This is a genomic window from Mycobacteroides franklinii, from assembly GCF_001853795.1.
Classification (GTDB): domain Bacteria; phylum Actinomycetota; class Actinomycetes; order Mycobacteriales; family Mycobacteriaceae; genus Mycobacterium; species Mycobacterium franklinii.
Genome location: NZ_MLIK01000018.1, coordinates 115,344 through 173,014, shown reverse-complemented (window position 1 = coordinate 173,014; position 57,671 = coordinate 115,344). Strand labels below are relative to the sequence as shown.

The following is a 57,671-nucleotide window of genomic DNA, read 5'->3' as shown; positions in this document are numbered from 1 at the left end:
GGCACCACCCACGAAACCAACACCCTCTCCATGAACGCCCGCGACATGGCCGAAGGAGCCAAGTGGGGCGCTTAGACGCCCAGGGAACCGTGGTTCCCGATGCTGCGACGAACCAGGCCACCCGGTCGCCGGATGCTGTCGAGCTGACGGTTGACCAGGCCTGGTTCCTCGCAGACACGTTGAGCGCCGGCACCTTTCCCTGGGTGCTGGCGATCACCGTCCCCTTCCGGGATGAAGCACAGCGCGCGGGGTTCAATGCTCAGCGCGTTCAGGAACTCACCCGCGCCGGTGTTCTCGGCGCGGACGGCACAGTGGATCCCGCCGTGGCGGGATGGATCCGCACCGTCTGTCGCCCGGACCGTTGGCTCGAACTGCGCTATGTCGCGGCAGGTTCGGAGAACCCGGACGTGATGCGCGGAATCATCGCGAAGAAGCAATCGCAAGGCCGCACACACACCGTGGTATCCCTGCGCAACGCGCATCTGATCACCTTCACCGTGGTCGACGCCGACGACTCGTCGGCGCTGGTTCCCAGCGTGGTGGCCGGATTGCGGTGGCGTGCACCGGCGCGCTTCCCCGAGTTCACCCTGCCCACTCACGTGGGCGCCAAAGCCGACGAGCAACTGCGTGCCGGCGCCTCGCTTGCCGATGTCATGGGCTATCTGGGCGTCCCACCCGCCGCGCAAAATGTGGTGGAATCGGCGTTCATCGGAAATCGGAATTACGTCGAAGTGGTTGCCGGACAACGCGATAATGCAACACAACAGACCTCCGAGGTAGGCATCAGCGTGGTCGATACCAGCGCAGGGCGCATCCTCGTCAGCCCGCACCGCGCCGGCGACGGCACCTGGCTGTCCACCTTCGCACCCGGAACCCCGTTCGCGATCGCAGTGGCCGTCGAGCAGTTGATGGCCACGCTCCCGAACGGGCACTGGTTCCCCGATGCCCGACTGACCCGAGACTTCGACTGATGCTTTCCCTGTAGTTAGTTCCCCCATTGAGCCCCACCCCCCTATCGAGAGAGTCAAACGAAACACCATGTCTGACAACGCCGTGATGCCCATCGTCCGGGTAGCCGTGCTCGGTGAAGAAAAGCTGACAGAAGTCGCTTTGCCGACACAGCTGCCGATGCGCGACATCATTCCCGCGGTTCACCGCATGGTGGCCCCTGACGCCACCGAGGCAACGACGCCGCAACGGCTGAGCCTGGCGCCGGTGAACGGCGCGCCGTTCAGCGCCGACGCAACCCTGGACACCGTAGGAGTCGTCGACGGCGACCTGCTGACGCTGCGCCCAACCCCTGTCGGACCCGCCGCGCCCGGCATCGTCGAGGACATCGCGGATGCGGCGGTCATCTTCTCCGAATCACGCAAACGCCCGTGGGGCACCGAGCACATCGCCCGCGTCGGTCGCCTGGGTGTCCTCGGATTGATCGTGGCGGCAACTGTTCTGGCCATCGTGCACAACGTGCGCACCGCGTCGTCGTTGAGCCTCGCCGGCCTGGCAGTGGTAGCCATCGCCACCGCGATCGGCGCATTGGTGGCACATGTGCGCTCCCCCCGTCTGGGCGCGGAGTTGGCGGTCACCGCACTGGCACCGATTGCCGGCGCTCTCGCCCTGGCGGTACCGGGAGGTGGACTGGCACCACGCGTTCTCCTTGGCGCCGCCGGAGTGGCGGCGTGGTCGCTGATCTACCTGATCGTGGCGCGGCAGCTGATCGCCTTCTTCACCGCGACCACGGTGCTCTCCGTTGGCATCGCGGCCGCGGCGGGCGCCCAGATCCTGTGGCACCCCTCCGTGTTCGTCCTGGGCTGCGGGCTGATCATCGTGGCATTGCTGGTCACCGTGCGCGCCGCGCAACTGTCCGCCTTCGCCGCACGCTTCCCGCTGCCGACGATTCCCGCACCCGGCGACGCAACCCCCTCCGCTCCGGCAATGTCGGTCCTCAAGGATCTGCCGCGACGTGTCCAGTTGAGTGACTCGCACCAGAGTGGATTCATCGCGGGCGCTTCGCTTTTGGCCATCCTGGGATCGCTTGCCATGGTGGGTGGATCTGCTCCGGTTAGCCCGTGGGCCTGGTACCTGGTGGTCGCGGTCGCCGCAGGCGCGGCACTGCGCGCCCGGGTATGGGATTCGGCGGTGTGCAAGGCCTGGCTGCTCGCGGTTCCGTTCCTGGTGACGAGCACACTGCTGGTGATCTTCGCCATCGAACAGCGCTACACCGGCGCGTTGGCGGCACTCGGTGTGCTGGCACTCCTGGTCGCCGCGGTGACGGTCGTCGTCTTCAACCCCAAGATCGGTGAGGCCGAAAGCTACTCGCTGCCCAGCCGACGCCTCTTGGGATTCCTCGCTTCCGGTATCGACGCCTCGTTGTTGCCGGTCATCGCGTACCTCACCGGGCTGTTCACCTGGATCCTCAACCGATGATCCGATTCATGTCGGTGGGCGCCGTTACCGCAATGCTGCTGGCGCTGTCTCCCATGACAGCTCCGGTCGCATACGCGGTGGCGCCCCCAGTGGCTGATCCCGCTGCACTGCCAAAAGATTCGGCCCCCAGCGCGACCGCGGGCACGCAGTCCGGCGCGTGCAGCACCACGGTGCTGATGCCGGGTACGGGCACGAGCGGAAAGCCGTCCCCGGAGTTCGAGGAAGCGTGGCACTTCTCTCGCGGCGAGGGTCAAAGCGTCGCGATCATCGATACCGGCGTGCAGCCGAGCGCACGCCTACATGTCGAAGGCGGTGGCGACTACGTACAGTCCACCAACGGGCTCACCGACTGCGACGGGCACGGAACCATGGTCGCGGGCATCATCGGCGGCCAGCCCGGCCCTGATGGATTCTCCGGCATCGCACCGGCGGCCAAGCTGATCTCGATCCGCCAGGAGTCGACAAAGTTCTCCCCACGGCTTACCGCAGGCGGCGATCCGACCACCAACGGTGCTGCCCAGTACGTGAATACCTTGGCCCGGTCGATCGTGCACGCCGCGAACCTCGGGGCACGCGTGATCAATATTTCTTCGGCCGAGTGCGTTCCCGTCGCCAAGCCCATCGATCAGGCAGCACTCGGTGCGGCACTGCGGTATGCCGTCACCGAGAAGGATGCGGTCGTCATCGCCGCCGCCGGCAACACCAACGGCGGCAGCGCCAACTGCCAGCAGAACCCGTTCTCCGGTTCTGGCGCGGACCCCAGGAATTGGTCTGGAGTGGAGTCGGTTTCGTCGCCCTCCTGGTGGCAGCCATACGTGCTGTCAGTGGGTTCGGTGGGCATCGACGGCACCCCGTCAAAGTTCACCATGGCCGGCCCCTGGGTGGGTATCGCGGCGAATGGCGAGAACGTGACCTCGCTGTCCAACGACGCCGCGGGCGGGCTTGCCAACGCCATGATCGGCCAGAACGGCAAGCCGGCCCCCCTCTTCGGGACCAGCTATGCGACGGCCTACGTCTCGGGTGTCGCGGCGCTGGTACGCAGTCGATACCCGGAATTGACTGCTCCGCAAGTTATTTCACGGCTGCAAAGAACGGCTCGTGACGCGGGCCGGTCGCCGTCCAATCTGGTGGGAGCCGGAATCGTAGATCCGGTGGCCGCGCTCACCTGGGAGGTCCCCGCTGACGGGAACGCACCGGGTGGACCCAGCTCCCGCGCGGTCGTCCCGCCGCCCCCGCCCACCCCGGAAAACCCACTTCCCCGGCGGCTCGCCTTCCTGGGCGCCGGTGTATGCCTGATCGCGGTGATCGTCGTCGCCGCACTCAGCGCGCGTCGCAGACAGGAGAGCACTGAGTGAATACGAATGAGAGTAAGAAGTTGAAACTGTATCGCCCCCCGGTGCCGTACACGCTGCGCCTGACGCTGGTAGCGACCCTGATCGCCGCCGGTGCCTTTGCGCTCTACCGCCGGGACCCCGCGGACCGCTGGATTGCGATCACCGCTGGGGTGCTGGCGTTGGCTCTGTTGGTGTGGTGGCGCGGTACCTTCCTCACCGACATCCTCGGACGGTTCACGAAGATGCTGGCCCGCAGGTTCTCGGGACGTGCCCCCGCCGACACCGCACCGATCGTCGCCGTGGGCGTCGACGCACGCAGCACCGTGGCACTCGAGCTGACGGAGCGTCCCTCGGGCGAGGATGTGCCCATTGCCCTTCTCGCCGGATATCTGGATCGCTACGGGGTGCGGTGCTCGTCGATCCGTGTCACGACTGCCGATATCAACGGTGCGGCAAGCAAGACCTGGGTGAGTCTGACCCTGAGTGCCGCGGACAACCTCACCGCGCTGCAGGCCCGTTCGCCACGAATCCCCTTGCGCGAGACCGCCGATACCGTGGCCCGTCGACTGTCCGACCACCTGCGCGAACTGGGCTGGCAGGTCACCGCGACCGAGAGCCCGAACACCCCGCTGCCGGCACAGGCCAAGGAAGGGGCGCGCGGCATCATCGACGATCACGGCTACCTGGCCACCTATCGGGTCACCGTGAACAACGAGCTACCCGAAACCCTGGGGAGCATCCGGAATGCCGCGCTGGCCGAGCGCTGGACGGCTCTTGAGCTCACTGGTAACGCCGACGCGCCGCACCTGGCCGTGGTGAGCGCGTTGCGTACCGGGGACAAGCCCGCCGCGCACGCTCCGTTACCCGGACTGACACCGTGCTGGGGCGAGCACCTGCTCGTGCTGCAGGCATTGAACCCACTGTCGCCTAAGGCGTTGGGTCCAGTCGGTACCGCTGTCACCACCGAGTTCCTCGATACCCTCACCCAACGGGACGAGGCGCCGGCGCTGGTCTGATCACTCGTGATCGGGGAGATCCAGACCTGACGCGTAGGTCTCTTTGACGACCTGAAGGTGAGCCCAGCTGTCCACTGCCCGGACTCCCGGTGTGGATCTGATCGTGTCGAGCAGTTCGATGAGCTGCCGCGCAGTGAACGCCCGGATGGTGCCCAATATGTCGAAGCGGCCGAGCGTGCGTGCCACGAAGATGACCGCCGGCATGGCGGCAAGCAACTGGGCCACCTCGGGGTGGTCACCCCCAAGCCGTACCCCGAAGCCCAAGGCGGTCTGCCGGTCACGCCCGGCGTGCCTCACCACGGCCCCGATCCGAACGACCTGCGATTCGGTCAGCCGGATGATTCTGCGCCGGACACCCGCCGCCGAAAGCCCCACTGCCCCAGCCAGATCAACGTACGAGGCGCGACCATCGTCTTGGAGTGCCTTGAGTAGCGCCAGATCCGTTCCGTCCACATGCGTAGGCACATCGCCCACCGGCCCGATGACATCGCGAACCACCTCGACATACGTGAGAGTGTCGACACCGACCACTCCATCCAGCGCACGCAACTCCGCGACCGCCCTGTCCACGTCGTGCGCTGAACCCGCGCGCACCTCGGCGACGAGGCCATACTGACCCGTCGCCATGGAGAGGAACGGAATGTCCTCTCGCCGGGCGACCTGCGCGGCGAGACCCATGGCCGGCCCGTCCACCGTAATCCCGACGTGGGCAAGTGCGCCGCGACCGATTACGGCCGGGTGCACCACGCCCCGCACCTCCACCTCACCGCTGGACAACAACCGGTGAATCCGCGCCGCCGCCGCGGATCGGGACAGGCCGACCTCCCTGGCGATGTCCACATGTGACAGCCTGCCGTCAACTTCTAAGAGCGCCACGATGCTCTCGTCGATTTCGTCCACTGGCGACTCTCCCTGGTGAAATTCCCACAAGATTTTTCGGTATTGCCGAACCGCCATTTCCACAACATCAGGGCGGATATTTCGATGTTTTCATCAGAATAGCGCGCGAATATCGCTATATAGCAACGCGTAATGCGCCGGTAACGAAGGAACTGCTTGCGGAAGATCTCTGGCGATCATAGGGTGACGCGCACCACATCCCAGGGAACGAGGGTCGCGATGACAACAGACGCAGATGTTCCTGCTCCCAAGGTCATCGAGGTCGAAGCACACGGCGTCGAACCCATTCCCGACGCGGAACGCACCGCGAGGCCACTCGATCTGTTCCGGTTGATATTCGGCGGTGCCAACACCATCGCCACAGCGGTATTGGGCAGCTTCCCCATCATCTTCGGTTTGTCCTTTCGAGACTCCCTCCTGGCAACGTTCACCGGACTGGTGCTCGGGGCCGCGATTTTGGCTCCGATGTCACTGTTCGGTGCACGCAATGGCACCAACAACGCCGTCTCGTCCTCGGCGCATCTCGGCGTGCACGGCCGTGTCGTGGGTTCGTTCCTGTCGCTACTCACCGCAGTGGCGTTCTTCTCCATCTCCGTGTGGACCTCCGGCGATGCCCTGGTTGGTGGCATAAGCAGGGCAATAGGACTGCCGGACAGTGGGTTTACGGTTGCGGTGGCCTATGCCATCTTCGCGCTGCTGGTCCTTGTCGTGTGTGTATACGGGTTCCAATTCATGCTGCTGGTCAACAAGATCGCCGTGATCTCCGCGACGGCACTGTTCCTACTCGGGCTCGCCGCCTTCGGCCCCAGCTTCGATCCCGCGTATGCCGGCATCTTCGGGCCAACGGCAGATCCCGGCACCAATGCCCTGTACTGGCCCTCATTCGTCGGCGCCGTCCTCATCGTCATGGCCAATCCGGTGTCCTTCGGCGCCTTCCTCGGCGACTGGACCCGCTACATCCCGCGCACGACCCCGGGCTGGCAACTGATGTCGGCCACCTTTCTTGCTCAGATTGCCACCCTGGTGCCATTCCTCTTCGGTGTGGTGACAGCCACCGTCGTCGCCACCAACGCGCACCAGTACCTGGACCAAGGCAACTACGTTGGCGGGCTTCTTGCCGTTTCTCCCAGTTGGTATTTCGCGCCCGTCTGTCTGATCGCGCTCATCGGAGGAATGTCTACGGGAACCACTGCCCTTTACGGCACCGGACTCGATTTCTCGAGCGTCTTCCCACGTTTCAACAGGGTGCAGGCCACAGTCCTGATCGGGTCCATCGCCATCGCCTTCATCTTCACCGGCCGATTCATCTTCAATGTGGTGCAAAGCATTTCGACTTTTGCGGCACTCATCGTCACATGTACCGCACCGTGGATGGTGGTCATGATGGTCGGTTGGTTCAGCCGACGCGGGTGGTACGACTCGGACTCGCTACAAGTGTTCAATCGCCACCAGCGCGGAGGCCGGTACTGGTTCACCCATGGCTGGAACTGGCGAGGATTGGGAACGTGGACGGCAGCAGCAGCGCTGAGCATCTGCTTCGTCAACCTGCCCGGGCAATTCGTGGGCCCCTTGGGCAATCTCGCCGGAGGCGTCGACCTGAGCATCCCGGTCGGTCTCGGTCTTTCCGCTGTTCTCTATCCCACTGCCCTCTGGCTGTTCCCAGAGCCACGGGATGCGTTCGGGCCTCAAGGGCCCCGATGCGTTCCGGCCGCTCCCCCCGCCCAGATCCCCATCACCACAACGGATGCATCACCGCAAGGAGCTTTCTCATGACCACGATAGGGCCGATCGACGCTTCCCAGACGCCGCGCTTCGCGGGCCCGGCCTCCTTCGCACGCCTACCGCGCCTGGACCAGGTTCCCCGCGCCGACATCGTCATCGCAGGGGTGCCTTTCGATTCCGGCGTCTCCTATCGTCCCGGCGCCCGATTCGGCCCTAACCATGTCCGCGAGTCGTCGCGGCTACTGCGTCCCTATCACCCCACCCTGGACGTCTCACCGTTCGACATCGCGCAGGTAGCCGATGCGGGTGACATCGCAGTGAACCCATTCAACATTCACCAGGCGATAGAGAACATCGAGGCGGCTGCTGACGAATTAACCTCTAGCGGAAGCAATCTAGTGACCATCGGAGGCGACCACACCATCGCGCTGCCGCTGTTGCGGTCTGCCGCGGCCACGCACGGCCCCGTTGCCCTGGTGCACTTTGACGCACACCTGGATACCTGGGACACCTACTTCGGCGCGGAGTACACGCACGGCACGCCCTTCCGGCGCGCGGTCGAGGAAGGGATCCTCGACACCGAGGCGCTGACCCACGTCGGGACACGGGGTCCGCTATACGGCAAGAAGGATCTGGACGATGACCGGCGTTTCGGCTTCGGCATCGTCACCGCCTCCGATGTCTACTACCAGGGCGTGACCGAAGTCGTCGACAAACTGCGCCAGCGCGTCGGTGCCCGCCCGGTGTACGTGTCCGTCGATATCGACGTCCTGGATCCCGCACACGCGCCCGGTACCGGCACTCCGGAGGCGGGTGGCATCACAAGCCGCGAACTGCTGGAGATCCTGCGGGGCTTCCGCGGATTGAACATCGTCGGCGCGGACGTGGTGGAAGTGGCTCCGGCTTATGACCACGCCGAGATCACGGGTATCGCCGCCGCACATGTCGCCTACGACTTGGTGTCGCTGTTGGCCCTGCGCCGGGAGGAAACAGCCGGTGCATGAACGTAACGGCGGCGACGTGGTGGTGGAAACACTTGCCGCACTGGGCGTATCCCACGTATTCGGCATCCCCGGCCAACACGCACTCGGGTTGTTCGATGCGATCCGGCGTAGCGACCTGAGATTCATCAGCTCCCGGGTGGAGAACAATTCTGTGTTCGAAGCCGACGGCTATGCGCGAGCCACCGACGAGGTCGGCGTGCTCTTTCTATCCACCGGGCCCGGTGCGCTCACCGCGCTGGGAGCACTGCAAGAGGCGCACGCGACGGCCGTCCCCTTGCTCGTGATCGCCAGCCAGGTACCGCGCGCCGGGCTCGGGCTCCACAAGGGCATGCTGCACCAACTCGACGACCAGTCGCGCAGCGCAATCAATGTCACGAAGAGCATCGCCCTCGCCCGCGAGGCCGCGCAGATTCCAAGCCTACTGGCCGACGCCTGGGCCCTGGCCCAGTCCGCGCCCTCCGGTCCCACCTGGGTGGAGATACCGGAGGATGTGCTGCTGGCTACCACCCACGTTCCGCCTGTTTCCACCGCGATAACACATATCAGCGAGCGGCCACCCCGACGTGAGCTGGTGGAAGAGGCAGCACGCCTTATCAATTCGTCTCAGCGGCCGGTCATCTTGGCGGGAGGCGGCGTTCGCCGTTCAGCAGGTGGCGCCGCGGCACTCACGGCCCTGGCCGAACGGCTCGACGCTCCAGTGGTATCGACCGCCGGTGGCAAGGGAGCAATTCCGTTCGCGCACCCTCTGTCTGCAGCCTCATGGATCGAAGACCGACACACCACCGAGCTGCTGAACAGTGCGGACGTGTTGCTGGCCGTCGGCACCGCTATGGGCGAGGTAACGAGCAATTACTTCACACTGCGCCCACGAGGCCGACTCATTCACGTCGACGCCGAACCGCGGGTTCTTGAAGCCAACCATCCCGGGTTAGGTATCCATGCCGATGCCGCCCTGGCGTTGCGGGCCATCAGCGCCCTGGTGACCCCGCGCAGCCCCGGTAGCGGCGCAACGCTCGCCGGCGACCTTCGGAAGTCTGTGCAGGACAGCCTATCCCGCCAAGCTCTCGACACTGAACTGGCTCTTGTGCACGACCTCCGGACCGCCGTTCCTCCCGACACCCAAACCTTTTGGGACATGACCATCGCCGGATACTGGGCCTGGTCGGCGTGGGACCCACTCGACGGCGCCTTCCACTCCGCACAGGGAGCCGGCGGCCTGGGATTTGCGTATCCGGCGGCGATCGGCGCGGCGATCGGGACGCAGACACGTACCCTCGCGGTATCCGGCGACGGCGGTGCCATGTACTCGATCTCAGAGTTGGCGACCGCGGCGCAGCACCAGGCCGACGTCACCTGGCTGATCGTCGACGACGGTGGATACGGCATCTTGCGCGAATACATGGACAGCGCGTTCGGACAAGCCACCGCCACCGAGTTGACCCGGCCGGATTTCGTTTCCCTGGCAAGGAGTTTCGGAGTGCCCGCGCATTACGCCACATCCGCATCGGTCGGCGAGATAGTCGCCGACACATTCACCACCGTGGGCCCGGCAGTCGTAGTACTGCCTTGCCGGTTGCGCATGTTCGCCCCCACCCATCGATGACCGCCTGACACGCACACCAGAGGGATGACGCCATGGATAAATCCGTCGATACAGCCATCATCGTCGTTTACCTCGGCGCCATGCTGGGATTCGGCTTCTGGGGCAAGACTCGGACCAGAGACTCCGCCGACTTCTTGGTCGCCGGAAGACGTCTCGGCCCGGCGCTGTACACCGGGACCATGGCCGCCGTCGTGCTCGGTGGAGCGTCAACGGTCGGAGGGGTCGGGCTCGGTTATCGGTATGGCATCTCCGGAATGTGGTTGGTGGTGGCGATTGCCGTGGGACTGTTGTCGCTCAGCCTGGCATTCGCCGGCCGCATTCAGAGACTGCGCGTGTTCACGGTGGCCCAGATGCTCAATCTGCGATACGGCACCGATTTCACCTCTTGGTCCGGGTTCGTCATGGCCGCATACACTTTGATGCTCGCGGTGACCTCGACCATCGCGTACGCGACGATCTTCACGGTGCTGTTCGACATCGGCCGTACGGCCTCGGTGATACTCGGCGGTGTCATCGTGATGCTGTACTCGGCGATCGGTGGTATGTGGTCGATCACCCTGACCGATATGGTCCAGTTCGTTCTGAAGACCATCGGAGTCTTCGCACTCTTACTCCCCTTCACGTGGCACCGGGCGGGCGGACTTGATGGTATCCGTGGACGCGCGGCGGATAGTTTCTTCGACCCGAGCGCAATCGGCACCCAGACCATCGTCACGTACTTCGTCGTCTACAGCTTCGGAATGCTTATCGGACAAGATATTTGGCAGCGTGTCTGCACGGCACGCTCACCCGGTGTCGCGAAGTGGGGCGGCACCGCCGCGGCGATCTACTGTCTGTGCTACGGCATCGCGGGCGCGCTCATCGGCATGGCGGCATCCACTTTCTTGCCCCACGTCACGGCCCAGGATGACGTCTACGCGATCATCGCCCATACCATCCTGCCCGCCGGGATCAGCGGATTGGTACTGGCGGCAGCGATCGCCGCGATGATGTCGACCGCATCGGGGGCACTCATCGCCACCGCAACGGTGGCCAGGGCGGATATCGCGCCACTGCTCGGGCTCGGTCGGTCCGCCACAACCGACCCCGCCGACAAGGCCGGTCAGGATGTCGAGGGTGATCGCCGATACGTGGTGGCGCTCGGCGCCTTGATCATCGTGATCGCCGCCCTACTCGACGATGTAGTCAGTGCGCTCACCGTTTCCTACGCCATCCTGGTCGGAGGCCTGCTGGTGCCGATCCTGGGCGCGTTCCTCTGGAAACGAGCGACCGGAATGGGTGCACTCTGCGCCATGATCGCCGGAACTGCTGTCACCTTGGGCACCATGTGCGTCTTCGGCCTTGCCGCCAACCAACCTATCTACTGCGGCCTCGCGGCCAGTGCAGCCGCATACGTCATCGGCAGCCTCGCCACTAACCCCACTGCGCCGGATGTCTTGCAGACATGGGCTGACCGTCTGGCGCAGCGGGCACCGGCTGCAGCCACGCTCGGTACCCTTTCGGAGTGATCGCAGGTTCGGCCAGACGTCTGGGAATGTTCGCCGCCACGCTGAGCCTCGTCCTCACCGGATGTGGCCACGGCACGGGTTCCATCTCATGGCCCCCCTCCGATGGCCGGGGACCGTGCGCGGTTGCCAAGAAGATCGATGTGCCGGCCACCATGCGCGACGGTACGATCCTGCGGGCCGACATCTACCGCCCCAAAGTCAAGGCCCCCGTGCCGGTCATCGTGATGCGCACCCAGTACGGCAAGGACACCGCGCAGATCCAGCCGTCGCGATTCCGCACTCCCGATTGGTTCGCCTCGCACTGCTATCTCGTGGTGGTACAAGACATACGTGGTCAAGGCGCCTCGGATGGGGTGTTCACCGAGTTCGGCAATGACGGTACCGACGGCTACGACACCGTGGAATGGGCCGCAGCCCTACCCGGTTCCACGGGCAAGGTGGGCATGTACGGCTCGTCGTATGTCGGTGCGACTCAATGGCTTGCCGCCACCACCACTCCCCCGCACCTGACAACCATCGTCCCCTCCAACACCGCCTCCGACTACTACGACGGATGGACGTACGAGGGCGGCGAGTACCGGCTCGGGTTCGTGCAGCCGTGGGCGATCGGCACGATCGCCACCACCGCGGCAAAGAACCGGGGGGATGACGCGGCCGTCGCTCAACTGCAGGCCGCCGCCACGGAACGCGATCGCTGGCTCAATTTCCGTCCCTATCAGGATCTTCCGCCCATGCAACCGGGAAATCCGCAGGTGGCACCGTGGTACTTCGACTGGATTCGGCATTCGACCCGGGACGACTATTGGAAACGCTGGAGCATCCGGGACCGGTATCAGAACGTCAAGATTCCGGTATTGCATTTCCAGGGCTGGTACGACGCGTTCCTGCGGGGTGGGCTGGAGAACTTCGCCGGCATGTCGGCCCGCGGTGGCTCTCCGGAGGCGCGGCAGCATCAGCGCATCGTCATCGGCCCGTGGGATCACCTGGCCTGGGGACGCCAATCATCAAGTCCGTCACCGTTACTGAAGGAATTGGGGCCGGGGGCCAACAGCCCCGTCAACGAACTGCAGCTGGCCTGGTTCGATCACTTCCTCAAGGGCGCCGACAACGGTGTCGCTCCCGAGTCGCCCCGCGTCGACTACTACGTGATGGGGGCCAACCGCTGGAAGAGCGCGCCCGCCTGGCCGTTGCCGCAGACTGATTGGACCGTCTACCACCTCGGCGGCCCCGGCGCGAAGCACACCGGCACGCTGGACAAGTCGTCCGCGCCGCACGACCCGCCCGACACTTATCTCTACGACCCGGCCAACCCGGTACCCAGCGCCGGCGGGCACTCCTGCTGCGCCGCTGATTCGGCCCCGGAAGGCCGCTACGACCAGGGCGCCGTGGAACAGCGCCCCGACGTGCTGACGTACACCAGCGAGCCCGTCACCACCGATACCGAGGTCACCGGCCCGATCAGTGTGGACCTGTGGGCGTCGTCATCGGCCCCGGATACCGACTTCACCGCGAAACTCGTTGTCGTGCAATCCGATGGTGCGGCAGTGAACCTCAACAACGGCATTGTCCGCACCTCCCTGGCGGCGTCGCTATCGGAGCAGCGGCTCATCCCCGCGGGGCAGCCGCACAAGTACCGCATCGACGTCTGGCCGGTGAGCTACCAGTTCCGCCCGGGCGAGCGCATCCGGCTGGAGATTTCCAGCAGTGACTTCCCGCAGTACGCGCCCAACCCGAACACCGGCGCACCCTTCGGACAGAACGCCGAGCTGCGCACCGCGACGCAGACCATCTTGCACGATGCGGCGCACCCCTCGACGCTCACGCTGCCGGTGATACCGGCCGGCGAACCGGGAACCGAGAACTTCCCGATGCCCCGATGACTCTGTGACCCACCGTGGGGTCAGCCCCAGTTTTCCGGGCCGCCGAGATCCGCGGAGAGCCAGTGCTCCGGCGAGACATAGACGGCGATCTGCTCGCCGTATCCCTCGGAGTACTTGAGGTACCCGTCGAGCAACTCCTCCGGGATGTACCGGGCGGCGACCTGCCGATGCTGGTCGTGTTCGAGAGGCACGATCTTGGTCACCGGCCCCTCCACGCTGACATAGCGCACCGTCGGTTGCTCTCGATCGACCATGAGCGTCACCCGGCCCGCGGCCTCGATCAGCTGATGCTTACGCGAACCCTTGCCCGTCGGAATCCAGAGATCGCCCCCGGCGGTGTAGTAGTACCAGATCGGCACGGTCAGCGGAGCGCGGTCGGCACCCGCACTCACGGAGATCGCCGCCACATGGGGCTCGGCCAAAAATGCTTGTCGTTCATCCACACTCAATCCCATGACACAACCCTACGATCACCTGCCGACAAGTGCAGCGGGTTGGAAACAGTGCATGGTTCACTGATTTCATGGCACGTTCAGCAGCCCTGGCCCGTCGCCTCTACGAACGATTCGAACCGGTGCACGGCATCGTCTACTTCGCCCCGGAGGCACGTACCGCCATCGACGAACTCGGCTACCGCGGCTTCTGGCGTGGATACTTCGCCACCCGCTCCGCGCCCCTGGGCAAGGCCGCCCCCCGCGTGGTGGAGGCGATCTTCTACAACTTCGCCCCGTTCCGGGTCGCCACATCGCTCGATGGTGCCTGGGACACGGTCAGTCCCGAGCAGGCCCTGATCGCCCGGCAGTCCGGCGCCGTGGCCGCGCTACGTCGCTACGGCCTCACCGATGACGAAAATCTGCGCACCGCTGCCGAACTACTCGGCAAGGCGGCCCGCGCCGCGTCGGCCTCCGGCCGCCCGCTCTACGCAGCGCTCACCACCCTTGCCTGGCCCGATGAACCGGTGGCAGCGTTGTGGCACGCGGCCACACTGCTCCGTGAACAGCGTGGGGATGCTCATGTTGCCGCACTGGTCGCCGCGGGTATCGGTGGCCGTGAGTCAAACGTGTTCCACGTCGCCGCCGGGCGGGCCGGCAAGGACAATATCCTGCGCAGTCGCGACTACGACGATGCCGAGTGGGCGGACATCGAACGGGAACTGACCCGGCGTGGCCTGCTGGACGGGGATGGGCTGAGCCCGCACGGCCATGCCGTGAAGGCCGATATCGAAGAACGCACCGACAGCGCGTCCTTACCGGTGCTCGATGCCCTCACCGATGCGGAGGTGGAGACGCTCTTCCGGACCCTCACCCCGATCACACGGCAGGTCATCGCCGGTGGCGACCTGCCGGCCTCGACACCAATGGGCCTGCGGCGCAACGATCTCGATGACGAAAGCGCCCACTTGGCCTAGGCGGCGAGTGCCCCTCGTTTCTTGAGCAGCGGAAGCACACCCTCGGCGAACCAGTAAGCCTCTTCGAGATGCGGGTACCCGGACAGGATGAACTCGTCGAACCCGACCGCGTGATATTCGGAGATCAGGTTGGCCACCTCTTCGTGGCTACCCACCAGCGCCGTGCCGGCACCTCCGCGCACCAATCCGACCCCCGCCCACAGGTTCGGATAGATCTCCAACTTGTCGAGACGGCCGCCGTGCAGTGCGGTCATGCGCCGCTGACCCTCGGACTCCGATTTCGAGTGCAGCGCCGTCGCCTTCGCGATCTGATCGGGGGTCAGCTCACCGACCAACGAATTGGCGACGGCCCAGGCCGCTTCCGAGGTGTCGCGACTGATGGTGTGCAGGCGGATACCGAACCGCAGGGTGCGCCCGCGCTCCTTCGCCAGCGCGCGCACCGCCTCGATCTTTGCCGCGGCAGCGGCGGGCGGCTCACCCCACGTCAGATACACGTCGACATGGTCGGCTGCGATGGGTAGCGCGGCCGGCGAAGAGCCGCCGAAATACAGCTCCGGCAAGGGGTTTGGCGGCTCAGATACCCGCGCATCGGTCACCGTGTAGTGCTTTCCGGAAAAGTCGACCGCGTTGCCCTTCCAGATATCGCGCACAATCTGCAGGAACTCACCCGTGCGCTCGTACCGCTCGTCGTGCGTGAGCCAATCTCCGAAGCGCCGCTGTTCGGCGTCGTCGCCGCCGCTGACCACGTTGAGCAGCAGCCGGCCGTTCGAGAAGCGCTGCAGGGTCGCCGCCTGCTGCGCGGCCAGAGTCGGCGGGACCAGACCCGGCCGGAATGCCACCAAGAACTTCAGGCGTTCCGTCTGATCCAGCAGCCCCGCCGCGGTCAGCCACGCGTCCTCGCACCAGGTCCCGGTGGGGGTCAGCACACCCTCGAAGCCCAGCCGGTCCGCGGCACGCGCGACCTCGCCGAGGTACCGCAGGCTGGGTTCGCGGTAACCCGCCGGCACGGTGTGATGCGTCGAGGCGTGTGAGGCACCCACGATCGAACGGCTGTCTCCGTTGGTGGGCAAAAACCAGAAAAACTTGGCGGCCACGGGAATTACTCTCCTTGTGCGGGTTACTGGGACTTGACGAAGAACTGTTTGAGGGCGTTGTCGAAACGGTTGTCGACGAAATCCGAGAAGGTGAGCGTGCCCTGAATCTGGCCCGACTGCGCGAACAGATCGGCCAGCTTCTGCTCGGAGGCGTTGACCTCGGCGTCAAGCGGTATCGACAGCCGCAGGCTGCGCGATTGCGCGAGCTCTGCTGCCGCCGGATCGATTCCAATTGCGGCAGCGTACTTTCCGTACCACTCCTGCGGATGGGCCTGGGCCCACAGGCTGGCCCGCGCGATGCGCTGGACCAAGTCCGACAGTGCCGTATTGCGCCGAGCGTCGCGCAGCGCAACCTGCGGTGCGACACCGAATCCGTATCCGTTCGCGACACCGGTCGCGGTCGCGAGAGTGCGAACCTTCAGCTGCTTCTGGGCCAGCGCCGTATACGGGTCCCAGATGGCCCATGCGTCCGCCTGACCCTGGCTCAATGCCGTGAACGCATCAGCCGGCTGCAGGAAGATCGGCTGAATATCCTTGATGGTGAGATTGGCCTTCTGCAGCTGAAGCAACAGGTTGCCGTGCGCCGAACTCCCCTTCCCGACAACCACCTTCTTGCCCCGCAGGTCGGCGACCGAGTGAATTGGGGAGGTGTCGGCGACCAGGATCTGGTCGCCCGAGGCGTCATTCGTATAGCCGGATACCACCTTGATTCTCGCCTTTGACGCGGCGCCGAAGATCGGCGGTGTGTTCCCGGTGACGGCGAAGTCGATCTTGCCGGCGGTCAATGCCTCGATCTGCGGGGGGCCAAAAGTGAAGGTGGAGAATTCGATCTTGTACGGCGCGTTGTCGAGCTCGCCCGCCGCCCGCAACAGCGACTCGGTGCCGCCCTTCTGATCGCCCACGCGCAGCGTCAGACCCGCCAGCTCCGAGACGGGGACGAGCTGCGGCACCGCGGAATCGCCCTTATCGTCGCGGCCGGAGGTGCAGGCCGCCAACGACAGCACGATCGCCGTTGCGCTGAGGATTGACTTAAACACCAAGCTGCGCAAGGAGCTCTCCTCGGTAGTTCTCGGTTTCGACGTCATGCTTACCGTGGGGTTTACGGGGATTGCGGATGCGCAGGGTGTGCGCCAACCGGCCCTCGTCGAGCACCAGCACGGTGTCGGCCAGCGATATCGCCTCGTCCACGTCATGGGTGACCAGCAGCACGCCAAAAGCGTGCTCGCGCCAGAGGTTCAGCAGCAGTCGGTGCATCGAGAGCCGGGTCAGCGCATCGAGGGCGCCGAAGGGCTCGTCGAGCAGCAGCAGTCGCGGCTCGGCGACAAGCGCCCGCGCCAAAGACACCCGCTGCGCCTGCCCGCCCGAGAGCGTCAGCGGCCAGGCCTGCGCCTTGTCGGCGAGCCCCACCTCGTCCAGGGCTCGATCAACGCGCGAAAATGCCTCCGCCTTAGACAGTTTGGTGCGGGTTAGCCCGTACCGCACGTTCTCGCGCACCGAACGCCACGGGAACAGCCGCGGCTCCTGGAAGGCAACCGCCGGAGCTCCGAGTACCTCGCGCTCGCCGTCGTGGTCCCCGGCCAGGCCGGACAGCACCCGGAGAACCGTCGACTTGCCGGAGCCGCTGCGCCCGACCAGCGCCACAATCTCACCCTGACCGACCCGCAGCGAGACGTCGTCGAGCACCCGGTTGCGCCCGTACCATTTGGTCACCCCGGTCAGTTCGGCCGCAGGCGTGGCACGCTCCGACGACAATTCAGTCACCTCGAAAACCACTGTCATGAAGGGCCTTTCATGATCGGTATCGCAACGCACGCCGTTCCAGCACCCGCACGATGGCGTCGGTGACAATGCCCAACAACGCGTAGACCACCAGACCGAAGATGATGACGTCGATACGAAGGAAGTCGCGTGCGTTGTTGATCAGGAATCCCACCCCGGCGTCGGCATTGATCTGCTCGGCGACGATGAGGGTGAGCCAGGACAACGCCAAGGACTGGCGCAACCCCACGAGCACCTGCGGCGTGGCGCCGGGGACGATGATGACACGCAACCGCTGCCAAAACGAAAACCCAAGTACCTGTGCGGTTTCGAAGAGTTTGGGATCCACCTGCCGGATCGCGGACGTGGTGTTGAGGTACAAAGGGAACGCCGCACCGAGTGCCACCATCAGCACCTTGGGCAACTCACCGATGCCGAACCACAAGATGAACAGCGGAATCAGCCCCAGATGCGGCAGCGCACGGATCATCTGCATGGTCGGGTCCACCACGGCGTCCACAAGACGCGACAACCCGACCGCCGCGCCCAGCACCACCCCGACCACGCCGCCCAGCAATAGACCTTCGGCGGCACGTACTCCCGAGACCCGCAACGCCTCGGCAAGCTGCCCATTGCCGATCAATTCGATTCCGGCGCGGGCGATCGTCGATGGCGCGGGCAGGATGTCTGGATCGATCAGCCCCCACGCGCTACCCGCCTGCCAGATCAGCAGCACCGTGAACGGCGAGAGAAAACGAATGATCTCCCAGCGCCGACCGAGGATCCGCTCCCGCCAAGACGGGCCGGAGACAGAGTCGTCGGGGTCAGTCGCCGCAGCGGCCACCAACGTATTACGGGTGGTCATGAAAAGCTCGAGAGTCCTCACGGGTCGGCGGCGGTGTCTCAACTGATATCGGTAGGTGACCGACAACCTATGGGCGCGTTCCGATTCCGTGAAGAGTTAATTTCGCGGTGATTCGACGGGTATGCCGGCTGCCACGAGCAAGAAAGTTAGCGCCAGCCGTCGGCTGCCTTGGCGGCCCGCAACAGCTCCTCGCACAGTTGACGCAGCTCGTCCTGGCTCGCACCTTCGTCGACGGCGGTCGCGACATCCTCGGCCGCACATCGCGCCTGATACACCCGATCGGCCAGGTCTGTTGCTTCGTCGGCGGTGAGCACCACGGCATCGGCGGGCACCGACGTGCCCTTGACCGCCGCCCGCTGCTCGTAGGCGCGCTGACGACACGATTGGCGACAATACTGGCGCCGCCGGCCCAATTCGGCGTCGTCGACTTCACGCCCGCACCACTTGCAGGGCTGAGCATGTTTGCGACGCGCCACGTTCAGAAGCGTAGTGGTGGCCCCCGTCCGCAGTCGCACACGCCCTTGCCGGCCACACCGCCGCCCGGCTACCCACCGTTGGGGTTGGGCAACTCATTGCGTTGTCCGTCCTGCCCGCGCCAGCCTCGGTAACAGCACTGGTAGACGGGTGCGGCAGTCATCGCTTCGCTCCGCGTTGTACCGATGAGCGCAATTGCCGCAATTGCCCGGAAATCGGCCGAGAGTGCGCTAATCTTGCGAAGTCACAGCGGCATCCAACGTCGGAGGTTGTGCGATGAAGAAGATCCTCATGCTCGGGCAGGCCGTGTTAGCAGCAGGCATCATTGCCGCTCCGGTCGCTGTCATGAACGCGGCGACGGCCTCGGCGCAGCCGACACCGGCCCCCGCGGATGTGTGCTTCGACGGGCTCAACCCCCCACCCCCGCCCCCACCCCTATGGGGACCGTGGGGACCGGGAACCATGACAGGCTGCGTCAACCCGGACAGCTGGTTCGGTGGTTGGGGCTGGCGGTATTCGGGCCGGAACGGATCGGGCGAAGGCGGTCAACTGCGCGCCCCGGCCCCGCCCCCAGCCTGGAAGTACGTAGGCCCGGGTTGTGAGTACACAAGCGACTCGAACTGGCAGTACACCGGCCCGGACTGTCAGCGCACTGAGCCGTAGCACGTCAAGTGCCGAATCTCGTTGGCTACGAGAATGAACCGCTGAATGCGAACTCTGCCTCATTGGTCAGAATGGTCGCCAAGGCCTGAGGATTCGCCCAGTAGAAGTAATGTCCGCCCGTCACGAGGATGCTCGTGAACTCACCACGCGTGTACGGGGCCCATCGGCGTGGTGCGGCGAACTTCGGCAGCACCTCATCATCTTTTGCGCTCACCTCGGTGGTCGGCGTTTTGATCCGATGATGCGGGATCGATTGCAGACCCAGACTGAGGTCGGTCACCACGAATAGTCGCGCCTGTTCCAGTAGCGCCTCGTCCGCGATTTTCCTCGGGGGCCAGGCGCCGCGCTGCTCATCGTTGGCGAGCCTCCAGGTTGCGTGCTCTTTCAGACTATGGCCGCGGGCCTTGCCGTAGATAGCGTCCATGCCCCAGAGAGACGGATGGCCGCTCACCACCGGAATGAACCGGCCTACTTCGAAATTGCGAGCCTCCAATACCTGGCATACCGCATAACCCAGTAGCCCGCCGAAACTTTTCCCGGCCAGGACCGGACGCCGGCAGCCGAGTCCGATCACGGACTCCGCACACTCCGTTGCGAGCCTGAGCAGGTTGTCCGGATGCGGCTCGGCCGATCGGGTCCAGCGCCCCGGCATCCGCCACACCCCGAAGTTCACGCCCGCCAGATGCGGAACCAGGTGCTGCTCGCCGGCGTGGTTTGCCCCCGCGCCCGGGAAAAACAGCACGGTGGGCAACGACGGCTGATACGCCCTAGGCCACCACCAACACTCGAGCGGAGCGGGCGGCTGAGTAGTAGTCACGACCAGCTACATCCCGTCGTGGTCGGGATCGCCGACCCCCTGCGCGATGAGCAGCGCCACCCGGGCACCCACCGCCTCAAGAGTGAGATCCGGAGTGAACTGGAACGCACTGATCTGGATGTTCAACTGCTTGCCGGCTCGGGCGGCGAACTCCACCGCCATCAGCGAATCGATCCCGAGGTCGGCGATCGGCCCCGTGGGATCGATGCTGTCCACGTCGACCTTGAGAACGTTGGCGAGCTCCTTGGCCAGCTCCTTGGTGACCATCGGCCCGCGTTCCTCCTCCGGCAGCGTCAACACCGCCGCGCGGAAAGCGGCCTGTTCGTTCGACACGGCGGCAGCCTCCGCGGACAAATGCGCAAAACGGGTGCTCTTGGCGGTCGAGGGCAACGGGGTACGCAAGACTCCCCAATCGATACCCGCGATGGCGACATGTGGCAGCGGGAAACGGGAGCACTCCTGCATGAGTGTTGCTCCCAGATCCATGTTCAGGCGGCGCAGCCCCACCGAGTCGAGGAACTTGACGATGGCATCCGACTCGGCCATGCCGCCACCACTCATCGCGCCCCAGTTCACCGAGAGCGCCGGCAGCCCGGCCGCGTGCCGCGACACAGCAAGGCCGTCCAACATGCTGTTCGCCGCGGCATACGTCAGCTGCGGCACGATACCGATCAGGCCACTGATCGAGGAGTACAGCACGAAGTGGTCGAGCTGCACATTGTGCTCACGCGTGGCCCTATCGAGGTTCAGCGCACCCCCCACCTTCGGTCCGAACACCTTGTACAGCGACTCCGCACTGATATCGGCGATCACCTCGTCATGCGCCACCGCGGCGGCGTGGAAGACGCCGCGCAGCGGATGCCCCGAAGCTTCCACCTTCGCGACCAGGTCCGCGACCTGGTCGTAGTCGCTGATATCGATCCGCTCTTCCCACACATCGACATCGGCGGCACGCAAGGCCTCGATCTGTGCTCGCGCCACCTCCGTCGTGGCACCGCTGCGGCTCGCGAGAATCAGATGAGTCGCCCCGGCTCTGGCCAACGAACGCGCGGTGGCCAACCCGAACCCACCGAATCCGCCGGTGATGAGATAGGAGTGGCCCGGGCGCACCGGGACCGGGTCGGACTTTCGGGGCAGCAGGGTCGGGGTCTGATCGCGTAGATCCAGCACGATCCGGCCCATATGCTCCGCACGGAACACCGCCTCGAACGCCCCGACAATCTGGTCGATCGGGAATCTCGTGTACGGGAGCGGGGTGAGCTTGCCCGCGGTGAGCATCTCGGTGCATTCGCGCCGCAGCTCGCGGAAGATCTCCGGCCGCATGCGCAGCATGCGATCCATGTCGACGGAGTGGAACGACAGGTTGCCGCTGAACGGTTTGAGATCCGTTGCCCCGCCGAAGTAGATGTCGGCCTTCCCGATCTCGATGATCCGGCAGAACTCTCCGGCGACCGCGAAGTTCTGGGCGATCATCTCGCCGGGCAGCGAGTTGTAGATGACATCGACCCCGCGTCCTTCGGTGATCCGCAGGATGTCCTCGACGAACCCGATCGAGCGCGAGTCGAAGGCCGCGGTGGCGCCCAGGTCCAGTGCCGCGCGCCGACGCTCCTCGCTACCGGCCGTCGCGTACACGACCGCACCCATGTTGACCGCGACCTGAACCGCGGCCATGCCCATGCCGCCCGCCGCGCCGTGCACCAGAACCGTCTCGCCGGGCTGCAGGTCGGCGAGCTTGTAGAACGCATAGCCAGCGGTGAAGAACGGGACACCGGAACCGACGGCGAGCGGGTCGAATTCCTCCCGCTGCAGATGCACGTCCGCTATCGGCTCCCAGGCCGCGCCGCCGTCGAGGTCGAACGTCAGGTAGCGGCGCAGCAGACCCCGCTCGGCGACCGCGATGCTTTCGCCGACCCGGAGTTCGTCAACCTGTGAGCCCACACGCGTGACGACACCGAAGCCCTCCATGCCGGGCTCCAGCTTGAAATAGGTCTTACCGAGCTCGCGCTCCGTCAGGATTCCGAGGACCTTCAACGGGTCCTTGTAGTTGAGTCCGACGGTCTCGATGCGGACCTCCACTTGCCGGGGCCCCGGCTCGATACGGTCGCACGCGCGCAGCGTGATGTCCTTGAGCGTCCGGGTATCCGGGATCTGCACTTCGTAGGCCACCTCCGGATCGGTGGGCTCGAACGGCTCCTCCCACGGCGCGACGAGCTCCGACAGTGATCGGCGCATCCGTTGGGTCCACCGCACACCCGCACGCACCGCCACTTCTTCGGCGCGATTCATCGCACCGATCTCGGCGGTCACCTCGTCCGCTGTGACCCCATCGGTCAGATCCACCAGGGACCATTTGGCGGGATGTTGCTCGTTCGCCAGCACACGGCGCGCCCCCACCAGCGCCACCTGATCGAGGTCCAGGCCATGATCTCCCGGCGCGAGGAAGGCGTTCTTGCTCACCACGACCACCTGCACGTCCGGACTCACGACACCGCGTTCGGTCTCGGCCTCCAGGACCACCCGCAACGCCTGCGCGACGGTGACGAGCCGATCGACGTTATCCACGGCGGACTTCCCCGAGCCCACCGTGACCAGCACTCGCAAGAACTCGTCCCGGTGCAGCGCCGCCGCGAAAGTCTCGGCGAGATCTGCTCTTTGCACGGTGTCAGCGCTGAAGACCACGACACCGGCGGCGGCCGCGCGACGAGCGCCTTCGGCGACGGCAGCGTCTACATCCGCGATTTCGATGACCGCGTTCGCGGCACGGGCCACCGGCGTCGGGGCCACAGGGGCAGGCTGTCCCTCAACCTCCTCCTCCAAGGGCTCCCAACGGGGTTCGTAGAAGTACTGCTCAAGCTCGGACAGTGGCGGCGAGGCCGACCCGACCGGCCGCAGGGTGACCCCCGTCATCGCCAGTGCGACCTCGCCGTCCCGCGACGCCAGATAAGCGTTGGCTCGCAACGGCTGCGTGCTGGTGATCTCGACGACCGCGATCGGATCCTCGGGAACCTCGTGGTACAGCCGCACGCGATCAATCGAAGCCGGGACATGCGCCGTCGGCGGTATATCCAGTTCCGGACGCGCCGCCAGCAGAACCGCGATGCACTGCAGTGCCGCGTCGGCTAACGCCGGATGCACGGCATGTTTTGGTGCGGAACCAGGTTCGGGACCGTCCACCAGACTCGCCAGCTGCGCGACGCAGCCCGCCGATCCGATGCGCACACTCTGGATTCGCTGAAACGCCGGCCCGTAAGAGAGCCCGACCGCGGCCAGCCCCCTGTAGACATCCTGGCCGTCGAAGACCCTGTCGTTGACCGACTGCGCCGGAACCTCGATCCGGGACGTCCCCAGATTCGCCTCCACCAGACGGCCATTGGCGTGTGCCGTCCACATCTGGGTGTGCGCGGAACGGCCGTTGACGATGAACCGTTTGGTGGGTTCGTCCACGGTGATGCGGGTGATCGGGGCATCGTGCTCGGCGACGACCAACGGCACCGCGAAGACCACCGAGTCCAATCCGGCCTGGCCTTTACCGGAACGTTGACGCACCGCGGACAAGGCGGCGTCCAGGTACGCGGTTCCCGGCAGCACCACCGAGCCGAGGACCGTATGGTCAGGCAGCCACGGCAGATTCGCGGGGGCCAAGGTGACCTCCCATTGCGGCGTCAGCGCGTCCGCGCGGTCACCGAGAAGCGCGAAACGGTCGGCGTCGCCGTACCGCGCGCGCAATGTGAGGGGATCTTCCTCCCACACTTCCTCTTGCGACCACGGGTATTTCGGCAGGTCCATATGCGCGATCACGCCGTGCTCGTAGATGTCCGCCTGCCCGGGCGCATCGATAGCGCCCACCGCGTACAGGTCGGTGATGGCCTGCAACACCGACTGCTCGTCATCCTGATCGCGGTGCAGCGTCTGCACCGCGGCACCGGAAATACTGTGGCGCACAAAGCTCTCGCGCAGGTTACCCAGAAGAACCGGGTGCGGCCCGACCTCGAGGAAGACTCGATACCGGTCCGCGATGAGCGTGTCTACCGCCCTTGCGAACAGGACACTTTCACGCACGTTCTGGCACCAGTAGGCGGGATCGGCGAATGCCGCGCTGTCCACCTTCTCGCCGGTAACCGTCGAGTACAACGGGATGTCCGTCGGCAGCGGCGTCAACCCCGCAAGGGAAGTCGCCAACTCGTCGAGGATGGGATCCATGAGCTGGCTGTGATACGGGACCTCCACGTGCAGCATCCGGGCGAAAATCCCGTCCCCGGCAAGTTCGTCGTGCAGGGTCTGCAGTGCCGCGGAGTCACCGGACAGCGTCGTCGCCGCGGCGCTGTTGATCGCCGCGACGCACACGGCGGTGCCAAAGCGTGCGGCACGGCGCTGGGCCTCCTCGGCATCAAGTCCGACCGCGAGCATGCCACCCGAGCCCGCCGTCTTCGCCTGCAAGCGAGACCGGTGGAACGAGACAGTGGCGGCGTCCCGCAGCGACAATGCGCCGCCGACGTAGGCCGCGGCCACCTCACCGACGCTGTGCCCCACTACCGCTGTGGGCCGGATGCCGAACTGTTCGAGGTGCTTGGCCAATGCCGACTGCACCAGGAAGTTCGCCGGTTGAGCGATCTCGGTACGACTCACACGCGAATCCCCTTGTGATCGCAGCAGTTCTGCGATCACCGACCAGCCCGAAATCTCCTGGAACACCGCATCGATGTCGGCGGCGGTGTCCCGGAACACCCCCTGGCACTCCAGCAAGCCGCGCGCCATCCCCCACCACTGTGGACCCATGCCACTGAAGACGAACACCGGATCCGAGATGCCCTCGACGAGGGCACGCGGCGGAGCCGCTTCCTCGCTCTCAGCATAGGAATTGAGCTGTACCAGCAGATCATCCGCGTCGCGATAGATGAAGCCCTTACGGAGGTGGTGCTGCGCCCGCCGCCCGGTGGCCGCAGTCTTCAGGCGCCGCGCATAGTCGTCGGAGACCGTACTCGCCTCGTCTGCCGCACCCGTGTCGGTACGGAGCATCTCTGCATACCGCCCGGCGACCTCATGCAGCGCCGTACCACTGCGTGCCGAGACCGGAAAGATCCGGATGCTGTCCCGGACCGGCACGGGAGCCTCGAGGGCTGTCGGTGCGGGAGGCTCGGAGACCAGCACATGCGCATTGGCCCCGCCGTAGCCGAAGCTGTTCACCGCGGCGTAGGCTGGCGCGCCCAGATCGGGGTAGGTCTCCACCTCGAGCGGAACCCGAATCCTGAGCTCGTCGAAGGGAATCTGGGGATTGAGCTTGTCGAGCACGACCTGCGGCGCGATGGTGCGCCGCTGCACCGTGAGCGCGGCCTTGATCAGGCCCGCGACGCCGGCCGCGGCCTCGGTGTGCCCGAAGTTGTTCTTCACCGAGCCGATGATCAGAGATTGGGTGCGGCCGGCAGCCTGGCCGTATGAGTGGCCCAGCGCCTCCGCCTCCAGCGGATCCCCGACGCTCGTACCGGTACCGTGCGCCTCGACGTATCCGACGAGTGCGGGATCGACACCCGCCTCTGCGAGCACCTGTTCGGCAAGACGCTGTTGCGACAACGGATTTGGCACGGGCAGCGCTATCGTCCGACCGTCCTGATTGACCCCACTACCCCGGATCACCGCATAGATACGGTCGCCGTCCCGCTGCGCTTGCTCCAGGTTCTTGAGTACGACGATGCCGACACCCTCGCCGCGGCCATAGCCGTCCGCGGCCGCGTCGAACGACTTACAGCGGCCATCTGCCGCGAGGAACCTGCCCTTGCACATGGTGATGAACGTTTCCGGCTGGAACATGACATTAACGCCGCCGGCGAGCGCCACATCGCATTCGCCGTTCGCGACCGCACGCACCGCGAGATGCGTTGTGACGAGCGAGGAAGAGCACGCGGTGTCCACGGTCATGCTCGGCCCCCAGAGGTCGAGCGCGTGGGCGATTCGGTTGGACAGCAGGGTCTGGGATGCGCTGAACGCGGCAAAGTTGTTGATCTTCTCGAGGTTTCGGGCAAGCCCCCGGCTGATCATGTTGTCGTTCATGAAGCCGCCGATGAAGGTGCCTACCTTGCCACCCAGCGCCTGCCCCGCGATACCCGCGTCATCGAGTGCCTCCCAAGAGGTTTCGAGAAGGAGTCGCTGCTGCGGGTCGAGAACGGCGGCCTCGCGGTGCGAGATCCCGAAGAAGTCCGCATCAAATCGGCGGAAGCCCTGGGCGAGGAAGCTGGCTCGCCGGGTGTACATCCGCCCCGGAGTGTCAGGGTCTGGATCGTAGAACTTATCCGCATCCCAGCGGTCCTTCGGAATGTCTGCGACGGCATCGCCTTTGAGTAACACGAATTCCCAAAAGCTGTCCGCATCTTCTATGCCACCGGGGAATCTGCACCCGATGCCAATGATAGCCACTGCGACCAACGCCCTGCCCTCTCCTAGTTGTTGAACTTACCTGGAGACAATGGAACTTTTGCCGAAATAGCGAGACATTCGAACTGATCTGGAATCATCTTGACCACTAACGATGCTTTACCTGTCGAGTCATTCTGTGGAGTTCGGACTGTACCCGTCTGATTGGCAACACGAAGGGCGTTTCAGATGACTTTGTCGCTTCACCCAAAGGTAGCTCGATGAAGAACGCTTGGGTGTATCTTGTTGTGCTGGCGGTGCTTACCGTCGCAGCGCTGTTCATCTTCAAGCTGCGTTCGACCGACATCCCGGACGAGGCGGCGGGAACCGTGGGCCGCCTGCCCACGCTGGGCAGCCTCACCGAACGGACGATTCAGTACGAGGCGGTCGGGCCGGCCGGGACTCCGGCGACGGTGTCCTATCTCGACGACGACGGCCACAACCAGAACGTCGACACCGTCCTGCCATGGCAGGAGGCGCTACGCACCGTGGAACCATCCCTCGTGACGAGCATGGTGGTGCAATCCAATACCACCGGAGTCGGATGCCGGATCACCGTCAACGGAAAGGTCCGCGACGAACAAGTCGCGACCGCCACCGGTGGCATCGCGAGCTGCAAGGTGCAAGTCGCATGAACGGGGACGAGACCGACGCGGTCACCGGGCCGATACCGGCCGCCGGCGGCAAGGACAGCTTCTCCGTTCGATCGCGAGCATTCGGTAGACGTGTGCGCAACGAGTTCTCTGTGCCGTTCCGTCGCGACACCTACACCAGCACCGAGCAACACAGACCCCTGTACGCCCGACTGCTGTACGGGCTTTCCATACCTATTGTCATCCTGTGGGTGCTGCTCGCATGCGGGCTCAATGCCGCGGGCCCCCAGCTCGAGAAGGTGATCGAGGGGCACGCGCTGTCCTTCTTGCCGGACGAGGCCTCCTCGGTGCAGGCGCTCTCCAATATGGGCAAGTACTTCGGTGACGGCGGCACCAATAACTTCGTGGCGGTTCTGGCCGAGGGCGACAAGCCCTTTGGAGCAGAGATGCACGGCTACTACGCCGACCTGATGGCGAAGTTCAAGGCGGACAAGAAACATGTCATCACGACGATCGACCTATGGTCCGATCCGTCATTCGCCCCGGCGTTCGAAAGCCAGGACCGGAAGGCCTCGTTCAGCTATCTGAACCTGAGCGGCAACATGGGCACCGCGTTGGCCATGGAGTCGACCCAGGCGGTGCGCGACATCGTCAAGGCGTACCCGCCTCCCGCGGGGGTCAAGATCTATGTGACGGGTCCATCCGCGGTCGTGAACGACGAACTGCTGGCGATCAACCGGTCGATCCTGCCGATCATCATCGCGTGCGCCATCTGCATCACCATCATCATGTCGTTGACCTACCGCTCGCTGTTCACGGCATCGATGCCGCTGCTGGTTGTGGCGGTTGCCCTGGTGACGGCCCGGCCGATCGTCGCCCTTCTCGGCGAACGCGGCGTCATCGGCATCTCCATATTCGCCTCGAGCCTGCTGGCCGGCATCGTCCTCGGTGCGGGGACCGACTACGGCATCTTCCTACTGGGCCGATATCAAGAGGCACGACGAGCCGGCCAGGACCCCACGACGGCGTACTACACCGCGTTATCGAGTGTGCAGCGCATCATCTTCGCCTCCGGACTGACTGTGGCGGGCGCGACGGCATGTATGACCCTGACCAGGCTCGCCGCGTTTTCCACGTCCGGTCTGCCGTGCACCATCGGCATCCTCACCGCGCTGGCCGCGGCACTGACCCTGGGCCCCGCGCTACTGGCGATCGGTTGCAGGCTCGGACTCTACGAGCCGCGCGGCGACCGGGCCATCCGGCGCTGGAGACGCATCGCCACCCACGTGGTCCGCTGGCCCGGCCCGGTACTGGCCGGCAGCCTCGCCGTGCTCGCACTCGCCATTCTCGTGCTGCCGACGTATGTCATCAGCTACAACGAGCGGGCGGCCCAACCGGCCAACACCGAAGCAAACCTGGGCCTCGATGCCGCCGATAGGCACCTGCCCCCCAACATGCTGAACCCGAATCTGCTCTTCGTCGAGGCCGATCACGACATGCGCAACTCCGCGGACCTGATCGCGCTCGCGAAGCTGACCAATGCCGTCTACAGCGTCGACGGTGTGCAAGCGGTGCAAGGCATTACCCGCCCGCTCATCTCGCCGCTGCCTCAAGGCACCCTGACCTACCAAGGCGGATACATCGGCGAACGGATGTCCCAAATAGCCGAGATGGTCAGCACACAACTCAACGGCATCGCCCGAATCACCGGCCAAATCGATCAGCTCTCCGTGGGGGTCAAGGTAGTCCTCAGGGATCTTCAGGTCACCCAGCGCGCCGTCGAGCTTCCCGGCGGTACGGGCAAGGCCACCCGGCAACGTCTCATCGACTTGTTGAAGATGGCGAAGGGCGTCCACAACGAGATGCAGCCGCTGCTCGCGGGCGGCATCGATACGGCAGGCCAGCTCGTGGACATGGTCCCCGATTGCAAACAGATCCTTCCCTGCAACACGGCGCTGACCGGACTCTCGGTGCTCGACGCACTCAACGATTCCGGAGGGCGCAAGTTCGAGGATCTTGTGGACGCCTCCCGTGTCGCCTCAGAGTCGTTGCCGAACTTGGTGATTCAGGTCCGCATGTTGGACCAGTTCCTCGCCGACGCGCAACGAACGCTGACGCCCATCCGCGGCATGGCCGACTCGCTGCTGCTGCAAATGAATGAGGTCACCCAGTTCCTGCGGGAGATCGCCGACACCTATATGAAGGGTGACCCGAGCGGATACTTCTTCCTCCCCAGTCAGGCCTTCGAGTCCCCGCTGTTCCAATCCGCGATGTCCGTCTTCTTCTCCCCGGACGGCAAGATCACCCGGATGCTGGTCATGGGCGATGTGAACTCCTTCAGCCGGGAGAGCATGGATTACAGCGCAAAGATCGTCCCGACCGCGAAGGCAGCACTCAAAGGCACCTCACTCGGCGGCAGCACGGTGAGCATCGGTGGAGCCGGCGGCACCCTGCTCAACATCGCCGCCTTCGCCAAGGAAGACTTCATCACCAGCGCGGTGGCAGCGTTCGCCTTCGTGTTCTGCGTAGTCCTGCTGCTGCTGCGCAGTTTCGTCGCCGCGGTCGCCGTCGTCGGCACCGTGGGACTGTCATTTCTTTCCGCATGGGGGCTCAGTGTCGCCATCTGGCAATACGGCGTGGGTCTGCCGTTGCACTGGGCGGTCGCACCGTGCTCCTTCATCTTCTTGGTCGCGGTCGGCGCCGACTACAACTTGCTACTCGTGGCCCGCTTCAAAGAAGAGTTACGTGCCGGAATCAAGACCGGGATCATCCGTTCCATGGTGGGCACGGGCAGTGTGGTCACCACCGCGGGTCTGATCTTCGGTTTCACGATGTTCGCGTTGATCGCCGGCTACTCCAGCACCCTGGCCCAGATCGGCACCACGGTCGGCGTCGGGCTCCTGCTCGACACGCTCATCGTCCGCTCGCTCGTCATCCCCTCCATCGCGACCCTCCTGGGCCGGTGGTTCTGGTGGCCCATGCGGGTGCCGTGCCGCGCGTTGCGGGAAACGGACCCATCACTGGTTCGCTCGACGACCGGCGCGAGCCCGACATAAAAAGGAAACCTTTGTCCAAAAACCGCGGAATAGATGATTGCCGCACTCCAGATACGGAGACCGGCGCGTGAAAAGTCGCCGTCTAGATCGGCGGGCGAGTTTTACGGCGCAATCCTGCGCCGCCCAACGCGCGGCCGAGACGCTACAGCCGCCGGATCGTCGTCTGCTAGACGATCCCTATTCGCGGTACTTCATCCACAGTCCCCTATTGCGGGTGTGTTTGATCCATCCCCTGGCCGCCCGCGCATTCATCGAATTACTGAAATCCGTATTCGGTGCCGCCGGCCACTTTTTCCTGGTCTTGCGGGCGCGCTACACCGACGACGTGCTCGAGAGCGTCATCAACGATGGTGTCGATCAGGTGGTGCTGCTGGGTGCTGGATTCGATACCACGTCGTTGCGCCGGGCCACGAACAGTCCCGTGAAGATCTTCGAGGTCGACGCGCCCACCACTCAAGCGGACAAACGCGCCGTCGTGGAACGGCTCCGGCCGGACGAGGGAAACGATCACATCGTTTGGGTACCTTGCGATTTCGAACACGACGCACTCCGCGAAAGGCTTCTGGACAGCGGGTTCGATCCCACCCGGCCCAGTCTGATCATCTGGCTCGGCGTGACCGCCTATCTCACCCGGGAGGCCCTCGACGCGACGCTGGCCGATCTCGCCGCGGTCTGCGCGCCGGGCAGCCGCCTGGTTTTCGACTACCTGGATACCAATCTCGTGGCCGGGGACAGCACCTCCGCTCGCGCCCGGCTGTGGACACAGGCGGCCGCACGATTCGGGGAGCCGTACCTCACCGGTCTCACCGCGGCCGACGCCGACGCTCTGCTCGCCGCGCACGGTTTCACGTGCGAGGCACACCTGACCACGTTCGAGTTACTGCAGCACTACGCACCGACGTATGTCAGTCGGTCGCCTGCCGACGGCCGGGCAGCGATCACCACGGCACAGCGCCGCTAAGACAGACGTCTTTTCTCGTCGTATTCACCGCCACGCGTCACAGATGCGTAGCGGTGACAGTCAGACGAGCGTTCACGAACTATAATGAGGGCCACAACCTGCATGAACAGGGAACTAATGCCGCAGGTGCCGCGTTGAGGTAGACAGCCACCAGCAATGTAAACGCGGGATCCGATCGCACAGACCCGCAGTGAAGAGGAGAAGTACACATGGCAGATCGCGTGCTACGAGGCAGCCGGCTCGGCGCCGTCAGCTACGAAACCGATCGTGACCACGACCTGGCGCCCCGTCGTATGGCCCGTTACCGCACCGACAACGGTGAAGAATTCGACGTTCCCTTCGCCCATGACGCCGAGATCCCGGCGAACTGGGCTTGCCGCAATGGCTTGGAGGGCACGCTGCTCGACGGCGATGTGCCCGAGCCCAAGAAGGTCAAGCCACCGCGCACGCACTGGGACATGCTCCTAGAGCGTCGCAGCGTCGAAGAGCTCGATGAGCTGCTCAAAGAGCGTCTGGAACTGATCAAGGGTCGCCGTAGAGGCTAGAGCCGCGGCAGTCCAACCCCACCCATGAGTGCACCCGGCAGATCGGTAGCGGGTTCGGTTGTCCTCGTTACCGGCGCCGGGAGCGGTATGGGGGAAGCCACCGCCCGCGTTTTCGCCGCGGACGGAGCATTCGTCGCAGTCACCGATCTACGCCTGGAAGACGCACAAGCCGTCGCCGACGCGATCGGTGATGCCGCAGTTCCCTGGGCGCTGGATGTCACCAATGACACGCAGATCAGCGAGGTCGTCGCCGCCGTGGGTGAACGGTTCGGCCGGCTGGACATCGTGGTGAACAATGCCGGGTTCGCGGCGTTCCGATCGCTCGATGACCCCGATTACGGCGATACCTGGGATCGATCACTTGCGGTACACCTGACCGCACCGGTGCGCGTTGTTCGCGCGGCACTTCCGTTTCTGCGCAACTCCCCTGCCCCGCGCGTGGTGAACATCGCATCCACGGAGGCCCTCGGCGCCACCCCGTATGACAGCCCCTATGTCGCCGCCAAATCCGGCCTGGCCGGGTTGACCAGGAGTCTGGCGGTCGATCTGGGGCGGGACGGGATCACCGTGAACTGCATCTGCCCGGGGCCCATCGATACCGCGATGACGGCCGCGATTCCCGCCGAGGACAAGGACACCTATGCCCGCCGGCGTACCGCACTGCGCCGCTACGGTCGCGCCGAGGAAGTCGCACACATGACATTGAGTGTGTGCCTGCCGGCCGCGTCGTATCTGACCGGCGCGGTCATTCCCGTCGACGGCGGCCTGATGGCCCGCAATGCGTGAGGACTGACTACCTCAGCGATTGACGCCGCGGGCCCGGTCCAAGCGGCTTTTGACACCCCACTTGGTCACCTTGACCAGGGCTTCATTGATGATCGAGCCACTCATCTTGGATTCACCGATCGCGCGCTCGGTGAAGGTGATCGGCACCTCGACAACCTCGAAGCCGTGCGCGATGGTGCGCAGCGTCAGATCGATCTGGAAGCAGTACCCGTGCGACTCGACGGCCGCCAAATCCAGCTTTTCGAGCACCTCACGGCGGTATGCGCGGTAGCCCGCGGTGATGTCGTGCGGCTTGACTCCCAGCACCAGCCGCGCATAGACATTCGCGCTGCGGGACAGCACAAGCCGTCGCCACGGCCAGTTGACCACGGTGCCGCCGGGCACATACCGCGAGCCGATCGCCAGATCAGCTCCGGCGTCCACGGCGCCGAGCAGTCTCGACAGCTGTTCGGGAGCATGGCTGCCGTCGGCGTCCATCTCCACCAGCACCGAGTACTGACGGGCCAAACCCCAGCCGAAGCCCGCGATGTAGGCGGCACCGAGGCCACCCTTTTCCTTGCGGTGCATGACATGTACGCGATCAGGGTCGGCAAGCGCTGCCTCGTCGGCCAGCTCGCCGGTCCCGTCTGGGCTGCCGTCATCGACGATCAGCACGTGCACATCGGGTTGCGCCTTGTGCAACCGACCGAGGATCAGCGGGAGGTTCTCCCGCTCGTTGTACGTCGGAATGATCACCAGGGTCCGGGCACTCGGACGTTCGGTCACGGGATCCACTCCGGTCAGGTCTCCTTAATCGGTGAGGCCGGCTCAACCTCACGTTCCGGCCTCTTCAGCCCTCCATTGTGCAGTATCGCCAGGCCAGCCGAGGCCAGGACGGCAAGTACGGCGATCAGAGCAAGCGCCCATTCGACCCACGGCCCCCATTGCGTGGCGGGTGTCAGGTCATTGTGCAGTCGCACCTGCATGTCGATGTAAGCCGGTTGGAAGAACTTGGTGCGGCCCGCGTCGACTCCGTCGGGAGAGACAAAGGCGCTGATCCCGGTGGTACCGACGACGATGACTTCCCGGTCGTGCTCGACGGCCCTGACCTTCGAGATGGCCAGCTGCTGCTCGCTCATCGCGGTTCCGAACAGGGCATTGTTACTCGGCACCGTGAGAATCTCGGCGCCGTTGAGCGTGGATTGCCGCAGCGCCCGATCGAAGAGCACCTCCCAGCAGGTGGCGACACCGATCTTGACACCTCCCGCGGTGACGACGCCGTTGCCGTCCCCGGGGACGAAGTACCCGGCCCGATCGGCGTACTCGGAGAAGTGCGCGAAGAAGCTCCGCCAGGGCAGGTACTCGCCGAACGGTTGCACGATCTGCTTGTCGTGACGCTCACCGGGGCCGCTGTTCGGGTCCCACACGATGATGGAATTGATCGACTTGGGCTGTTCGGGGGTGAAATCGGGATGCCGCAGCACTCCACCGACCAGAATCGGCACCCCGATGGCCTGTGCTGCTTCGTTAATGGCCTCGGCCGCGTCGGCATTGCGGATCGGATCGATATCCGACGAGTTCTCGGGCCACACCACGAACTGCGGCGCCGGCGCCTTTCCGGCCTTGACGTCCTGGGCCAGTACGAGAGTTTCCTTGACGTGATAGTCGAGGACCGCGCGCCGTTGGGCATTGAAATCCAGGCCCAGCCGGGGCACATTGCCCTGGACGGCCGCGACGGTGACGGTCCGCCCGTCAGTGGCGCCGTGGCTCGCGTGCCGGACCTGCTGCCAGCTGACCGCCATCGCGATCAGGACAAGGCACACGCACGTTCCCGGCAGCAGCACCGACGGCACCGGCCGGGCACCATCCGGGCCCACCGACGGGCTGCGCCACCACCGATACATCTCGATACCCAGCGCGGTGACCGCAAACGCACCCAGGGCCACCGCAAAGGACACCAACGGCGCTCCCCCATACCGGGCCAGACTCAGCATCGGACTATCGCCTTGGCCGAAAGCAATTCGGCCCCAAGGGAATCCGCCGAACGGGACGCTTGCCTTGCCCCATTCCGTGGCGGTCCATGCAGCGGCGAACCAGAGCGGCCAACCGGGCAGATTCCGCACGGCGACCGCCAGCAGGCCAAACAGGGCCACCCAGGTGGCGCAGAGCAAGGACAACGCCAACCACGGGACGGCACCTACCAGCTGACCCGTCCACGGCAACAGCGGGATGAAGAACGCCAGACCGAATAGGAGCCCATACCCGAGTCCGCCGCGCAGCGTGGTCTTCGACGACCACAGCACCAGTCCCAGGATCGACAACGCGGGGAACGCCGCCCACCAAAAACCCCAGGGCGGGAAGCTCGCACACAATGCGAGACCGCCGACCACGGCCGCGCCCTGGCGGGCGGCCGCCCGCATCCATGCTCGACCGAAAGCCGTGACGCGCGCGCCTACCGCCGCCGCGAAGAGCTTCCCGCGCGAAGGGCCGGCCTCGACGGGATCCTCCGGCTCATCGTCTGCCGGAACGTCGGACTGCTCGTCGAGATCAGCCAGATCCTCGTCACGCGTCTCATCGACAGTCTCGTCAGCCATGGATCACCTTGCCGCGGTGCACGGTCTGCAGACACTTGGGCAGTACAGCAGCGGCGTCCGATAAGTCGGGCAGTGCCGGTACGCGCGAGCGCGGGTCGGTGGACCACCGCTGAACGCCCGGTTGGCTGGTGTTGATGGTCAGATCCCCTGTCTCCCAGATCGCGTAGCTGGCAATCGCTCCCGGGGCCAGTGTGCCGGTGACGCCATCGTGAATTCCCTGTGCGCGCCAGCCACCTCGGGTCGCGGCACCGAATGCCGCACGGACCGATACGGAGCTACTTGCGGTGCGGTGATGCGCCGCCGCCCGCACCGTCACCCACGGATTCATGGGCGCGACGGGGGCATCGGAACCGAACGCTAGGGGCACGCCTTGGGATGCTAACAGCGCCAGCGGGTTTAGCTGAGTACCTCGGTCCACGCCGAGTCGGTCCGCGTACATGCCGTCGGGGCCGCCCCACAGGGCGTCGAAAGCCGGCTGCACGCTGGCGATCACGCCGAGCCGGCCAAGTTGCTCGGCCTGTGCGGCGGAGATCATTTCGAGGTGTTCCAGCCGATGGCCGCACCGCGCCACGGCGGGTACACCGTGGCGCGCCGCCACCCGCTCGAGGGCCTCGACCACTTGGGCGACGGCGGCGTCCCCGATCACGTGGAATCCCGCGGTGATGCCGGCCTGCGTGCACGAGTCCAGATGCGCTTCAACCGTTTCGGCATCCAGATGTCTGGTGCCGCAGGTGTGGGGCGCGTCGCGGTACGGCTCCTGCAGCCAGGCGGTACGCGATCCCAGCGCGCCGTCGACGAAGAGGTCACCGGCCAGACCGGCGGCCCCTGTCGAGGCGATGAGTTCACGCGCGTGATCGGGATCGCGTGCCGCTTCTCCCCAGTAGCCGGTGACCTGCACGCCGTGCTCGGTGGCCAACAGCTCACGGAAATCCTCCAGCCCGCCGATCTCGGGTCCTCCGCATTCATGGACCGACACCACGCCGAGCGATGCCGCGGTGTCGAGGGCCGCCCGCCGTGCGGTGGCCCGCCCCTTCGCCGAGAGCGCATTGCGCGCGTGGGCCCGCAACAGATGGTGTGCCGCGGCGGCCAGCGGCTGCTCGGGGTGGAATCCGGTGGCCCCGGTAAGTCCGGGCACCTGCTGTCGCAGCGCGGTCGATGCCGCGGCCGAATGCACATCGATGCGGGTGAGGTAGACGGCCCGACCGGGTGCCGCCGCGTCGAGGTCGGCGGTGGTCAGCGGATGCCGATCCAGCCATCGTGATTCATCCCAGCCGTGGCCCCAGATCACCTCGTCGGCGTGCTCGCGGGCATACGCGGTCAACCGGGCCAGGCACTGTTCGCGCGAGGTCACATCAGACAGGTCGAGCCCGATGATGGACAGCCCGAGCGCGGTGACATGAACGTGGGCATCGACAAACGCGGGCGCCACAAAGGCACCTTCCAGATCCACGACCTGGGCGTCCGGGAACTCCGCGCGGCCGAGGTCGTCCTCACCGATCCAGCTGATGACGCCGCCGGTCACCGCCATCGCGGTCGCCGCGGGATGGGACGGGCTGTGCACCCGGGCGTTGACGAGCAGTTGCGATGAGCTGCTTGCGCGAAGAGCGCCCGAACGAGTCTGCACTCGGTAATTCTGCCGGGCTCAGGCGAGGTCTACGCGGGCAGGTCGTGGCCGGGACGGTATCTGAAGCTCTGTCCGCCGGATTCGTCCGCGACGTCGATGACCTCGCCGTCGATGTAGTCGACCGTGCGCGCCCGGGGCTGGCCGGTCTGAAACGCGCCATACCCCGAGGGAATGACGGTGATCAGGGGTGCGCGCCGGCTCAGTTGGCGGGCCGCGACCAGTGTCAGAACGGGCCGCAGCACGGCACGGGTCGGCGGCAGCAGCAGTAGCAGTCCGATGGCCGAGGAAACCAGCCCGGGGATCACCACCGCGACGGAGCCCAGTGCGATCAGCGCACCGTCAGCGATTGCTCCACCCGGGGACCTCACACCTCGTCGCAGCTGGTCGAGGGCGCGTCGGGCCTGGGAGCCAGCCAGCAATAGGCCTATGACGAAGGCCGCCGCAACGGCGATGATGGTCCAGCCGATGCCCACGGCCGATGTCAACGCCACCAGCGCGGACACCTCGACGATCACGTACAGCAGAAACAGGCCTGGCCACATACCGACTCAACGAGCCGATATGCCGCTGGGTTCCCGTATCGACGTGCGGGTCAGGCGGTGACGGCCAGCCCAATGGTGCCGGTGCTGCCGCGGCGCAGAATGCTCGCCTTCACCAGCACCCATCCCACCAGGCCGTACTTGCGGGTGATCGCCGCGCGAGCCCGCTCGGTGCCGTCGGTATCCAGGACCCGCGCGGTTCCCTGGATCTCGCCGCTACGAACCTTGCCGCGCACGTCGCAGACGGCCAGCGTCACCCGTGGGGTGTTGCGGATGCGGCGCACCTTCCAGGAGTTCGTCTCGGTCCACACGAGAAGCTCGCCGTTTTCCGGCGCTGCCCAGACCGCGGCGGGCTTGGCCCGACCGTCCTTGGTGTAGGTGGTCAGCAGGACATATTTGGCGGCACAGACGTCATCGAACGTCGGCGCCGGGAGGTTCGCACCCATGCGCCCATCGTAGGTATGTCACTGCGCTTCCGGCGCACCGAGCGTCACCGAAATTCCGACCCTGGAGCCGCTGCGACGGCTGTTCAGCGCCCACGCGATCCGGCCAAACAGGCCATAGCGCTTGAGCACCGTGGCGCGGATACGCTCGACGGACGCCGGATCCTCCACCACTGCGGCGGTGCCGTCTGCTGTCGGACTGATCACCCGACCACGCTGGGTACACACGGCCACCGTCACCCTTGGGCTGCGCCTGATCCGCTTGATCTTCCAGGAGTCGCCGCCCGTGGTCATCAGCAGTTCATCGCCCTCGGTGACGAACCACATCGGAGTCGACTTCGGCACACCGTCTTTCGTGAAGGTGGTCAACAAGACGTACCGGCCGATCGCTACCGTCTCGATGTCCAAGCCTTTGTTCCGGGCCATGTTCCGATGCTACGACTCCAGCTCGCCCTCGGTCTCCAAGAACACCGAGCGCAAATCATCCAAAACTTGCTGGTTGGGTTTTTCCCACAGGCCTCGGCTGGCGGCCTCCAGCAACCTCTCGGCGATGCCGTGCAGCGCCCACGGGTTGGACTGCTGCATGAACTTACGGTTCTGCTCGTCGAGCACGTAGCTGTTGGTCAGCTGTTCGTACATCCAGTCGGCCATGACGTTCGCGGTCGCGTCGTACCCGAACAGGTAGTCGACGGTGGCCGCCATTTCGAAGGCACCCTTGTAGCCGTGCCTGCGCATCGCCTCCAGCCACCGCGGGTTGACCACGCGCGCACGGAAAACCCTTGTGGTTTCTTCGGATAACGTTCGAGTGCGCACGGAGTCGGGCCTGGTGTTGTCGCCGATGTAGGCCGCCGGCGCCTTTCCGGTGAGCGCCCGAACCGCGGCGACCATGCCGCCGTGGTACTGGAAATAGTCATCCGAGTCGGCAATATCATGCTCGCGGGTATCGGTGTTCTTGGCCGCCACCGCGATCCGCCGGTACTGGTGGCGCATATCCTCACTCGCCGCGGCACCATCGAGCCCACGACCATAGGCAAACCCGCCCCATGCGGTGTAGACCTGCTCCAAATCGGAGTCATTGCGCCAGTTTTGGCTGTCAATCAGTTGCAGCAGCCCGGCGCCATAAGTCCCCGGCTTGGAACCGAATATGCGCATCGTCGCGCGCCGCCAATCGCCGTGCTCGGCGCGATCGGCTTCGGCGTGTGCGCGCAGGTAGTTCTGCTCCGCGGGTTCCTCGAGACCGGCGGCGAGCGCGACGGCGTCATCAAGCATGGTCACCACGTGCGGGAAGGCATCGCGGAAGAACCCGGAGATGCGCACCGTGACGTCGATCCGCGGGCGCCCGAGTTCTGCCAACGAGATGGCCTCCAGGTTCACCACACGGCGAGAAGCGTCGTCCCACACCGGCCGAACGCCCAGGAGTGCAAGCACTTCGGCGATATCGTCACCGGAGGTCCGCATCGCGGACGTTCCCCAGATGGAGAGTCCCACCGAACGCGGCCAATCGCCATAGTCGGTGCGGTACCGCTCAAGCAGCGAGTCGGCCATGGCCTGGCCTGTCTCCCAGGCCAACTTCGAGGGAACCGCCTTGGGGTCCACCGAATAGAAGTTGCGCCCGGTCGGCAGCACGTTGACGAGCCCGCGCAGCGGCGAGCCGGAGGGCCCAGCCTCGATGAATCGGCCATCCAGCGCACGCAGGACCGCGTCGATCTCACCGTTGGTGCCGTCGAGCCTGGGCACCACCTCGGTGGCCGCGAAGCGCAAGATCTGCGCGACCTGCGGGTCCTCGGTGAGATTGTCCACCGCGTCGGGGTTCCAGCCCGAGGCCTGCAGGGCGGTCAGCAAGGAATGTGCCTGCTGTTCAATCTCATCCACCAGTGCACGCTCGTCCGTGCCGTCCTCGACCAGGCCGAGCGCCTGGCGCAATCCGGGCACCGATTGTTCGCCCGCCCACATCTGACGGGCACGCAGGATGGCCAGCACCAGATCGACCTGGGCCCCGCCCTCGGGAGCACTGCCCAGGATGTGCAGGCCATCGCGGATCTGCACATCCTTGATCTCACACAGCCATCCGTCGACGTGCAGCAGCATGTCGTCGAAGACGTCTTCGTCGGGGCGCTCCTCCAACCCGAGATCGTGGTCCATCTTGGCTGCCCGCATCAGCGTCCAGATCTGTTGGCGGATGGCAGGTAGTTTGGCCGGATCCAGCGCCGAGATGTTCGCGTGCTCATCGAGGAGCTGCTCCAAACGGGCTATGTCCCCGTAGGTTTCGGCGCGCGCCATGGGAGGAATCAAATGGTCGACAAGGGTCGCGTGTGCCCGCCGCTTGGCCTGGGTGCCCTCGCCCGGATCGTTGACCAGGAACGGATAGATCAGCGGCAGATCGCCGATCGCGGCATCAGTGGCGCAATCCGCCGACAGCCCAACGGTTTTCCCGGGCAGCCATTCCAGGTTGCCGTGCTTGCCCAGGTGCACCAGCGCGTCGGCGCCGAAGCCGCCCTCCTCGCGAGGAGCCGACAACCAGCGGTAGGCGGCGAGGTAGTGGTGACTCGGCGGCAGATCGGGATCGTGGTAAATAGCTACTGGATTTTCACCGAATCCACGGGGCGGCTGCACCACGAGTACTGTGTTTCCTGCCTGTAGCGCAGCAATCACGATATCGCCCTCGGGGTTGGCACTGGTGTCGACAAACAACTTCCCGGGCGGTGGGCCCCAATGTTCGACAACCTGCTCGGCGAGCCCAGGCGCCAGCCGCGAGAACCATTCCCGGTACTGCTGTGCGGGCACCCGAATCGGGTTGCCCGCCAGCTGGTCCGCGGTGAGCCAGTCCGGATCCTGGCCGCCACGCTCGATCAGGGCGTGAATCAGCGTGTCCCCGTCTCCGTCCCGGGCGGGCCGACCGGTCGCAGGCAGACCGGGGATGTCGCCGTCGGCACCCACGTCGTAGCCCGCGGCACGCATCGCGGTCAGCAGCGCCACGGCGCTCGCCGGAGTATCGAGTCCGACGGCGTTGCCGATTCGCGCATGCTTGGTGGGGTACGCGGAAAACACCACCGCGATCCGGCGTTCGGCGGCCGGTATCGAGCGAAGTTTCGCATGCCGCAAGGCGATACCGGCCACCCGCGCGCAGCGCTCCGCGTCCGGGACGTAGGTGATGAGTCCGTCGCTGTCGATCTCCTTGAACGAGAACGGCACGGTGATGATGCGGCCGTCGAATTCGGGGACAGCCACCTGGGTGGCGACATCCAAGGGACTCATGCCGTCGTCGTTGGCGTCCCAATCGTCCCGGGCGCTGGTCAGGCACAGGCCCTGCAATATCGGGATATCAAGGGCCGCAAGGTGCGCGACACTCCACTCGTCATCGGATCCCCCGGCACCCACCGCCGCCGGAGTTGCACCGCCGGCCGCCAACACCGTGACCACCATGGCATCGGCGGCCGAAAGCGTCTTCAGAAGCTCCGGCGGCGCGGTGCGCAACGAGGCACAGAACACCGGAAGTGCTCGCCCACCAAGGTCTTCGATGGCCGTACACAACGCATCGATGTAGGCGGTGTTGCCTGCGAGCTGTTGTGCCCGGTAGTACAGCACTGCCACCGTCGGACCGTCGGATGTGGCCTCACGACCACTGCGTTCCAGCACTCCCCAGGCCGGGTTGGTCGCGGGCGGATCGAAGCCAATTCCGGTCATCACGATGGTGTCGGACAAAAACGCGTACAGCTGCTGCAGATTCGCCGTACCGCCCTCGGCCAAGTAGCGATGGACCTGCAGCGCGACACCGCCCGGGACGGTGGAGCACTCCATGAGTTCGGCATCGGGGGCCTGCTCACCGGAGACCACGACCGTGGGCACACCGGAGGCGATGACGGCATCGATGCCCTCTTCCCAACCGCGGCGGCCGCCGAGCAGCCGGACGACCACCGCGCCCATCCCGTCCAGCAGGCCCGGCAGGTCGTCGACGTGGATGCGAGAAGGGTTGGCCCATCGGTAGTTCGCACCACTGGCACGCGCACTCAGAAGGTCGGTGTCGGACGTGGATAAAATCAGGATCCTGGGAAGAGATGCCGCATCGCTCACAAGATATTCGTACCGTAGTCCTACGGTGAGTAGGTGACCCGCTCCAGCCCAGACGACGCGTGCCCCGGTGCGTTGCGGTTGCACGAGGCGGCCGACGGGGCACTGGCGCGGATCCGGCTACCCGGTGGAATGCTGACGTCGGCGCAGCTGGCGGCGTTGGCGGAGGCAGCCGGTGAGTACGGCGCGCCGGTCTTGGAACTGACTTCTCGCGGCAACGTGCAGCTTCGATCCATCCGCGACGCGGACGCGGTGGGCGCGCTGCTGTCGCACGCCGATCTGCTGCCCTCGCCCAGCCATGAACGTGTCCGCAACATCGTGGCCTCGCCCTTGTCGGGGCGCGACGGCAACTTCGCTGACGTGCGGCCCCTGGTTGTACGGCTCGATCATGGGCTGATCTCATCTCCCGCGCTCGCCGATCTGCCGGGCCGCTTCTTGTTCAGCCTCGACGACGGGCGTGGAGACATGGCGACCATGGGTGCCGATATCGGTGTGCGCCACGAGCCCGCGGGGTGGCGGCTACTCATCGACGGACATCTCACGGAGGGCCTGCACGGCCCCGAAGCCGTTGTCGAGTGCATGCTTGCGGCCGCACATGCCTTCGTACGAATCCGCGGCAACGCATGGCGCGTTTCCGAGCTACCGGCCGGCGCCGAAACGCTCGCGGCGAGTCTGGGTCTCACGACGATTCCGGGGCCGGCAGCGTCACCGACCGCCCACTCGGGGCGCGCACCGGTCGGCTGGATCGAACAGGACCCCGAGGGCGACCTGGTCACGTTGGGTGCCGCCGTTCCGCTGGGGCAGCTACCAGCGAGAGTGGCCGCCCTGTTGGCGGCGGCGGAGAAACCCGTCGTCATCACCCCGTGGCGCTCTGTGCTGCTGTGCGATCTGCCCCACGAGGACGCCGATGCGGTGCTGCGGGTGCTGGCTCCCCTGGGCCTGATCTTCGATGAGCGCTCCCCGTGGCTCAATGCCAGTTCCTGCACCGGACTACCCGGGTGTGGGCGTTCGCGGACCGATGTGCACGCCGATGTGCGACTCGAGGTGGCCGAAGAGATCGCCAGCGGTATCCACTCGCCGGTACATCGGCATTGGGTTGGCTGCCCGCGGGCCTGCGGCGCCCCCAGCACCGGCCAAGTGCTGGTGGCGACCGAACTGGGTTATCGACCGCTGGACCGGCACCCGTAGGGTTAGCGCGTGCTGGACTACGTACGGGACGGAGCCGAGATCTATCGGCAGTCGTTCGCGACCATCAGGGCCGAGGCTGATTTGTCGGGGTTCCCCGACGACGTGGCGCGTGTGGTGGTCCGGCTCATTCACACCTGCGGACAGGTGGATCTGCCCGGCGAGATCGCCTTCACCCCCGATGTGGTGGCACGCACGCGAGCGGCGCTGGACTCAGGTGCCCCCATCCTGTGCGATTCCTCGATGGTCGCGGCGGGGATCACCCGCCTGCGCCTACCCGCCGACAACGAGGTGGTTTCCCTGGTCGCCGATCCGCGCGCCGCGGACCTGGCCCAGCGCACCGGAACCACCAGATCTGCTGCAGCCGTCGATCTTTGGGCCGACCGGCTGCCGGGTTCGGTGGCCGCCATCGGCAATGCCCCCACCGCGCTGTTTCGCATCCTCGAACTCGTCGACGAAGGGGTTGCTCCCCCGGTTGCCGTCCTCGGCGGTCCGGTCGGATTCGTGGGCTCGGCGCAGTCCAAGCAGGAGCTGATCGACCATCCGCGCGGGATGGACTACCTGCTGGTGCGGGGCCGGCGCGGCGGCAGTGCGATGGCCGCCGCCGCGGTGAATGCGATTGCGAGTGAACAAGAATGAGCAGAGGAACGCTGTGGGGTGTGGGCCTGGGGCCCGGTGACCCCGAGCTGGTAACCGTCAAGGCCGCGCGAGTCATCGGCGAGGCCGACGTGGTGGCGTTCCACAGCGCACGGCACGGCCGCAGCATCGCCCGCTCGATCGCGCAGCCGTATCTGCGTCCCGGTCAGATCGAGGAGCACCTCGTCTACCCCGTGACCACCGAAACCACCGACCATCCGGGCGGATACCGAGGCGCGATCAACGACTTCTACGAGGAGTCTGCGAATCGGATTGCCGCACATCTGGATTCCGGGCGGAACGTGGCATTGCTCGCCGAAGGCGACCCGCTGTTCTACAGCTCCTACATGCATATGCACCGTCGACTGACCGACAGATTCGATGCGGTGATCATCCCTGGCGTGACATCGGTCAGCGCCGCGTCCGCCGCGACAGGGACACCCTTGGTCGAGGGCGATGAGATTCTCACCATCATCCCCGGCACCCTGCCCGCCGAGGAGATCGCGCGCAGGCTCAGCGATTCGAACGCCGCGGTCATTATGAAACTGGGCCGTTCCTACGGCGCCGTGCGGCAAGCGCTGGACACCTCGGGACAGCTGGACCGCGCGTACTACGTGGAACGGGCCAGCACCTCGGGGCAACGGGTGCTTCCCGCAGCCGATGTGGACCCGTCCTCGGTCCCGTACTTCTCACTGGTCCTGGTCCCCGGGGCGCAGCCTGTCTCCGAGACCGAGCCCGACGGGATGGTGACCGTCCTCGGGCTGGGCCCCGGTCATCACGATTGGACTACCACCGAGGTGCGTCAGGAGCTGACGCGCGCCACCGACCTCATCGGCTACGGTCCGTATCTCGATCGAATCCCCGCCCGGGATGGCCAGATTCGGCACGCCAGTGACAACCGCGACGAGCCCGCTCGCGCCGAATTGGCGTTCAAGCTCGCGGCAGGTGGCCGGCGGGTCGCCGTCGTGTCGTCGGGAGACCCTGGCGTGTTCGCGATGGCCGCGGCCGTGCTGGAGGAGGCCAGAGCGTGGCCCGATGTCACGGTGCGGGTCCTTCCCGCCATGACGGCAGCCCAGGCCGTCGCCAGCCGGGTCGGCGCTCCCCTTGGACACGACTACGCCGTCATCTCCCTGTCGGATCGCCTCAAGCCGTGGGAGATCATCGAATCGCGTCTGCGCGCCGCCGCAGCGGCCGATCTGGTGCTGGCGGTGTACAACCCCGCATCGAAATCGCGGACCTGGCAGGTCGCGTCCATGCGCGAGATACTGCTGGAACACCGCGACCCGGCGACCCCGGTGGTGCTGGGACGCGACGTGGGCGGCTCGGGGGAATCCGTCCGGGTGACAACACTGGGCGAGCTCGACCCATCACAGGTGGACATGCGCACCCTGTTGATCATCGGGTCATCGCAGACGCAATGGCAGAACACCGATTCCGGTCCTCAGGTGTTCACGCCTCGGCGGTATCCCGCTCGGTAACCCACCGCTGCGCCTCGTCCACGGTCGATACCGTGGACACATTCTCCGGGAGGGCCGGCCGGTCGATCATGACGACGGGAATGCCCAGCGCTGCAGCGGCTTCCAGCTTTGCCGAGGTCATCGAGCCACCGCTGTTCTTGGTGACCAGAACCTCGATTTCGTACTGGCGCATGAGCTCGGTCTCATCCCCCAGCGTGTACGGCCCACGCGAGAGCAGCAGATGGTGCCGTTCGGGTAGCTCATCGGCAGACATCGGCTCCACCACGCGGATCAAAAACCAGGCATCCGAGAACAGGAACGCCCCGATACTGGACCGCCCCGAGGTCAAGAACACCCGCGAGAAACCCTGCGCGACCACCGCATCCTTGGCCTCGGCGGCCGAGGAAACGACGGTGGCATCTCCCGCCGGCCAAGGTGGACGCCGCAGGATCAGGTGCGGAATTCCCAATCTGTCGCATGCGGCCGCGGCGTTCTCGGTGATCGTCGCCGCGAACGGGTGGGTGGCATCGACAACTGCATCAATATTGTTGTCCAACAGCCATTTCCGCAGTCCTACCTCGCCACCGAAACCACCGATGCGCACTGCGCCTGCCGGAACCGCCGGGTTGCGCACGCGCCCAGCCAATGAGGTGGTCACGTCGCATCGGGGCGCGAGCAGCTCGGCCAGCTCACGGGCCTCCGCCGACCCCCCAAGGATCAAGATCTTCACTAGTGCGTCACCCCCCTGCGACGTCCTGCCGAATACAGGTAGCTGTCGGTAAACCCCTCTGCTGCAAGCGCCTTGCCCACAAAGATAACCGCGGTCTTGGTAATACCGGACGCCGTCATTTTTCCGGCGATATCGGCAAGGGTGCCACGCAGGATGATCTCGGACGGCCAGCTGGCGTAGGCCACCACCGCTACCGGGGTATCCGGCGGGTATCCCCCGGCGACGAGATCGGCCACGACGGTATCGATCTGAGCAGCCGCCAAGTGCAGCGCCAGGGTGGCCCCCGGGGCGGCCAGGGTCCGCAGATCCTCGCCCGCCGGCATCGCGGTGGATAACGTCGAGACGCGGGTGATCGTCACGGTCTGCGCGATGCCCGGAACGGTGAGCTCCGCGCCCAAGGCCGCGGCCGCCGCCGCGAAGGCCGGGACACCCGGCACAGTCTCATGGCCTATCCCCAGGGCATCGAGGCGACGACACTGTTCGGCGACCGCGCTGTACAGCGACGGATCACCGGAATGCAGCCTGGCGACATCCAATCCCTGTGCGTCGGCAACGGATATCTCCTCGATGATGGCATCCAACGTCAGTGGTCCGGTGTCGATAATGCGGGCGCCGGGCGGGCACGCCTCCAGTAGGTCACGTGGCATGATCGACCCCGCGTACAAACACACCGGGCACCGCTGCAAGACCCGCTGCCCACGCACCGTAATGAGGTCGGCGGCGCCCGGCCCGGCGCCGATGAAGTAGACGGTCATGGATGACCCGCTTGTGGGAAGACATCGGACATCGGCTTTTCCGCGTTCCATTGTGTGACAGGCAACCGGGATCTCCAGCTGGTGAATCCCCCGAGCGGGGCGGCGTCCTCGACACGATACCGGCGCAACTCTCCCCCGTGACGGGAATACCATTGCAACAAAAGCGCTTCGGACTCCGCCGTGACCGCGTTGACAACCAACCTGCCACCCGCGGGGAGGTGACTCCAACAGGCGTCGAGCAGACCGGGCTGAGTCACACCGCCGCCGAGAAAGATCGCGTCCGGCGCGGCGGCCTGTTCGAAACTCTGTGGAGCCGAGTCGAAGACCTCGATATCGGCGCCGAACCTCGTCGCGTTGGCGGCGATGGCTGCCCGCCGCACCGGCGCGATCTCGAAGGCCGAGGCGCGACAGCCGGCGCCACTGCGACACCATTCGATCGCGACGCTCCCCGACCCCGCGCCGACATCCCACAACCGCTGGCCCGGCCGCGGGGCCAGCGATGCCAACGTGACCGCCCGAATCTCACGCTTGGTGATCTGCCCATCGTGCTCAAACACATCCTCGGGCAGCCCGGCGACCAACGCCAGGGTGGCGACCTCCTCCGCCGGAACATATTCGACGGCAATTACATTCAGGGCATCGCCGGGTGAGTGATCCCAGTCGCGGGCAATACCGCCGAACGAACGCTCGGTGGCACCGCCCAGCTGCTCCCAGACCGTCAATTGCGAGGCGCCCAGCGCCGAGTCGGTCAGGCTACGTGCCAGCTCTCCCGGAGTATTGGCATTGCGACTCAGCACCACCGCGCGCCCGCCGTACCTACGGGCCGAGTCGACAGGGGCGTTCACCAGGCTGATGATCTCAACATCGTTCACCGCCCAACCCATTCGGGCGCAGGCCAACGACACGCTGGACACGTGCGGGAAAACACGCACCCGCCCCGCGCCGTACAGCCGGGTCAGTGTGGTGCCGATGCCGTGCAACATGGGGTCCCCGCTGGCAAGGACGTGGACATCACCGAGACCGTCGAACATGGTGGACAGCGCGGGCAGCAACGGCGAGGGCCACACCCGGCATTCGGCCGTCAGAGATTCTTCGGCCAGCAGCTCGAGCTGGCGCAGCGATCCGAAAATGACTGATGCGCGCTGCAATTCGCGGCGGGAACGCACCGACAGCCCGTCAACGCCGTCGGCCCCTATCCCGATCACGGTAATCACCGCGGCATCTTGCGCCATACAGATGACGGTACCCATCGCATCACGAAGGCGAGCGCACCCAACGCCCGCGGAATCCACACCGTGCGTTTTCCGCTGCGTAACGCCCGCACGGTCGCCTCCGCCACCTGGGGCGGCGTGCTCGACAAGGGCGCCGGTGACATGCCGGCCGACATCCGGCCGATCACGAAACCCGGCCGGGCGACCAGCAAGTGCACCCCAGAACCATGCAGCGCATCGGCCAGTCCACTCGCGAAGCCATCGAGTCCCGCCTTGGCCGACCCGTACACGTAGTTGGCGCGACGCACCCGCCATCCGGCGATCGACGAGAACACCACCAGCGCGCCATGGCCGGCACCGCGCATGCGTACCGCCAGGTCGGTCAACAACGCAATCTGCGCCACGTAGTCGATGTGCACGATCGCCGCGGCATGTTCGGCGTCGGTCTCCGCCCGCGCCTGGTCTCCCAACAGCCCGAAGGCGAGCACCGCTACATCGATCGCGCCGTGACGCTCGATGATCGCGGCCAGCACCGATTCATGGCTGTCGAGCCGACCGGCATCGAATTCCACGCAGTCGACACCGATAGCGCCCGCCGCCAGGACCCGCCGCTGCTCATCACTGAGGTCACCCGCCCGTCGCGCGGCCAGTACCACCGTCTTTCCCGGCGCCAGCCGAACGGCTACCTCGAGCCCGATTTCGCTGCGGCCGCCGAAAATCACCACGACGCCTGGTCTTCGCGCGGGGGGCTCATCCCCAAGCTGGCCGGAGTGTCGCACCGTGTCGGTCACGTCAGCGATTATGTCCTGCGCTAGCGTGAGAGTTGATGTCGAACACCCCTACGACCCGACTTACCGACGATGCGCTGGCGTTCCTCTCCGAGCGTCATCTCGCCATGCTCACCACGCTGCGGCAGGACAACAGCCCGCATGTGGTGGCCGTCGGCTTCACCTTTGACCCCGCAACCCACATCGCGCGGGTCATCACCACCGGCGGGTCACAGAAAGCCGTCAACGCCCAGCGCGGCGGCCTCGCGGTGCTGAGTCAGGTCGACGGAGCCCGCTGGCTCTCCCTGGAGGGCTCGGCCGTGGTTGTCACCGAGAAAGAGGCCGTGCGCGACGCCGAGCTGCGTTACGCGCAGCGCTACCGCACCCCCCGGGTGAATCCGAAGCGCGTGGTGATCGAGGTCAAGATCGAGCGGGTGTTGGGTTCCTCGGATCTGCTCAACCGCAGCGACACCGCTGCCGATTAGCCGCGAGACGGTACCACCGTCAGGCCGTGCGGCCGTGAATTCACCGATTCGCAACCGTTTTCGGTGACCACGACGATGTCTTCGATTCGCGCGCCCCACTGTCCCGGGAAGTACACGCCCGGCTCGATGCTGAACGCCATCCCGGGCTCCAGAACCAGGTCATTGCCCTCCACGATGTACGGCTCTTCGTGCACCGATAGCCCGATGCCGTGTCCGGTGCGATGCACGAACGCCTCGCCCATCCCGGCTTCGGTGAGAACCCGGCGCGCGGCGGCATCCACGGACTCGGCGGTCACGCCGGGACGGGCCGCTTGAACCGCTGCCTGCTGCGCCCGCTCGAGAATCGAAATCCGTTGCGCGACTTCGTGGTCGGGTTCACCGATGCTGTAGGTGCGGGTGCTGTCGGAGTTGTAGCCCGGCTCGTAGCTGCCGCCGATGTCGACCACCACGATGTCCCCGGCCTGTAGCTCACGGTCGGAGCATTCGTGATGCGGGTCGGCGCCGTGCGGGCCCGAACCGACGATGATGAAGGCCACCTCCGAATGGCCTTCGGCCACAATCGCTTCAGCGATATCGGCGGCCACCTGAGCCTCGGTGCGTCCCGGCACCAGCAGCTCGGGGACCAGGGCGTGTACCCGGTCGATGGCGGCCCCGGCCTTGCGCAGCGCATCGATCTCGGAGGCATCCTTGACCATGCGAAGCCGGCGCAGCACCCCGGTGGCCAACACCGGCACCGTTTGGATCAGTGCCGCCAGCGGCAGCAGATGCAGTGCAGGCATCGATTCGGTGACCGCGACCGTTCCCGCGGCTCCGAGCGCCGCCCGCACCAGCTCGTAGGGATTTTCGCCGTCGACCCAGTCACTGATGGGGATGTTGAGGTCGCCGATCGCTGAATCTTGTAGTGCGGCAAGCTCCATCCGGGGAGCGACCACGGTGGGGCGGCCCGAGGCGGGCACCACCAAGGCGGTGAGCCGCTCGAACGTCTGCGCGCGTGACCCGGTGAGATACCTCAGGTCGTATCCGGGTGTGATCACCAGGCCGGCCACCCCTGCCTTGGTGGCCTCCTGAGCGGCGCGCTGCAGACGGTTGGCGTAGACATCGGATTCGAAACGCTGGGCTGCCATACGGTCCAGGCTATCTGGCATAGGTTGAGAGCCGTGTCAGAAGACCTTTCGAGACCCGTTCTGCTACTCGATGGCGCCAGTCTGTGGTTCCGTTCCTACTTCGGGGTTCCCGATTCCATCAAGGCACCCGACGGCAGACCCGTCAACGCCGTCCGCGGATTCCTCGACACGATGTCACAGCTCATCACCCTGCATCAGCCCCATCGGCTTGCGGTGTGCCTCGACTTGGATTGGCGTCCCGCGTGGCGGGTGGCGGCGATTCCGTCGTACAAGGCGCACCGGGTGGTGGAAGAAGAGCCCGACGGTGTCGTGGACGTCGAAGAGGTACCCGATGAGCTCACACCCCAGGTCGACATGATCGCCGCCATGCTGGATGCGTTCGGTATCGCATCGGCCGGCGCACCCGGCTTCGAGGCCGACGACGTGCTGGGCACTTTGGCCGCGACCGAGCGCCACGACCCCGTCATCGTGGTCAGTGGCGATCGCGACCTGCTGCAGGTCGTCACCGACGACCCGGTGCGCGTCCGCGTCTTCTATATGGGACGGGGATTCGCCAAGGCCACATTGTTCGGCCCGACCGAGGTATCCGAGCAATACGGCGTGCCCGTGGACCGTGCCGGCGCGGCGTACGCGGAACTGGCCTTGCTGCGCGGCGACCCGTCCGACGGTCTGCCCGGTGTCGCCGGTGTGGGCGAGAAGACCGCAGCCAAACTCCTCGCCGAGTACGGGTCCCTGACCGGTATTCTCGCCGCGGCCGACGACCCGAAATCGGGGCTGGCCAAGGCGGTTCGCGCCAAGCTGCAGGCGGCAACCGACTACATTGGCGCCGCCGAGCCGGTGGTGCGGGTGGCGGTGGATGCGCCGGTGACCCTCGACCGCGACAGTGACGCGCTGCCGCTGATCGCGCGCGATCCGCAGCGGGTCGCCGAGTTGGGTGCCGAACTGGGTATCGGGTCGGCAATCATCCGCCTGCAGAAGGCGCTCGACGGGCTGACCTAGAGACAACAAAAAACGCCGAGTGTGCAGATTGGCACACTCGGCGTTTTTGCGAGAGCCGATTTACTTGGGGCGGCCTACCTCGTAGGTGCCCTTGTCGTTCTGGAACGTCACGGTGACCTGACGCTTGGTGCCGTCGATGCTGACGTCGCAGGTGAAGGTGCCGCCCTTCTTCACCTCAGGGTTATTGCCGTCATTGCACTTGACGTCCTTGACGTTCTTGGCGCCGTACCCATTGGTCTCGTCGGTCAGAACCTTCGTCACGCCGTCTTGCGCCTTGGCGACATCCAGGGTCGTGGTCATGGCCCATCCGGGAATCAGGAACGCGGTGACCAGCACGACGATCAGGATCACCGCGGCCGCGACAATGCCGCCGATGATCGCGATGGTCTTGGTGGACCGCTGCGGCTTACCGGCACCGAACTGCGGGAACGGCTGTCCCTGCTGCTGTCCGTACTGGCCCGGGTATGCACCCTGCTGTCCGTACTGTCCCTGTTGGCCGTAGGCACCGGGCTGCCCGAACTGACTCGGCTCGCCGAATCCCTGCTGACCGGGCTGCTGGCCGAACTGGCTCGGATCCCCAAAACCGCCGCCGGGGAAACCCGGCTGCTGGTACTGCGGATACTGCTGTCCCTGACCGTAGGCCGGCTGCTGCCAGCCCTGCTCACCCTGCTGCGCCGGATCTGAGGATTGCGGTGTCTGCCAGGGCTCTTGGCCTTGCCCAGGTTGCGGCGCCCACTGTCCGCCGGGTTCCGTTCCCTGTGGACCGCTCATCGTTCCTCCCGTGTCGCGACCTTGTTACTTACCGGTGTGTGTTACCGATGTGAAAGCGTGCTGACGCTCCACCTTAGCGTTTGCTCGACCTTATGTGCCATCAACGGCAACGACGCCACGCCGCACGTCGCCGACCGCGGCCTTCGCTGCTGAACGCACATCAGCGTCCGGCGCTGCCTTGTGAATCTGGTCCAGTAGATCCACCACTTGCCGGCACCAGCGTACGAAATCGCCCGCCGGCAGCGCGGTACCTGTGTCGCCGGCAGCCTCCAGCGACGCCGCCAGATCTCCCGTGGTCGCCCACCGGTAGACCGCCGCCACGAAGCCCTCGTCGATCTCGCGTGTGGGGGCGAGATGGTGCTGCTGTTCGTCGCGGCGCAGCCGTGCCAGCGCCCGATGGGTCTCGGCGAGAGCCCCGCGCAACGCGGCCGTCGGCGCCTCTCCGGTCACCGAAACCGTGTCGCCGCGTGACTCGTACAAAACCGCCGATGCCACCGCCGCCAGCTCCGCCGGCTTCAGCCCCGCCCACATTCCGCGCCGCAGACACTCGGCCACCAGCAGGTCGCTCTCGCTGTAAATGCGGGCCAACAACATGCCGTCCTCGGTGACCTTCATGCCGAGCTCGGAACTGTCCTCGACATAGCCGCGTTCGGTGAGCAACGCGAGAATGCGGTCGAAGGTCCGCGCCAGCGAATTGGTCGCGGCCGCCACCTTCTTCTGCAATTGGGCGTTATCGCGTTCGATGCGCAGATAGCGCTCGCCGACACGCGCCAATTCCTCGCGCTTGGGAGCGTGATGCACTGAGTGTTCCCGAATTTCGCGCCGCAGCCGTTCCACATCGGCGTCGGCGTCTCCATGAGAACCATCCGCGCGCCGCTTACCCGACGCCGGCCTGCGGACCCGACCCTCATCGAGTGCCGATCGCAAAGCCGATGCCACATCACGGCGCACCTTGGGCTGACGATGTTCGACACGCTTGGGCAGCGTGATGGATCCGAGCGGTTCCGCACTTCCCGAATAGTCCGCCGAGGAAATCCTTCCGGCCCAGCGATGTTCGGTCAGCACCAACGGACGCGGATCATCGTCGTCGTTGGCGGGCTCCAGCACCACGGCCACACCGTTGCGCCGACCATGCGGGATCGCGATGACGTCGCCACGCTTGAGGGCGGCGAGGGCATCGTTGGCGGCCCCGCGACGCTCGAGTCGGGAGGCACGTGCGGCGGCACGCTCACGTTCGGCGAGGCTGGCACGCAGCCGGACATACTGCAGGACCGAACCATCATGTCCGTCAAGCTCGGCCGCGATCTCATCGAGCATCTTCTGACCGCGCTCGATGCCGCGCACCAGGCCCACCACGGAGCGATCGGCTTGGTATTGCGCGAAAGATCGCTCCAGCAGTTCACGTGCCGGGTCCGGCCCCATGCGGTGCACCAGATTGATCGTCATGTTGTACGACGGCGCAAAGGAACTGCGCAGCGGGAAGGTACGCGTGGACGCCAGACCGGCGATCTCACTGGGTTCCACATCGGGCGTCCACAGCACGACGGCATGTCCCTCGACGTCGATACCGCGGCGGCCCGCCCGTCCCGTCAGCTGGGTGTACTCCCCCGGAGTCAACGCGGCATGCTGCTCCCCGTTGAACTTGACCAACCGCTCCAGGACCACCGTGCGGGCAGGCATGTTGATTCCCAATGCCAGTGTCTCGGTGGCGAATACCGCCTTCACCAGTCCCTTGGTGAACAACTCCTCAACGGTTTGCCGGAACACCGGCAGCATGCCCGCGTGGTGTGCGGCGATGCCGCGCAGCAGCCCCTCCCGCCACTGCCAGTACCCGAGCACGTCCAGATCGCCCTCGGGCAGACCCTCGGTGCGGCGGTCGATGATGGCGACGATCTCGCGCCGCTCTTCTTCGGTGGTAAGCCGCAACCGGGACCGAAGGCATTGCGCCACAGCGCCATCGCATCCGGCCCGCGAGAAGATGAAGGTGATCGCCGGGAGCAGGCCATCCTCGTCGAGCCGCGTGATGACCTCGGGCCGCGACGGCGGACGGTAGAGGGTGGGCGGACGCCCACCGCGATCCTGTGGCCCCCGCCGGCGTGGGCGGTCGAAGTCGGCGAAGCGATCGGCCTGGCGACGCTGGGCGATGTAGCGCGTGAGCTCCGGATCGACGTCGGTTTTCTTGCCGTCGTAATCGAACAGGTCGAACAGCCGCCGCCCGACGATGACGTGCTGCCACAACGGAACCGGTCTGGTTTCGTCGACCACCACGGTGGTGTCCCCGCGGACCGTCTTGATCCAGCCGCCGAATTCCTCGGCGTTGCTCACCGTTGCGGACAGGCTGGCGAGCGCGACCTCCTCGGGCAGATGCAGGATCACTTCCTCCCACACCGCACCGCGGAACCGATCGGCCAGGAAGTGCACCTCGTCCATCACCACATAGGAAAGGCCTTGCAGTGCGGGTGAATCCGCGTAGAGCATGTTGCGCAGCACCTCGGTGGTCATCACCACCACCGGAGCGTCGGAGTTGATCGACGAGTCTCCGGTGAGCAGGCCGACCTTGTCCGGTCCGTACACCGACACCAGGTCGTTGTGCTTCTGGTTGCTCAGCGCCTTGATGGGCGTCGTGTAGAAGCATTTGCGCCCGGCGGCCAGGGCCAGGTGCACCGCGAATTCTCCGACGATGGTTTTGCCCGCGCCGGTGGGTGCGCAGACCAGCACGCCGTGACCATTCTCCAGCGCGGTACAGGCGCGCACCTGGAACGGATCGAGAGCAAAACTCAGCCCCTGGGAGAACGCACTAAGTTCGGTTCCGATGCTGGTCACTTGCCCATGTTGTCAAACCGCTCGGGGGGACCGATCGGTTCGGGCGCGGCGATGACCTCGGGCGCGTCCAACGCGGAGGCCTCGTCATCGCTGAGCTGCTGCGCAGCCTCCCGCTTGGCCTTCCGCCTGTCGTGCACCCGGGATACCTGAATAGAGAATTCCAGTAGCAGTGTCAGCGCGAGCCCCAGTGCCGTCATCGAGAACGGGTCGGACCCCGGTGTCGCGAAGGCCGCGAAGACGAACAAACCGAAGATCATGCCGCGGCGCCAGTTCTTGAGCTTGGCGTAGGACACGATCCCGACGAAGTTCAGCATCACGAGCAGCAGCGGAAACTCGAAACTGACACCGAATACCAGCAACAGGTTGATCAGGAAGCTGAAGTACTCGTCACCCTTGAGTCCGGTGACCTGAACATCACTGCCCACCGTCAGCAGGAAGTGCAGCGCCTTGGCCAGCACCAGGTAGGCCAACAGCGCCCCGGCGATGAACAGCACCGCGGCCGCGGTCACGAAGATGACCGCGAACTTGCGTTCGTTGCGATACAGACCCGGGGTGATGAACCGCCAGATCTGGTACAGCCACACCGGGCAGGCCAGCACCACGCCGGCGGTCAGTCCGACCTTGAGGCGCAGCATGAACTGCTCAAAGGGTGCCGTGGCCAAAAGTCGGCAGGCGCCGTCCGCACTGAGATTGGCGCGGGCACTGGCCGGCAGTGAGCAATATGGTTCGCGCAGCCACTCGCCGAGACTCTCGACGCCGAACATGGCGTGCTCATACCAGACAAACCCGATGATCGTGGTGAGCAGCACTGCCGCTACCGAGATCAGCAGACGCGTGCGCAGTTCCTGCAGATGCTCGACGAGCGACATGGTGCCGTCGGCATTCTTGGGTTGGCGAGGACGTCCAGGCAGCCGAAGAGCACCCAGAACCTTATTCATCAACGTATGACCTGTCCGGCCGGCCTGTTCCGCGTCGAGACGCGGCTAGGCAGTGGGCTTGTGACCGGGAGTCGACTCGATGGGCGGTGCTTCCACCGCGACAGCGGGAGGCACTTGCTGCTGCTCCACGGCTTGTGGGGCTTCGGACGCCCGTGCGGTGTTTCCTTCGTTCTGCAGTTCCTTGACTTCCGATTTGAAGATCCGCAGCGACTTACCCAGCGAACGCGCAAGGTCTGGCAGCTTCTTGGCTCCGAAGAGCAGCGCGAATACGACGATAACGATTACCCAGTGCATGGGTTGTAGACCGCCCAATGTGGTCACCTCCAGACGTCGTGTATGCCCTGAATGCTACCCCAGGACCCGTGACGGTCAGCTGGCCTGATACGCCGCCAGCGCCGTCGCCGCGTCAGCGCGCACCCTCCGCGCCAACGACTCCGGTGCCAGCACGCGGATTGCCGATCCGAAACCGAGGATCAATCGGGCCATCCAGTCCTCGGAGGCGTAGGTCATGGCGGCCTCCACCGATCCGTCGGCATGCTGAGCCCCGGTCGGGCGCATCGGGAAGTAGTCGAAAACCCAGGACGCGCTCGGACCGACGATCACCGTCGCCGCCGGGAGCGAGGGATCTGCCTCGAACAGACCGGTGTCGGTGGCGGTCTGAACCGCGGGCGCCGGCGGCGCCGCGCGCTGGTCGAGAACCTCTGCCTGTTCGATCCGGTCGAACCGGAACAACCGCACACCCTCGGACGCCCGGCACCACGCCTCCAGGTAGCTGTGGTCCCCCACCACCGCGATACGAATGGGGTCGACGATGCGCTCCGACAACGCATCTCGCGATGCCGAGTAGTACTCGATGCGCAGCGCCTGCCTCTTACGGACCGCCGAGCGCACCGCGGTCACCGCCTCGGACTCGGCGGTGGCGGGAAGCTGCGCGGGTGCGCCGTCGGTGGGGGCCGCACCCACGGCGTCCTCGATCTTGGCGATCGCGCTGCGCGCGGCCTCCGGGTCGACGGTGCCGGGCATGTCCAGCAGTGCGCGCAGCGCGACCAGCAGTGCCGTCGCCTCGGGTGAGGTGAGGCGCAGCGGACGGTCGATACCCGCGGAGAAAGTGACCTCGATGCTTTCCTCGGAGAAGGAGAGATCGATCAGGTCGCCGGGCCCATACCCGGGAAGACCACACATCCACAGCTGGTTCAGATCGGCCATCAGCTGTTTGGTGGTCACCCCCAGGTCAGCGGCGGCCTCCGCGGCACTGATACCGGCGTTGGCCTGGAAATACGGGACCATATTCAGCAGCCGGGTCAGCCGGTTCGACAACTCGGTCATGCCGTCACCCCATTGGATCCTCTTCGCACAAGCGGCTCATCCGCCGCGTGCTCCTGCAGACGAGCGATGACCTCGTCACGTACCTGTACGGGTTCCAGCGCCACCGCGTCGGCGCCGTGGGAGGCAATCGAGCGGACCAGCCGGTCCGGTGAGGCAACCTCGATCTCGACGATGTCCCCGTCGCGTTCCCCTAGACGCCGCGATTCGACAACGGCACCCATCCGGCGCAGCTCCTGGGCGCGCCCTTCGGCGATCCACACCCGTGCGGTGATCCGCACCGGCCCGTCGCCGACGGCCCTGGCCACGATGGCACGCAGGTCGGCATCGTCGGGACGACGCACCGTCCCGGGTTTATCGAGCTTCGTCACGTCGTCCCCGATGCGGGACAGCCGAAAGGT

At 65.7% G+C, this 57,671-nt stretch carries 49 protein-coding genes (2 of these 49 cut by a window edge); 22 read left to right on the top strand and 27 right to left on the bottom strand.

The features are described 5' to 3' along the window. From BKG76_RS07835 to eccE, 5 genes are all read left to right on the top strand, one after another. On the top strand, positions 1-75 hold part of the coding region annotated (locus BKG76_RS07835) for a WXG100 family type VII secretion target (protein ID WP_070936926.1) (this coding region is incomplete at its 5' end). The annotated region extends 101 nt beyond the left edge of the window; 75 of 176 annotated nt are visible. A gap of 14 nt (positions 76-89) precedes the next feature. Beyond that, positions 90-971, top strand: coding sequence for an ESX secretion-associated protein EspG (locus tag BKG76_RS07830; protein WP_070937160.1), 882 nt, complete (start codon positions 90-92; stop codon positions 969-971). Positions 972-1,038: 67 nt separating this feature from the next. Further along, positions 1,039-2,427 (top strand): type VII secretion integral membrane protein EccD, encoded by a 1,389-nt coding sequence (eccD, locus tag BKG76_RS07825; RefSeq protein WP_070937135.1) that lies wholly within the window; start codon positions 1,039-1,041, stop codon positions 2,425-2,427. Then, positions 2,424-3,782, top strand: coding sequence for a type VII secretion-associated serine protease mycosin (gene mycP / locus BKG76_RS07820; protein WP_070937134.1), 1,359 nt, complete (start codon positions 2,424-2,426; stop codon positions 3,780-3,782). Before eccD ends, mycP begins: the two co-directional genes overlap by 4 nt. Then, positions 3,779-4,777, top strand: coding sequence for a type VII secretion protein EccE (gene eccE, locus BKG76_RS07815; RefSeq protein ID WP_070937133.1), 999 nt, complete (start codon positions 3,779-3,781; stop codon positions 4,775-4,777). The genes mycP and eccE overlap by 4 nt, the downstream gene beginning before the upstream one ends. Here eccE and BKG76_RS07810 read toward each other — a convergent pair whose 3' ends face one another. After that, positions 4,778-5,677 (bottom strand): Lrp/AsnC family transcriptional regulator, encoded by a 900-nt coding sequence (locus BKG76_RS07810; RefSeq protein WP_236737546.1) that lies wholly within the window; start codon positions 5,675-5,677, stop codon positions 4,778-4,780. A 219-nt stretch (positions 5,678-5,896) separates the two neighbouring features. On the opposite strand from BKG76_RS07810, the gene BKG76_RS07805 reads away from it, so the two are divergent. The 5 genes from BKG76_RS07805 to BKG76_RS07785 are packed head-to-tail and all read left to right on the top strand — an operon-like array spanning position 5,897 to position 13,394. After that, the gene (locus tag BKG76_RS07805) at positions 5,897-7,450 is read left to right on the top strand and encodes a purine-cytosine permease family protein (RefSeq protein WP_070937131.1); all 1,554 of its coding nucleotides are present in this window, start codon (positions 5,897-5,899) and stop codon (positions 7,448-7,450) included. Then, complete coding sequence (gene speB, locus BKG76_RS07800; RefSeq protein WP_165611507.1) at positions 7,447-8,403, top strand: agmatinase; 957 nt, start codon at positions 7,447-7,449, stop codon at positions 8,401-8,403. The genes BKG76_RS07805 and speB overlap by 4 nt, the downstream gene beginning before the upstream one ends. Beyond that, positions 8,396-10,006 (top strand): thiamine pyrophosphate-binding protein, encoded by a 1,611-nt coding sequence (locus tag BKG76_RS07795; RefSeq protein ID WP_070937130.1) that lies wholly within the window; start codon positions 8,396-8,398, stop codon positions 10,004-10,006. The genes speB and BKG76_RS07795 overlap by 8 nt, the downstream gene beginning before the upstream one ends. A gap of 32 nt (positions 10,007-10,038) precedes the next feature. Continuing rightward, a complete protein-coding gene (locus BKG76_RS07790) occupies positions 10,039-11,514 on the top strand; it encodes a sodium:solute symporter (RefSeq protein ID WP_070937129.1) in 1,476 nt (491 codons plus the stop codon). A 26-nt stretch (positions 11,515-11,540) separates the two neighbouring features. Next, a complete protein-coding gene (locus BKG76_RS07785; RefSeq protein ID WP_070937128.1) occupies positions 11,541-13,394 on the top strand; it encodes a CocE/NonD family hydrolase in 1,854 nt (617 codons plus the stop codon). 20 nt (positions 13,395-13,414) lie between these two features. On the opposite strand, the gene BKG76_RS07780 is transcribed toward BKG76_RS07785, so the two are convergent. Beyond that, positions 13,415-13,849: a pyridoxamine 5'-phosphate oxidase family protein gene (locus BKG76_RS07780; RefSeq protein ID WP_070937127.1), complete on the bottom strand. Its 435-nt coding sequence runs from the start codon at positions 13,847-13,849 to the stop codon at positions 13,415-13,417. A 68-nt stretch (positions 13,850-13,917) separates the two neighbouring features. Here BKG76_RS07780 and BKG76_RS07775 point away from each other — a divergent pair, with 68 nt between their 5' ends. After that, entirely contained in the window at positions 13,918-14,802 is an 885-nt protein-coding gene (locus tag BKG76_RS07775) for an SCO6745 family protein (protein ID WP_070937126.1), read from the top strand. On the opposite strand, the gene BKG76_RS07770 is transcribed toward BKG76_RS07775, so the two are convergent. From BKG76_RS07770 to BKG76_RS07750, 5 genes are all read right to left on the bottom strand, one after another. Beyond that, the gene (locus BKG76_RS07770; RefSeq protein WP_070937125.1) at positions 14,799-15,896 is read right to left on the bottom strand and encodes an LLM class flavin-dependent oxidoreductase; all 1,098 of its coding nucleotides are present in this window, start codon (positions 15,894-15,896) and stop codon (positions 14,799-14,801) included. The genes BKG76_RS07775 and BKG76_RS07770 overlap by 4 nt on opposite strands. Before the next feature lie 23 nt (positions 15,897-15,919). Beyond that, positions 15,920-16,981 carry an ABC transporter substrate-binding protein gene (locus tag BKG76_RS07765; protein WP_070937124.1) on the bottom strand — a complete coding sequence of 354 codons (1,062 nt, stop codon included), beginning with the start codon at positions 16,979-16,981 and terminating at the stop codon, positions 15,920-15,922. Continuing rightward, complete coding sequence (locus BKG76_RS07760; protein WP_070937123.1) at positions 16,926-17,675, bottom strand: ABC transporter ATP-binding protein; 750 nt, start codon at positions 17,673-17,675, stop codon at positions 16,926-16,928. Before BKG76_RS07760 ends, BKG76_RS07765 begins: the two co-directional genes overlap by 56 nt. Before the next feature lie 10 nt (positions 17,676-17,685). Further along, complete coding sequence (locus tag BKG76_RS07755; protein ID WP_070937158.1) at positions 17,686-18,519, bottom strand: ABC transporter permease; 834 nt, start codon at positions 18,517-18,519, stop codon at positions 17,686-17,688. A gap of 146 nt (positions 18,520-18,665) precedes the next feature. Further along, positions 18,666-18,995, bottom strand: a complete 330-nt coding sequence (locus BKG76_RS07750; RefSeq protein WP_070937122.1) for a hypothetical protein — start codon at positions 18,993-18,995, stop codon at positions 18,666-18,668. 274 nt (positions 18,996-19,269) lie between these two features. Here BKG76_RS07750 and BKG76_RS24300 point away from each other — a divergent pair, with 274 nt between their 5' ends. Next, positions 19,270-19,656, top strand: a complete 387-nt coding sequence (locus tag BKG76_RS24300) for a hypothetical protein (protein ID WP_083337966.1) — start codon at positions 19,270-19,272, stop codon at positions 19,654-19,656. 25 nt (positions 19,657-19,681) lie between these two features. On the opposite strand, the gene BKG76_RS07745 is transcribed toward BKG76_RS24300, so the two are convergent. Together BKG76_RS07745 and BKG76_RS07740 are read right to left on the bottom strand one after the other, a co-directional pair. Continuing rightward, positions 19,682-20,473 (bottom strand): thioesterase II family protein, encoded by a 792-nt coding sequence (locus tag BKG76_RS07745; protein WP_070937121.1) that lies wholly within the window; start codon positions 20,471-20,473, stop codon positions 19,682-19,684. 6 nt (positions 20,474-20,479) lie between these two features. Beyond that, positions 20,480-26,890 carry a type I polyketide synthase gene (locus BKG76_RS07740; protein ID WP_070937120.1) on the bottom strand — a complete coding sequence of 2,137 codons (6,411 nt, stop codon included), beginning with the start codon at positions 26,888-26,890 and terminating at the stop codon, positions 20,480-20,482. A gap of 209 nt (positions 26,891-27,099) precedes the next feature. Here BKG76_RS07740 and BKG76_RS07735 point away from each other — a divergent pair, with 209 nt between their 5' ends. The 5 genes from BKG76_RS07735 to BKG76_RS07715 all read left to right on the top strand — a co-directional run bounded on the left by BKG76_RS07735 (position 27,100) and on the right by BKG76_RS07715 (position 32,819). Then, a complete protein-coding gene (locus BKG76_RS07735; protein ID WP_070937119.1) occupies positions 27,100-27,513 on the top strand; it encodes an MmpS family transport accessory protein in 414 nt (137 codons plus the stop codon). Next, positions 27,510-30,527, top strand: a complete 3,018-nt coding sequence (locus BKG76_RS07730; protein ID WP_070937118.1) for an MMPL/RND family transporter — start codon at positions 27,510-27,512, stop codon at positions 30,525-30,527. Before BKG76_RS07735 ends, BKG76_RS07730 begins: the two co-directional genes overlap by 4 nt. Before the next feature lie 67 nt (positions 30,528-30,594). Further along, the gene (locus BKG76_RS07725; RefSeq protein WP_070937117.1) at positions 30,595-31,488 is read left to right on the top strand and encodes a class I SAM-dependent methyltransferase; all 894 of its coding nucleotides are present in this window, start codon (positions 30,595-30,597) and stop codon (positions 31,486-31,488) included. A gap of 209 nt (positions 31,489-31,697) precedes the next feature. Further along, a complete protein-coding gene (locus BKG76_RS07720; RefSeq protein WP_043079148.1) occupies positions 31,698-32,033 on the top strand; it encodes an RNA polymerase-binding protein RbpA in 336 nt (111 codons plus the stop codon). Between the two features lie 24 nt (positions 32,034-32,057). After that, positions 32,058-32,819, top strand: a complete 762-nt coding sequence (locus BKG76_RS07715; RefSeq protein ID WP_070937116.1) for an SDR family NAD(P)-dependent oxidoreductase — start codon at positions 32,058-32,060, stop codon at positions 32,817-32,819. A 12-nt stretch (positions 32,820-32,831) separates the two neighbouring features. On the opposite strand, the gene BKG76_RS07710 is transcribed toward BKG76_RS07715, so the two are convergent. The 7 genes from BKG76_RS07710 to cobN all read right to left on the bottom strand — a co-directional run bounded on the left by BKG76_RS07710 (position 32,832) and on the right by cobN (position 42,069). Beyond that, positions 32,832-33,593, bottom strand: coding sequence for a polyprenol monophosphomannose synthase (locus tag BKG76_RS07710; protein WP_070937115.1), 762 nt, complete (start codon positions 33,591-33,593; stop codon positions 32,832-32,834). A gap of 5 nt (positions 33,594-33,598) precedes the next feature. Continuing rightward, positions 33,599-35,392, bottom strand: coding sequence for an apolipoprotein N-acyltransferase (lnt, locus tag BKG76_RS07705; protein WP_070937114.1), 1,794 nt, complete (start codon positions 35,390-35,392; stop codon positions 33,599-33,601). Further along, positions 35,385-36,920, bottom strand: coding sequence for an amidohydrolase (locus BKG76_RS07700; RefSeq protein ID WP_070937157.1), 1,536 nt, complete (start codon positions 36,918-36,920; stop codon positions 35,385-35,387). Before BKG76_RS07700 ends, lnt begins: the two co-directional genes overlap by 8 nt. 125 nt (positions 36,921-37,045) lie before the next feature. After that, a complete protein-coding gene (locus BKG76_RS07695; protein WP_070937113.1) occupies positions 37,046-37,558 on the bottom strand; it encodes an FxsA family protein in 513 nt (170 codons plus the stop codon). Positions 37,559-37,608: 50 nt separating this feature from the next. Beyond that, entirely contained in the window at positions 37,609-38,001 is a 393-nt protein-coding gene (locus tag BKG76_RS07690; protein ID WP_070937112.1) for a PPOX class F420-dependent oxidoreductase, read from the bottom strand. Positions 38,002-38,019: 18 nt separating this feature from the next. Further along, positions 38,020-38,424: a PPOX class F420-dependent oxidoreductase gene (locus BKG76_RS07685; RefSeq protein ID WP_070937111.1), complete on the bottom strand. Its 405-nt coding sequence runs from the start codon at positions 38,422-38,424 to the stop codon at positions 38,020-38,022. Between the two features lie 9 nt (positions 38,425-38,433). Further along, positions 38,434-42,069, bottom strand: coding sequence for a cobaltochelatase subunit CobN (cobN, locus tag BKG76_RS07680; protein ID WP_070937110.1), 3,636 nt, complete (start codon positions 42,067-42,069; stop codon positions 38,434-38,436). Positions 42,070-42,102: 33 nt separating this feature from the next. Between cobN and cobG the strand changes: the two genes are divergently transcribed. The 3 genes from cobG to BKG76_RS07665 are packed head-to-tail and all read left to right on the top strand — an operon-like array spanning position 42,103 to position 45,365. Next, positions 42,103-43,254 carry a precorrin-3B synthase gene (gene cobG, locus BKG76_RS07675; protein ID WP_070937109.1) on the top strand — a complete coding sequence of 384 codons (1,152 nt, stop codon included), beginning with the start codon at positions 42,103-42,105 and terminating at the stop codon, positions 43,252-43,254. 9 nt (positions 43,255-43,263) lie between these two features. Then, positions 43,264-43,890 carry a precorrin-8X methylmutase gene (locus BKG76_RS07670; RefSeq protein ID WP_070937108.1) on the top strand — a complete coding sequence of 209 codons (627 nt, stop codon included), beginning with the start codon at positions 43,264-43,266 and terminating at the stop codon, positions 43,888-43,890. Beyond that, positions 43,887-45,365 (top strand): precorrin-2 C(20)-methyltransferase, encoded by a 1,479-nt coding sequence (locus tag BKG76_RS07665; protein ID WP_070937107.1) that lies wholly within the window; start codon positions 43,887-43,889, stop codon positions 45,363-45,365. Before BKG76_RS07670 ends, BKG76_RS07665 begins: the two co-directional genes overlap by 4 nt. On the opposite strand, the gene BKG76_RS07660 is transcribed toward BKG76_RS07665, so the two are convergent. The 4 genes from BKG76_RS07660 to BKG76_RS07645 are packed head-to-tail and all read right to left on the bottom strand — an operon-like array spanning position 45,337 to position 48,765. Then, positions 45,337-46,065 carry a cobalt-precorrin-6A reductase gene (locus BKG76_RS07660; protein WP_070937156.1) on the bottom strand — a complete coding sequence of 243 codons (729 nt, stop codon included), beginning with the start codon at positions 46,063-46,065 and terminating at the stop codon, positions 45,337-45,339. The two genes, BKG76_RS07665 and BKG76_RS07660, sit on opposite strands and share 29 nt — an antisense overlap. An 8-nt stretch (positions 46,066-46,073) precedes the next feature. Next, on the bottom strand, positions 46,074-46,829 hold the full coding sequence (cobM, locus tag BKG76_RS07655; RefSeq protein WP_070937106.1) for a precorrin-4 C(11)-methyltransferase: 756 nt from the start codon (positions 46,827-46,829) through the stop codon (positions 46,074-46,076). Further along, a complete protein-coding gene (gene cbiE, locus BKG76_RS07650) occupies positions 46,826-48,079 on the bottom strand; it encodes a precorrin-6y C5,15-methyltransferase (decarboxylating) subunit CbiE (RefSeq protein ID WP_070937105.1) in 1,254 nt (417 codons plus the stop codon). The genes cobM and cbiE overlap by 4 nt, the downstream gene beginning before the upstream one ends. Then, complete coding sequence (locus BKG76_RS07645; protein ID WP_070937104.1) at positions 48,040-48,765, bottom strand: SDR family NAD(P)-dependent oxidoreductase; 726 nt, start codon at positions 48,763-48,765, stop codon at positions 48,040-48,042. Before BKG76_RS07645 ends, cbiE begins: the two co-directional genes overlap by 40 nt. Before the next feature lie 101 nt (positions 48,766-48,866). Here BKG76_RS07645 and BKG76_RS07640 point away from each other — a divergent pair, with 101 nt between their 5' ends. Beyond that, the gene (locus BKG76_RS07640; RefSeq protein WP_070937103.1) at positions 48,867-49,292 is read left to right on the top strand and encodes a F420-dependent biliverdin reductase; all 426 of its coding nucleotides are present in this window, start codon (positions 48,867-48,869) and stop codon (positions 49,290-49,292) included. On the opposite strand, the gene BKG76_RS07635 is transcribed toward BKG76_RS07640, so the two are convergent. After that, a complete protein-coding gene (locus BKG76_RS07635; RefSeq protein WP_070937154.1) occupies positions 49,289-50,416 on the bottom strand; it encodes a M24 family metallopeptidase in 1,128 nt (375 codons plus the stop codon). The two genes, BKG76_RS07640 and BKG76_RS07635, sit on opposite strands and share 4 nt — an antisense overlap. Before the next feature lie 60 nt (positions 50,417-50,476). Between BKG76_RS07635 and BKG76_RS07630 the strand changes: the two genes are divergently transcribed. Beyond that, complete coding sequence (locus tag BKG76_RS07630) at positions 50,477-51,415, top strand: 5'-3' exonuclease (RefSeq protein WP_070937155.1); 939 nt, start codon at positions 50,477-50,479, stop codon at positions 51,413-51,415. 60 nt (positions 51,416-51,475) lie between these two features. Here the strand turns inward: BKG76_RS07630 and BKG76_RS07625 are convergent, their stop codons facing one another. From BKG76_RS07625 to BKG76_RS07600, 6 genes are all read right to left on the bottom strand, one after another. Beyond that, on the bottom strand, positions 51,476-52,186 hold the full coding sequence (locus BKG76_RS07625) for a DUF4333 domain-containing protein (protein WP_070937102.1): 711 nt from the start codon (positions 52,184-52,186) through the stop codon (positions 51,476-51,478). Positions 52,187-52,276: 90 nt separating this feature from the next. Continuing rightward, on the bottom strand, positions 52,277-55,009 hold the full coding sequence (locus BKG76_RS07620; protein ID WP_070937101.1) for a DEAD/DEAH box helicase: 2,733 nt from the start codon (positions 55,007-55,009) through the stop codon (positions 52,277-52,279). Further along, complete coding sequence (gene tatC, locus BKG76_RS07615) at positions 55,006-55,878, bottom strand: twin-arginine translocase subunit TatC (protein WP_070937153.1); 873 nt, start codon at positions 55,876-55,878, stop codon at positions 55,006-55,008. Before tatC ends, BKG76_RS07620 begins: the two co-directional genes overlap by 4 nt. 114 nt (positions 55,879-55,992) lie before the next feature. Further along, on the bottom strand, positions 55,993-56,259 hold the full coding sequence (tatA, locus tag BKG76_RS07610; protein WP_206676566.1) for a Sec-independent protein translocase subunit TatA: 267 nt from the start codon (positions 56,257-56,259) through the stop codon (positions 55,993-55,995). Between the two features lie 57 nt (positions 56,260-56,316). Beyond that, positions 56,317-57,273: a helix-turn-helix transcriptional regulator gene (locus BKG76_RS07605; RefSeq protein WP_070937099.1), complete on the bottom strand. Its 957-nt coding sequence runs from the start codon at positions 57,271-57,273 to the stop codon at positions 56,317-56,319. Further along, positions 57,270-57,671, bottom strand: the final stretch of a protein-coding gene (locus BKG76_RS07600; protein WP_070937098.1) for a helix-turn-helix transcriptional regulator. Its footprint extends 624 nt past the window's final position; only the last 402 of its 1,026 coding nucleotides appear in the window; its start codon lies off the right edge, out of view; it ends in the stop codon at positions 57,270-57,272. The genes BKG76_RS07605 and BKG76_RS07600 overlap by 4 nt, the downstream gene beginning before the upstream one ends.

Bases quoted from the DNA above. Each gene is read 5' to 3' on its own strand.
- BKG76_RS07640 (WP_070937103.1), top strand. From the start codon at position 48,867: ATGTCGAACACCCCTACGACCCGACTTACCGACGATGCGCTGGCGTTC.
- BKG76_RS07735 (WP_070937119.1), top strand. From the start codon at position 27,100: ATGAAGAACGCTTGGGTGTATCTTGTTGTGCTGGCGGTGCTTACCGTC.
- BKG76_RS07765 (WP_070937124.1), bottom strand. From the start codon at position 16,981: ATGACGTCGAAACCGAGAACTACCGAGGAGAGCTCCTTGCGCAGCTTG.
- BKG76_RS07695 (WP_070937113.1), bottom strand. From the start codon at position 37,558: ATGTGGCCAGGCCTGTTTCTGCTGTACGTGATCGTCGAGGTGTCCGCG.
- BKG76_RS07690 (WP_070937112.1), bottom strand. From the start codon at position 38,001: ATGGGTGCGAACCTCCCGGCGCCGACGTTCGATGACGTCTGTGCCGCC.
- BKG76_RS07700 (WP_070937157.1), bottom strand. From the start codon at position 36,920: ATGGCGGTGACCGGCGGCGTCATCAGCTGGATCGGTGAGGACGACCTC.
- BKG76_RS07720 (WP_043079148.1), top strand. From the start codon at position 31,698: ATGGCAGATCGCGTGCTACGAGGCAGCCGGCTCGGCGCCGTCAGCTAC.
- BKG76_RS07805 (WP_070937131.1), top strand. From the start codon at position 5,897: ATGACAACAGACGCAGATGTTCCTGCTCCCAAGGTCATCGAGGTCGAA.
- speB (WP_165611507.1), top strand. From the start codon at position 7,447: ATGACCACGATAGGGCCGATCGACGCTTCCCAGACGCCGCGCTTCGCG.
- BKG76_RS07785 (WP_070937128.1), top strand. From the start codon at position 11,541: ATGTTCGCCGCCACGCTGAGCCTCGTCCTCACCGGATGTGGCCACGGC.
- BKG76_RS07635 (WP_070937154.1), bottom strand. From the start codon at position 50,416: ATGGCAGCCCAGCGTTTCGAATCCGATGTCTACGCCAACCGTCTGCAG.
- tatC (WP_070937153.1), bottom strand. From the start codon at position 55,878: ATGTCGCTCGTCGAGCATCTGCAGGAACTGCGCACGCGTCTGCTGATC.
- BKG76_RS07715 (WP_070937116.1), top strand. From the start codon at position 32,058: ATGAGTGCACCCGGCAGATCGGTAGCGGGTTCGGTTGTCCTCGTTACC.
- cbiE (WP_070937105.1), bottom strand. From the start codon at position 48,079: ATGGGTACCGTCATCTGTATGGCGCAAGATGCCGCGGTGATTACCGTG.
- cobM (WP_070937106.1), bottom strand. From the start codon at position 46,829: ATGACCGTCTACTTCATCGGCGCCGGGCCGGGCGCCGCCGACCTCATT.
- lnt (WP_070937114.1), bottom strand. From the start codon at position 35,392: ATGGCTGACGAGACTGTCGATGAGACGCGTGACGAGGATCTGGCTGAT.
- BKG76_RS07685 (WP_070937111.1), bottom strand. From the start codon at position 38,424: ATGGCCCGGAACAAAGGCTTGGACATCGAGACGGTAGCGATCGGCCGG.
- mycP (WP_070937134.1), top strand. From the start codon at position 2,424: ATGATCCGATTCATGTCGGTGGGCGCCGTTACCGCAATGCTGCTGGCG.
- BKG76_RS07780 (WP_070937127.1), bottom strand. From the start codon at position 13,849: ATGGGATTGAGTGTGGATGAACGACAAGCATTTTTGGCCGAGCCCCAT.
- eccD (WP_070937135.1), top strand. From the start codon at position 1,039: ATGTCTGACAACGCCGTGATGCCCATCGTCCGGGTAGCCGTGCTCGGT.
- BKG76_RS07665 (WP_070937107.1), top strand. From the start codon at position 43,887: ATGAGCAGAGGAACGCTGTGGGGTGTGGGCCTGGGGCCCGGTGACCCC.
- BKG76_RS24300 (WP_083337966.1), top strand. From the start codon at position 19,270: ATGAAGAAGATCCTCATGCTCGGGCAGGCCGTGTTAGCAGCAGGCATC.
- BKG76_RS07730 (WP_070937118.1), top strand. From the start codon at position 27,510: ATGAACGGGGACGAGACCGACGCGGTCACCGGGCCGATACCGGCCGCC.
- BKG76_RS07625 (WP_070937102.1), bottom strand. From the start codon at position 52,186: ATGAGCGGTCCACAGGGAACGGAACCCGGCGGACAGTGGGCGCCGCAA.
- BKG76_RS07760 (WP_070937123.1), bottom strand. From the start codon at position 17,675: ATGACAGTGGTTTTCGAGGTGACTGAATTGTCGTCGGAGCGTGCCACG.
- BKG76_RS07775 (WP_070937126.1), top strand. From the start codon at position 13,918: ATGGCACGTTCAGCAGCCCTGGCCCGTCGCCTCTACGAACGATTCGAA.
- BKG76_RS07605 (WP_070937099.1), bottom strand. From the start codon at position 57,273: ATGACCGAGTTGTCGAACCGGCTGACCCGGCTGCTGAATATGGTCCCG.
- BKG76_RS07790 (WP_070937129.1), top strand. From the start codon at position 10,039: ATGGATAAATCCGTCGATACAGCCATCATCGTCGTTTACCTCGGCGCC.
- BKG76_RS07755 (WP_070937158.1), bottom strand. From the start codon at position 18,519: ATGACCACCCGTAATACGTTGGTGGCCGCTGCGGCGACTGACCCCGAC.